Raw genomic sequence first — 56894 nt, 5'->3', positions numbered from 1 at the left:
TTTCCGTCTTCGGCTAAACACAGGCTCCATACATCATTAGGATTTTTACCGTTAGCCAATTGAGGCTGCGCGAAGCTTACAAATTTTTTGGTGCCTTTATTAAACCTGTTAAGGCCCCCGCTCCAGTTACCCAGCCAGAGGTTATTGGCATGGTCTTCAATAATAGCATTAACAGATTTACCTTTTATAGCATCGGCATCTGCCGGGTTGGGCTGAAAAACTTCAAAGGTTTGATTTTTTTCAATAAACCGGTCAAAACCATCGTCTGTACCTATCCAGATGTTATTGTATTTATCAGCGAGCAGCGACCAGATCTTATTATTACTTAGCGAGCCGGGAACCTGATCCTGGTGATTAAACCGCCTGAATTTTTCGGTAAGCGGATCGAGCAGGTTAAGGCCATCAAGTGTGCCTACCCAAATACGTCCCTTTTTATCTTCGGTAATAACATTAATATAATTGCTGGTTAGGCTGGTGCTATCGCCTGGTATGTTTATAAAAGTTTTAAACCGGTACCCATCAAACCGGCACAGTCCATTTTGGGTGCCTACCCATAAAAATCCATTTCTGTCTTTAATTGCACTGGTAGTGCTTTTAGATGGCAGGCCGTTGTTAATGTTGTAGGTATTTATCGCATAATTCTTAAGGCTACCAAAATCATCATTGGCAGGTTTGCCATTTTGAGGATATCCTGCTTGCCCGGTTAATGTTAAAACCACAAACAAAATGATACTAAGAACCCTCATAGAAATGATTTATACTATTAAATATAGATATGTTACGGCTAACTGGTTTGGTAAATATATAAAATTGGGTTATTAATTATGTTAAAGAAAATATAAAAACAGCAAGGCAGCACATGTGCCGCCTTGCTGTGAGCCCTGATTAACGAAATTAAATTTTGTTATGAGCGCTTTTAATTAGTTTGATTATTAAACTTTTAAACCACCAAATATGCTGAACATCATAACCGACAACACAACCAGCGTAATTAAAATGTAAAGCCGGTCTTTCTCTACAATAAAACCAATCAGAGAGAAAAAGATCCGCAGTATTGGCGTTGCAATAAGTACAACCACGCCAAGCTGGATAATCCCTTTTGCCTGCATACCTATTGCCCCATACCAAATTTCCCGGCCGGTAGTAAATCCTGCCTTTTCGCCAATAAATTGCTGGTAATGTGGCAATGCCATACCGCCGGACTGTACCAGATACAAGATACCACCAGTAAGTACAATAAGGCTGGAAAGCACTACGCCAAACCTTAGCTGGAGACCGATAAACTGCTCGATATCATGATCGGCCAGGGGTTGTTTTGAATTTATATTTTTCATAACGTTTTGGTCAATTAAAATTTGTGATTGTAACCATTGTAAATCATCTCTACCGCTACAAATGCAATAGCTGTACAGAAAATGTATTTTAACACTTTGGCATCTATGCGTGGTAAAAGCTTTGAGCCGGTAAAGGCACCGCACAATACGCCCAGCACCACTGGGAAGGCAATACATGCATCCATATAACCCCTTTGCAGGTAAACCACCGCACTGGCGGCGGCTGTTACCCCTATCATAAAATTGCTGGTGGTTGTGCTTACTTTAAATGGGATGTGCATGGTAGAGTCCATAGCCAGTACTTTTAACGCGCCCGAACCTATGCCCAGCAAACCCGAAAAAATACCGGCAACCGTCATGATAGAAAAACCCGCACCAACGTTTTTCAGTTTGTAGCTTACTTCGCCATCTTTGGTAGGATAGCTGTTGTTTAACTTTAGTTTATTTGCAGCAGGGCTGCCTACCAGCAATGCTTCCTGATTCTTTTTACGCAACGTCATGGCTGCCGAAAACAGCAGGATACTACCAAACAAAATAGCAATGGTATTAGTAGGGGTGTATACGGCAATAAGCGCACCTACCACTGCCCCTACCGTGGTGGCAATTTCCAGAAACATGCCCAGCCTGATATTAGTGATCCCCTCCTTAACATAAGCGCTGGCAGCACCCGATGAATTGGCAATAGAGGCCAGCAACGCTGCACCAATAGCATAACGGATATCTACATGAAACACAAGTGTTAATAGTGGTATAATAACCACGCCGCCGCCCAAACCTGTAAGCGACCCCACTAAACCAGCCAAATAAGCACCGGCCAGTAATAATAAAGTGAATGTTAAAATAGTCATGATAATTAATAATTATTATTCAAAATATAGGTAATGATCTCTACCGCCTGCTTTTTTTTCCTGCCCTTGATGGCCATTAAAAGATCCTCGTGCAAATGGTGGCTCATGGCAAAATGATTAATGCCCTGCACTTCGCGTTGCGAAAAAAATGTGCGGATAGTTTGGGTGAAATTTTGATATAAAGCTGCCAGCACACCATTGCCACAAGCTTTGGCAATAGCCATGTGGAAAGCAATATCGGCATTGGCGCAGGCAGCACGGTCTTCCGTTAATATGGCTTGTTTCCTGTCGGCCAGATGTTTTTCCATTTCGGTAAGGTCATCAAGAGTATATAGTTCTGCGGCCAGTTTTACGATCTCTGCTTCCAGCAACCTGCGCACGCTATTGATCTCCTCAAAACTGGCGTTTTTCAATTGCTGTTCTATAGGTAACTCATCTGTTTGCTCATTAACATAAGTACCATCACCCTGCTTTACCTGCAATACACCGGCCATTGCCAAGCTCTTTATAGCTTCACGAATGGAAGAGCGGCCTACACTATATATATTCATAAGTTCCGGCTCGGCCGGGATCTTCTCCCCTGCCTGATACTTTTTTTGTTTGATGTCCAGCTTTATTTTGGCTGCAACCAGATCTGAAAGTTTTTCCCTATTCATAAGTTTGAATTAGCGATACAAACATACGATCTTTATTTAAACATCTGATGTTTAAATAAAATAAAATTATCTCTTTACAATAAAATTACTTTATGATTTACTTTATACAACAAAAGGCACCATTAACGGTGCCTTTTGTTGTATAAAGTAATATTAATCGTCTATCGCTTTCTAGTAGATAGTCGAATAGGAAATAGTTTATGATTTCGCCAGGTCAAACCTGTCCAGGTTCATTACCTTGTTCCAGACTGCTATAAAATCCTTCACAAACTGATCCTGCGCATCAGCGCTTGCATATACTTCGGCAACAGCACGTAACTCTGAGTTAGAGCCAAATACCAGATCGGCACGGGTGCCTGTCCATTTTACCTCGCCGGTAGCTCGGTTACTACCTTCGTAAATTTCTTTCTCGTTAGATTGCGCTTTCCAGGCAATGCCCATATCGAGCAGGTTTACAAAGAAATCGTTGGTAAGCACACCCGGGCGAGATGTAAATACGCCGTGTTTAGAACCATCAAAATTAGTGTTCAGTACACGCATACCACCCAGCAATACGGTTAACTCGGGCGCAGTAAGCGTAAGTAATTGCGCTTTATCTATCAGCAATTCTTCGGTTGATATCGGGAGTTTTGATTTACGGTAATTACGGAAACCATCGGCAGCAGGCTCCAGGTAACCAAATGATTCTACATCGGTTTGGCTTTGTGAAGCGTCTGCACGGCCCGGCGTAAAAGGCACCGTAACTGTTTGGCCTGCATCCCGGGCTGCTTTTTCAACAGCGGCGCAACCGGCCAGCACAATTAAATCTGCCAGCGAAACTTTTTTACCATCGGCCTGGGCTGCATTAAATTCGTTTTGGATACCCTCAAGCGTGTTCAACACGTTTTGCAGCAGCGCCGGGTTATTTACCTGCCAATACTTTTGTGGGGCCAGGTTAATGCGGGCACCATTGGCACCACCACGCTTATCAGAACCGCGGAAGGTTGAAGCAGATGCCCATGCTGTAGAAACCAGCTCGGATACGCTTAAACCAGATGCTAATATTTTCGCTTTAAGGCCTGCAACATCACCTTCATTTACAAGTGCGTGGTCAACTGCAGGTATAGGGTCTTGCCAAAGCAATTCTTCCTGCGGTACATCATTACCCAGGTAACGTTCGCGAGGGCCCATATCACGGTGCGTTAGTTTGTACCAGGCACGTGCAAAAGCGTCGGCAAATTCGTCCGGGTTTTCTAAAAAGCGTCTTGATACTTTTTCGTAAGCCGGGTCAACCCTTAAAGCAATGTCGCTGGTAAGCATCATCGGCAGGTGTTTTTTGGTATCGTCATACGCATCGGGGATAATTGCTTCTGCGTTTTTAGCTACCCATTGGTGTGCACCTGCGGGGCTTTTGGTAAGCTCCCACTCAAAGCCAAAAAGGTTTTCAAAAAAGTTATTGCTCCATTGGGTAGGCGTTTTGGTCCAGGTTACTTCCAAGCCGCTGGTAATGGTATCAGCACCTTTTCCAGAAGCATAGCTGTTACTCCAACCAAAGCCTTGTAATTCGATGTCCGAAGCTTCTGGCTCTTTACCTACATGGTCTGCAGATGCAGCACCGTGGGTTTTACCAAAGCTGTGGCCACCTGCTATCAGGGCAACAGTTTCCTCGTCATTCATGGCCATACGGCCAAATGTATCGCGGATATCTTTGGCAGACATCATAGGGTCAGGGTTACCATCAGGGCCTTCCGGGTTTACATAAATTAATCCCATTTGCACAGCTGCAAGCGGCTTTTCCAGGTTACGGGTATGGATATCGCCATCGGCATCATCGTCTGATACCAATACACCATGCCCCTCCTGCACGCCGGGCGAGCCATGTGCATAACGCAGGTCGCCACCCAGCCAGGTGGTTTCAGAACCCCAATAAACAGATTCGTCTGCTTCCCATACATCCGCACGCCCGCCGGCAAAGCCAAAGGTTTTAAAACCCATAGATTCCAGCGCGATGTTACCGGTAAGGATCATCAGATCGGCCCATGAAATTTTGCGGCCATATTTTTGTTTAATAGGCCAAAGCAATCTGCGTGCTTTATCAAGACTTACATTATCCGGCCAGCTGTTAAGCGGTGCAAAACGTTGCAGCCCGGCACCTGCACCACCACGCCCATCGTGTACACGATAGGTACCGGCACTGTGCCATGCCATACGTATAAACAGGCCACCATAGTGGCCAAAATCTGCCGGCCACCAGTCTTGCGAGTCGGTCATAAGGGCATGAAGGTCTTGTTTTACTGCTTCCATATCGAGGCTTTTAAAAGCTTCGGCATAATTAAAATCTTTATCCATTGGGTTTGATAAAGAAGATTGCTGGCGCAGGATATTCAACTTTAACTGGTTTGGCCACCAATCGTTATTACGGGTGCCGCCACCTGCAACATTGTGCTGCATGCTACCATTAAAAAATGGGCATTTACTGATGTCGTTTGATTCGTTTTCCATTATTTTTACAGGTTTATATTAGAATACTTAATGCGCTTATCGCTTATATATTGATATAAAATTACGTGATTAGGTTAAACAATCACAATCAATTAATTCTATATTCAATAGTTAAAACTTATTAAGTTGTGCAACTTCTGGTTTCGGCAAATATTTAACTAGCAACCAGGCTGCCCGGCACTGCATGTAATTCAGCTGTGCCTGTAAATGGATAGCTCACTGGTGTAAGCCCTAAATTGCCAGCAGCGTTAATAAAGATTTAAACACATTTGGTAATGTCCAAAATTAGACTGAAATTGCTTAGCGAGGTGTACATAAACAGCCATTTCATCAGCTCTGCACCCTAACCTATTATTAACGTAGTTTATAATACTTATTCCATTTTATATCACTTCTTAAATAGTACAACACTTTTAAACATGAAAAAAGTAACGGGCATTGGCGGAGTATTCTTTAAATGCGAAAACCCGCAAAATATGAACGAATGGTACGCTAAAAACCTTGGGTTGGTTACCAGTAATTATGGAACAACTTTTGAGTGGCGGCAGGCAGATGATCCGTCGAAAGAAGGTTCCACATCCTGGTGCACGTTTCCGCAGGATACCAAATATTTCAACCCTTCGGCCAAGCCATTTATGATTAATTACCGGGTAGAAAACCTCGTTGCGCTACTGGATGAACTAAAAAAGGACAACGTAATTATTGTTGATGAGATTGCAGAATACGACTATGGCAAGTTTGTGCATGTGCTCGATCCGGAAGGCAACATTATTGAACTTTGGGAACCGAAAGACGATGCAGAGCCGGATAATGCGGCTGGGTAAACTATACTTACCCATATGTGCTTGTTTAAAAATTGGATGCACAATTATTTTTTTCTAACTTAACGCATCTGTTAAGCCCATGCCGCAAAACGTTATAACCGGAAATAAATATTTACTGTTCATCGATACCGAAGCCTCGGGCCTGCCGTTGAACTGGTCGCTCCCCTATTCTGAAGAAGGGAACTGGCCGCAACCTATACAGGTTTCCTGGACTATTTATGACGACCAGCGAAAGGAGATCAAAAAAGAGAACCGCTATATCAGGAACGATCACTTTCACATTACCGAAGCCGCTATTGCGGTGCATCATTTAACTACAGACTTTTTATCAGCAAACGGGGAAAAGGACATCGATGTGCTGGATATACTAGCAAAAGACCTGGAAACCTATCAACCATTGGTTATCGGGCATTTTATCAAGCTGGATTATTATGTACTTGGCGCAGCCTTTTTTCGTGCCGGGCTGGCAAATCCGCTGGAGCATCTCCCCATTTTTTGTACTATGTTGGCATCCGGAAACCTGACCAATAACTATACCGGCAGGCAATTACACCTTGGCGAATTATATACCTTTCTTTTCTATCATGAATTGAATAACCAGCATAATGCCCTGGTAGATGCCGAAGCCACAGCAGCCTGCTTTTTTGAAATGAAAAGCCGCGGCGAACTAACTTCCGGTAATATTATTCAACAAAATAAAGCTGCTGATAAATGGCGTGACCCCACCCACAACAAACGAAACTACTTTTCACCCTTGCTCCTCCTTGCTTTGGTAAGTTCTTTAATTATTTATACGGCTTATTTATGAATGCCCATCTTGCTTACTTAAAAACCGTAAGCCCTTTTAATTTGCTGCCGGAAGAGCTTTTGACCGAAGTGGCAGAACATCTGCAGGATATTACCTACCACAAAGACAAACTGATTTACCAGCAGGAAATCACCAAGCTAAAAGGTGTAGATATTATTGTAAAAGGGCAATACGAGTCCTTTTTTTATGATAGCGCAAAAAACAAACGCCTGCCAGAGGTACATGAACCTGGCTTTTGTTACGGCGGTGTCTCGGTTTTACTCAATCAGCGGCAGTCGCTTCGCACTGTTATTGCCAAGAAAGGCACGTTGGTTTATTTTTTGCACAGAAAGCAGTTCAGGGAGCTTTGCAAGATTTCTGAACCGTTTTTTCAATATTTCGCGGCCGAGTTTGGCAAGAGGATGCAAAACGAAGAATTTGTGCATTTCTTTAAGCGCCCCGCACCAAACGAAGAAAATTATATTGCAGCAGAAGAGCTTTACACCCGGAGGATAGAAAGCATCGAATACCGTTCCATTGTGAAATGCCCGCAACAGACGCCCATATTTGAGGCGGCAAAATCTATGGCTATTAACAAAGTAAGCTGCCTCTTTGTAAGCGACGATACCGGGAAACTTATTGGCTATGTAACTGATATTACCCTGCGTGACCAGGTTATTGCTGCCCGGAAAGACCCCAACGATGCACTTGGCTCTGTAATGGACCGGGGCATTGTTAGCGTAGATGCAGAAGCCTTTGTTTACGAAGCTGCATTGATGATGTTTCGTACCAAAACCCGTTACCTCCTCATAAAAAAAGATAACCAGCCTATCGGCTTTTTAAGTCGCAACAAATTGTTAAGCGAGCAAGCACAATCGCCGCTCGTATTTATCCAGTCGGTTAAATCTGCCATCTCTGATGACGAGTTGAAACGAAAATGGGAATCTGTCCCTAAATTTGTTAACCAATTGCTGCAAAGGGGTGTTAACTCGCAAATAGCCAACCAGGTTATTACCACTATTGCCGATACCATTGCCCAAAAAGTGATAGAAAACGTAATAGAAGAACTGGGTAAGCCACCTGCTAAATTTGTATTTATGGTATTGGGCAGCGAAGGCCGCAAAGAGCAAACCTTTAAAACAGACCAGGACAATGCGATTATTTATGAGGATAAGGCCAATGAGCACCGCGAAGAAGTACGGGATTATTTCCTTCGCTTTGCCACTTCGGTGTCCGACAAACTAAACCATATCGGATTCAGCTTTTGTACCGGTGGTTTTATGGCCCAAAACCCCAAATGGACACATTCGCTCTCGCACTGGAAAAGAAACTACAAATACTGGATGGACGAATCTATCCCGGAAACGGTTATTAATTTCTCTACTTTTTTTGATTGCCGCTCTATTTATGGAGATACCTCTATTATGGACGAACTGCATGAGTTTCTGGACGAAGAACTGCAGCAGCCTATGACGAAACTCTTTTTTCATATGGCTAAAAATGCGCTTCAATATGAGCCGCCGCTTACGTTTTTCAAAAGTATCCGCACCTTTACCAAGGGCTCACTGGAGGTATTTGATATCAAGAAAGTGATGTCGCCAATTGTTGACCTGGTACGGGTGTATGCTTTAAAGAACAGGATCTTTGCAGTTAATACCGGCGAAAGACTAATTGCCCTGAAGCAAAAAGGGATTTTTACCGATGCCGAGTATCACGAACTTAGCCAATCGTATTATTTGCTAATGAATATGCGTCTAAAAAAACAGGCCAGCCAGATCATCTATGACCATGCCGAACCGGATAATTATATGGATGTTGATACACTAACTACTATAGAACGTGTAACGCTGAAAGAAATCTTTAACGTGATTAAAAGCTTCCAGACAAAAATAAGGCTGGAATTTACCAGTGGCCTGTTAAGTTAAACAATAAATTAAGAACATCAGATTGAGCGTGCCGCTATTTTATTTTCTTTCCTGCTACTGCTTTCATTTCTTGTCTTTCTATTAACAAGCCATATCAGTATTATAAATTTTCTGTACACACCGTAACCTAATTTACAATACTGCAGTTTTCTGTAATTGTAGAATTGCGTGTTGAAAAATATAACGCGTTATGAAATGTTTGGTAACCAGAAGTAAAGTCTTTTATCTTCCTTTCTGTAATTATCCCGGTATTGTTATCAACAATATAGCTACCCGTTGAATGTGTATTTAGTGCCTGATCGTTAATAGTTTTACTAAAAGCCATGGTTGTTGCTGTTTCAGAGCGGTTGAGCAGCCAAAACTCCGTCATTATCTCGCCGTTGGCAGTAAGCGTAGGAAATATCCATTTTTGCCCTACATTACTGCCCTTTAAGGATCGTATGTCTGATATTAATGGGAATTTCTTTCCTACTGATAACTCTTCCGGCTCGAAGCCTGTAAGGTTAAAACCGGTATCTGCATTAAGTATGGGATTATCTATGTTAACCGAAGTTATCATACCACTGCTGTCAACCTGAAATACGTAGGGCTTGCCAACGGTAGCAGCAATAGATGAAGCCAGTGTGCTACTTGAATCAACAGGCTTATTTGAATCAAAATAGAAATGATCTTTCCCAGAACTTATGGAGTCTGTTATTTTCGTTATTACAACAGTTATATTGAAATTGCCGTTTATACCAGCATCTACCTTATAACTTTTTGAAACGGTTGATAGTGAATTAACACTAACTGTAATTTGCCCATTCTGCAATTGAGCTGATGATTTAACAACAATTTCCTTTATATATGTCTTACCGCTTTCAAAGCGTAACCTTATTTTACTTTGCTGTGCGTTGGTTTTAAAACAAGCCAAACACATCAACCCTATGAAAATTGGCTTAAGCTGCGTTTTTATTAATCTTTTCATGCTATCTGATATGATTTGAGGACTTTTATTGAAGATTTATTATTATGGTTTCTATTCATCGGTTTTGGACTAATTATTAACCTACGAGCTGGTATCGAACGTACACGGACAATATCTGATATACCTAACTAAACGACGTTTAACATGCCTGTGTTTAACCGTTTTCGGTTTTAGGATGGCGTTTCTACTACTCATCGGTTTTAAAGGCTGATGTTGGCCTGCCTTATGCTGGCTGATACGCGTACTTGCTAAAATCTTTCTTTTGGGCCGCATATTGGCAGATTTGCGAACAGCTATCGGAACGCGGCAGCAGCAACAACAGCAGCAGCTGGGATGCACCATTTGTGCCTCTTTTGCATTTTCTTGAAGGTGGTTTTCTTGCAGTTGAACAACACGAGTGCTGTTTTCACTCTCCAGATAGGTCTGCCTTGTCAAATCAGCAGGGATGCTTAAGGGCTCAACTGGGGGGATTGGAGGCAAAACTGCAAATGATGCTTGCAGTTTAATAAAATTAAACCCGGGCGCGGTTTGGGAGGTGGCTTGCTGGGTAGCTTTAAAGTCGGAATTATTAATCGCGATTGGGGCTGGCACATGCCAATCAGAATGTGTGCTTTGTGCATCAGCCAGTTTTGCACTAATTAGCATAAGGGATAAAAATGTGATAGGATTTCTCATAGATGTTGTAAATATTAATTAAACCGATTGCTGCAATTACAATATGTTAAATACCTATTTTGCGGCTGATCTTTTTACTGATAAAGGATACCCGATCATGAATACCATACTTGCATGATCGCCCGAGTATTTAGTTAAATTATCTGCTCCAACGGAAAATGAAAGGGAATTTCTAAACGGCCTTACGCCGGCAGATATACCAAGGTTGGTGCCATACCATTCCGTATTAATATTTACGTTCCGAATGATTTCGTATGAAATATTAGCGAAAACAGCAGTCGCGTATTTTCCTTTACCTCTTCTTATATCGGCCGGGCTATTGTATAAAAAGCGGCCACTGCCAATGCCAAGGCTATAGGCTAATGCCGAGGCTCCGGGTGTTTTAGATGGTGCCCACTGCACGGCGTGGCTAAAAACTAGGTAGAAGGTTGTTCCTTTTGTATCACTTTGTTTCGAATTGGTGAACAATTGAAAGGTACCAATGGCAACGCTGTTTCCTCTTGGTAACTGCCGGCTGATATTTAAGTTTGTTGAGAAATCTCGAAATTCATGAACATCGGTCATGTTTAACCCTATGGCTACATTGACGGCCTTTACCGGGTCTCCGAAAGACAAACCGCCGAATGCAACCAGGTCAGTTTTGTTTTTTGTATATAACTCCGGATAAACGCCACCCAGGCCGCCGTATACATAGGTGCCGCTACCACCAAACCCGGTTGGAGACATGATACTCAGTGGGGCGTAGTTGCTATAAAGTACAACCTTCCCATCCGGCGGAACTCCTCTTTTTAACAGAGAGTCAATTTTGTTGGACATTGCATGCTCAAAATTATTTTGGGCATTAACAGTATCCGTAGTCAAACAAAAAAACAAGAAGATGGAGGCTATAATATATTTCGATAGTTTAAGATGCTTACTGATCGGAGCAATACTTTCCGGGATTGCTCTTAAATAATTTGTATTAGTACAATAATAATTGGGAGATAGAGCGCCTGATGTGTTACCTATAGTTGGTTTGTTAATCATTAATTAGTTTATTAATCATAGGGATTAGGGTGATGTGGTGGCAAAAGTATTCCCTGTGGCGATCAAATAAACTACGTAAAAGGGGTAAATATGTACTATTTTCAGAAGTTAGGACAACTTCCGCGGCGGTTTTGAACGGTAAAACAACTTACTTTATTTTTGGTTAAATAAAGCTAATTATGAGTAATAAAATTAACTAGCGGACATCGGGTTTATGCGATTCCACTTTATTAAAAACAATACATTATCGCACAAACATAAGGGTCAACCTGGCTAGAAAATCGTATTGGAAAACGCGGAGATTTAACCAACCGTGCTATCAGCTTCCTGTTTTAAGGAATTGATATAATCCGTCGGGTTCAAACCTGTGCTTTTTTTAAAAGCAGAAAAAAAAGTACTTCGCGACGAAAAGCCAGCCTCCAGGGCTAAACTTTCTAATGTTAATACTTTGAAATCCCCATGCACCACTAATTTCTTAAAATAGGCAATCCGGTAGGTATTAATATAATCAGTAAAACGCTGATTGTAATGCTGATTAATTACTTGTGAAAGCGTACGCGATGGTAATTTAAGATCAACCGCAAGCTCATTAATACTGAGGCCCTGCTTACGGAATATTTCAGATCTTGTGATATAGCCTTCTATCTGCCGGCTATATTCGTCGAGTTGTTCCTGGCTAAATTCGGCGCCCCTATCCATAACCAATAACTGGTTATCAAGACCTGGCCCATGTGGAGAAACATCCTTATGAATATTATCATCATGATCATCAAGGTTGTATTCCACCTGGTATGTAAGCGGGCTGCCATACAAAATAGTGGGCGTAAACAGCAACACAAGGCTAAAAAGAAAGAACAAAAGACTCTCCCAAACCATAGGCGTTTTTGTTGTACCAATAAAATTGAATTGAAGGGAAAGGTTACTGCAAGCAATTACTGTTAATATTGATACGCCAATATTAATAACAGCCTGAAATAATACGAAACCCACTAACCAATTGGTTATTTTTTTTGGGTTTAGCTGTTTTTTTAAAGCTAAGGTGCCGGGCCTAAAAGCTAATAGATAAACCAGCCGGCATTGCAAAACCTGATAAACCAGGCTTTGCAATGGTCGGCAGATAAAGTACCATATAGGCGGAATTAAACCTGTTTTATAATAGTACACATAATTGACATTTTGAGTTATGGCATTTACCGCTTTTATCTTTTCTGCACTGCCTGCGAAATAGAATGGCAACATCGCTAACAGACAGACCATATTGGGAATAAAATGCAGATAGTCCTGTTTTTTAAGCCTGGATTCCCGATAAATAGTCCCTCTTACATAAAGATAAGCAAGTGGCGGGATTAATGGATATAGTGGTATGCCATAACCATACCACCAGGGGATCAGCTTCATCATTCCACTTACAATTAATATGTAGTTAACTGTAGATAAACCAACAGTTACCAAAACCCCACCCAGCAATTTACTTAAATACGCTTCGGGCTGGGGTTTGCGAAAAAAAAACAAAATAACGCCGGTTAAGATAAAGCATAGTGCACCGCCAATAATAAATAAGCTATTGAAATCTACCATCTAATTCCCCTTAAAAATATCCGGTACATTAAAAATAACATTCTGAAATCGCAAGGTATTCCATAAGGCAGGAATGAATGTTTGCTGTTACCACTTATTATTAAATTGACAAAGTTAGGCACCGGATAAACGGCCAAAGTATATATGATACTAGCTGCCTGATATGATTTGTTACGTTTTCTCCGCAATTTACCCCTAATCTTTAAATTTCCAAAACCTATGGTTGTACCATCGAAGGCTTGACTTTTTAAAGACGAATCTTAAAAACGGATAATCTATTGAAGCTGAAGACATAGTAGAACCTCTTTAAAACTAAATTCAGCTAAATTTTTTTGTAAAAAACTTACTGGTACTTTTGAAATATGCCAAAACGTGAACTTTTTATATCTCCCAATTGATCAAAAACTTGCAGAATGAGTTTTTCGTGGATGATGTTTTCGATCCTGGCACAGTTCTTCACTTTACCAATTATACAATCATATCCGTCAAAGTATCATAGCTATTGCTACAAGGTATATTTCGGTGGCATATAACCGCTTTAACTATCATTCCAAAAACTTCTTTGTAAACAAATTATTATTTATACCGCCCATCTTCCATATTTAAATTCCATTTACCCTGGTTTCAGACTAATATCCAATGCTATACAAACTATCCTTAGTGAAATACAGAAACCGCAGTCCTTTTAGTCACTATATTCAATAAAAACACGGAAATATTCTATATTTGCGGCCTAATGCTCTCGTAGTTCAATGGATAGAATTATGGTTTCCGGTACCATCGATATGAGTTCGAATCTCGTCGAGAGCACAAAAGCGAGACAAAGGCAATTTTAAGTCGTTTGTCTCGCTTTTTTTATATCTCAACTTCCTGTAATCAAGTATATAATATTCAAAGATTTGCTGATATCAATAGTTCGAAATTTCAAATTTTTTAATGTGATTTTTTGAGGGTTTCAACACACAGCACTTTTATTTTTCGTTTTTAAACAGCTTTTAAGTGCTTTCTAAATTGGAGCATACCATGTCAAATTTTTATTTTCAGATACTTCTACAGCGTTAATATATACTTAAATTTAACTTAACACCATTCGCGTTATTTTGTCCCCTATAAAATAAGGCTGTGAAACAATATTCAGATGCTCAACTTTTACTGGAACTACAAAGCGGCGATCATCGGGCATTCAAAGAAATTTATGAGCGATATGCCGATAAGCTAATCGCTTTCGCCCTTAAAAAAACGCAAAATGAGGATGAGGCGACAGATATGGTGCAGGAGTTGTTTCTTTCTGTCTGGAAAAACCGGTATACCATCCAGGTAAACGGAGCGCTGGAAGCTTACCTCATGGTATCTGTTAACTATATGGCTTTTAAGTGGTATAAAAAGCAAAGCAAAAAGCCACTTTCCTTAACCGATTTTACAGAGCTGCCGCAGGTTACCGAAGATAGTACCGCCCAAAAGCTATCTTTTACCGAACTAAGTTTCTTAATAAACCAGGAAATTGCCGATATGCCGGAGAAAATGCGGCAGGTATACTTATGCAGCCGCGAGCAGGATATGAACGGGCAGCAAATAGCAACAGAACTGGGCATCTCTCATCAAACCGTACGTAACCAGATAAGCAGCGCCCTTGCGCGCCTTAAAAAAATAGTTAATCAGTATAATAACGTTATCCCACTCAACAACGTTCGCGAATTTTTAATGCTGCTAATTTTTTTAAATCTCTTATAGTACAAACCTCGCCCGGCTGTCACTTAGTAAGTATAAAAGCTTTTAGGTGAAAGAAAAGAAACTCAAAAAACTACTTGATAAATTTAACGCAGGCAAATGCTCTGAGGAAGAACTGGCATTACTGCAAACCCTAATGAATGACCTTGAGCAAGATCGGCAGATTTTGCCATCTGTAAAAGGGTTAAAGCAATCGTTGTGGCAACAAATAGAAAGCCAAACGATTAACCAACCGCCCGTAAGAAAATTAAATACTACCTGGATAAAAGTGGCGGCGGTGCTCCTGATCACCCTTTTTGCGGGCATATTTGGCGCCCGGTTGTTTACGGTTCCAAAAATGGTAAATGCCATAGCCTATCAGGTTATCACTGCCCCCAAAGGTTGTATGAAAAAGGTTTTATTGCCCGATAATACATTGCTACAGTTAAACGCCGGTAGTTCTATCCTTTGCCCGGTTAAATTCAGCGAAACCAAAAGAGAAGTAACCTTGCTTAGTGGCGAAGCCTTTTTTAACGTTAAGCATGATGTTACCAAACCTTTCCTGGTACATGCGGGCAGTGTTACTACCCAGGTACTGGGCACCTCATTTAATATTAAATTTTATAAAGAATTACCTAACATACAGGTGTTTGTAAATAGTGGCAAGGTTGAAGTGCATGATCATAAACATACTTTAGGTATGTACACGCCACAACAGCAGCTAACCTACAACAGGCAAACCCAAAAATTTTCGAAACAAACTATCACCGGTGATCATGCGCTTAGCTGGATGCATGATGACTTGATACTGGATGATGTAGAATTTAAAGAAGTGGCGGTTTACCTGCAAAACAGGTACAACGTAAGCTTTAATTGCACGGGCAAAAAGCATAAACAACCGCACTATTCGGTCAGGTTTTCAAACAAGCTAACCATTAACCAGGTGCTGGAAATACTACAGCTTATTGATGGCCGCAAATACAGGCTAAACGGCGATACGGTAAATATTAAATAGCAAATATAAAAGAGAAACCAATGCCTGCTACTAACAAGCACTGGCTCATTAAGTGTAACTGCCAAATTAAAAGCAAACCGGCGGTTACTAATCACTTCAAAAACAAATGTATGGAAAAATCTTTAACCCAGATTTCAAGAAAGTTAGCGAACGCAATTTTATTGTTCTTAACAATTTTTGCAACTATGATGCCACAAAAGGCACAGGCCGAGCGAAAATTATCATTAATGGACCAGCCGGTAACCGTAAAATTTGCCGACGAGACGATGGATGCTTCGCTCGAAAAACTAAAAAAGGCGATGACCTCCGTAGCCTTTAACTACAAACTGGATGATGTTACATCAGTAAAAGTAAAGGCCGGAAATTTTGTAGGCAAGCCACTAAAGGATGTACTGAACGCGTTAACCAACAATACCCTGTTGGAATATCGCGAAAAGTATAACACCATTATTATTTCACGTAAAAAAGTAGTGCCTGCACCTGCTAAAATTGTGGTTACGGGTACCGTGTCTGATAAAGACGGGCCGCTGGCAGGCGTTACTATCCGCAGCAAAACAACACAGGTTGGCACCACAACAGATGTTAACGGCGATTTTAAATTGTTGGCAGAACAGGGTGAGGTATTGGTTTTTTCCTTTGTTGGCTATAAAACCCAGGAAGTTGCTGCCGCTCATCCGCCGCTCAATATAACTTTAAGCGCCGATGTAACAGGCCTATCTGCCGTTGTGGTAATTGGTTATGGTACACAAAAAAAATCAGATGTAACGGGTGCTGTCGGTTCGTTAAAAGTATCAAACGTTAAAGATCGTTCTGTAGGTTCTGTTACCGAAATGCTGCAGGGACAAATAGCCGGTGTTACTGTTTTAAATGAAGGTGGGGATCCAACCTCGGGCCCTAGCATCAGGTTACGCGGCCAGAGCTCTTTTAATAACGAAGGCCCTTTAACCGTAGTTGATGGAACAATTTACAATGGCGGCCCCATTGATCCTAATGATATTGAATCAATAGACGTACTTAAAGACTCTTATGCCGCTATTTACGGTGCCAAGGCTGCGGGTGGTGTAATTTTAATAACTACCAAACGTGGTAAACAAGGTAAAACAAATGTTGACATTTCGGTTAAAGGTGGACAGCAAAACGCGCTGAAAATACTACAGGCGCTAAATGCAGCTGAGTATGCCGACGCTATTAATACAGCTTACGACAATGCAGGCAAAACCCGCCTCCCGGCTTTTGATGCTACCATAAATCCAGATTCGCGCATTACCAGAACCAATTGGACCGATGCCCTGTTCAGAAGCGGCAAAATCCAGGATTATAACCTTAACATCAGCGGTGGTAATGATAAATCAACATTTTATGTATCGGGTGGTTATCGTAAAAACGACGCTATCCTGTTAAATACAGATGCTGTACGTTACAACTTTAGGGTAAACTCCGATCATCAGATCAAAGACTGGTTAAAAATGGGCGAGAGTATGTCTTTCTCCTATAACAATGGCCAGGGTGCCAATACAACAAGTGCTTACACTGGTGCAATTTTATCGGGCATCTTTTATCCGCCTAATGCTTCTATTTACAATGCCGATGGCAGTTTTGGTGGTGTACCTTCCCAATACGCCGGCTCATACGGTGATGTTATAAACCCGGTGGCCTATTTAAAACGATTGGATAACAGCGATGCGGTTACCAGCTTTTCCATAAACCCTTACATAGAAGTAAGTTTGTTTAAAGGTTTAAAATTCCGTTCAAACCTGGGGATCACTAAAAACCTGGAGACCATCAAGAACTTTAGCACCAGGGTATTGGAGCCCGGTAAAAAGTTTTTTGATAACTTCCTTTTCCAGGAACAAAATAACTCAAGAACTTTACTTGCCGAGCAAACACTAAACTTTGACAGAACATTTGGTCGCGATCATCACATTACCGCATTGGCTGGTTATACTTACCAGGACGATACCCAGGAGTTTTTTAGTGTAAACACCGATAACTACCTGAGCGAAGATCCTGCATACCGTTACATCATTAACGGTACCTTAAATCCTACAGGTGTACCGTTGCAAGGCAACAAAAATGAATCGGCGCTGATATCTTATTTGGGCAGGGTTGGTTACGATTACCAGGGCAAATATTTCATTAATGGCATTATCCGCCGCGATGCTACCTCGTTATTAAGCAGCCAAAACCGTACAGAAACTTACCCTGGCGTATCTGCCGGCTGGTTGATCAGTAAGGAATCGTTTTTTTCACAAAATGGCCTGGTATCTTTTGCAAAGTTAAGGGCAAGTTACGGCCAATCTGGTAACCTGGCAGGTTTGCCAAATTTCCCAACATCGGTATCTTTAACCAAAACAGCTGGTTATTTAGGCAGCCCGGCTACAGCAATTACCGGTTCGGCTATTGATGGGTTGGCAAATCAAAACCTACGCTGGGAAAAAGCCACGCAAACAGATATAGGTTTCGACCTCGGTTTGTTAAAAGGTGCGCTTAATGTAACCGGCGATGTATTTATGAAAAAAAATACGCGCTTTTTGTTTCAGCCTCCTGTAGCAGCAGTTTATGGTGTATCAACTGCACCGTTTGTAAATGGCGGCGAAATCCAGAACAAGGGTATCGAACTTGCTGTTAAATACCAGGGTAATGCAGGCCTGCTGCATTATAATTTTGCAGTAAACGGCTCATTCATAAAAAACAAGATCCTGGATATTTTACCAGGCCAGCAAACAATTTTATCAACCCCAACGGTGAGGGATAACCTTGTGCCTGTTCAGTTACAACAGGGCTACCCGCTGTACTCTTTCTTCGGTTACAAAACCGCCGGTTTGTTCCAAACTCAGGATGAGGTAAATAACTATAAAAATGCGTCTGGTGCGCTTATCCAGCCTAACGCCAAACCGGGCGATATTAAATTTCTTGATTTGAATAATGATGGAAAACTAAATGATGCCGATAAAACCTACCTGGGTACGCCTTTCCCTAAATTTAATTACGGCTTTACAGCCAACTTTAGCTACAGCAACTTTGATCTGAGCATATTTTTACAAGGCATAGCCGGCAATAAAATCTTTAACGCAGTTAAATACACCGGCTTAAACGCGTCTGTCCAAAACTACAATCTGTTGGCCGATGCTAAAAACGCATGGACACCTACACATACCAATACTAATATTCCAAGACTTTCGGCAAGTGACAATAATGGCAATTTTGGTAACGTATCTGATTTTTATGTGGAAAATGGTTCTTATATGCGCATTAAAAACGTAACCCTTGGTTATACTTTGCCTAAAACGTTGCTTAATAAAATTGGAGTACGTACCGCAAGGGTATTTGCCAACGCGCAAAACCTGGCCACATTTACCAAATATTCGGGCCTTGATCCGGAAGTTGGGATTAACCAAAACGGTGTAGACTTAGGTTTATACCCGCAATCAAGGATCATTTTAATAGGTGTTAACGTAGGCTTATAATACAAACGCAATCAGAATTTAAGAAGACAATGAAGATGAAATTTAAAAATATAGTTAAAGGCTTACTGGGTGTAATAGTTATTATACTTGCGCAAAGCTGCAATAAAAGCACATTAGATAATATTAAACCTACCGGCACACCAACCAGTACCAATTTTTGGAAAACAGCTGCTGATGCCCAGGCGGCGGCTAATGGGTTATATGAAAAACAAAGTAACAGCGAAGACCTGTATGGCCGTGGTTTCTTTTGGTTTATAAACGCCAGCGACGATATGGTGGTTGGCCGTACATCTGCCGATAGGGAAAATATAAAAAACTTTATTTGTACCGGTAACGAAAGTAGTATTTACGCGCCATGGTCGTTACATTTTGTGGTAATGAAACGGGCAAACGATGTGATAGCCAACGTTCCCGCTATCAACATGGATCAATCTGCCAAAAATTTCATATTAGGCCAGGCCTATTTTGTACATGCGGTGATGCACCTGGAAATTGCCGATCTGTATGGAAGTGACAAACAAGGTGCCCCTTTGCAAAGCCGTACCAACCCGCTGGCCTTCCCCGCGCAACTGGCATCGGTTAAAGATAACTATGCTTACATAGAGGCCGATCTGAAAAAGGCGGCTTCATTATTACCTTATTTTGATCAGCTTGCGGCAACCGATAAAGGCCGCGCGCACAAAACCGCTGCCTGGGCATACCTGGCCAAAACTTACCTGCATGCCAAGGATTATGTAAATGCCGAAAAGTATGCCGACTCCGTTATTTTGAGTGGTAAACATGCGTTACTAAGTAACTATGCCGGTGTGTTTAAAATTGCCAATAACTACAGCTCAGAATACATTTGGTCTGTTGCCAGTAACTTAAATGGACAAAGTATTTTACCGGGAGCTATGCTTGAAAACAAAGGCTGGGGCTTATACAACGGTTTTGGTTATTACCAGCCTACTAAAGAGTTGGTGGACGAGTTTGAAGCCGGTGATCAAAGGCTGGCGGCAACTATCCTTAAAAAGGGAGATACATTCCAATACTTTGGCCAAACTTATACTTACCCAATTGGCGGCAAAAGCAATAGCTTAACCGGCTACCAGTTTAATAAATACATGGAGCCGTTTAGCTATGCAGGTGGCATTCACATTAGTCCTAATGGCGATGAGCCGTCAACCGATTTAAACGTTCCATTATTGCGTTATGCCGAGATCCTGCTGATCAAGGCCGAGGCGCAGATCATGCAGGGTAAAAATGGCGATGCCGCTTTAAACCAGGTACGGGTAAGGGCAGGTTTGGCACCCAAATCGGGCGCTACCATGGCCGACCTGAAACACGAACGCCGTGTGGAACTGGCCGGTGAGTGGAGCGATCGTAACTTCGACCTGGTACGCTGGGGCGATGCACAGGCAACTTACGCTAAACCACTGCACGGTTCAGATGGTTCGGTTGTATGGAAAGCGCGTAACTTCGATCCGGCAAGGGATAACGTTTGGCCAATTCCGCCAAAAGATATCCAGATTAGCCAGGGGCAACTAAAACAAAACGCTGGCTGGTAAATTAAATTCACTCCTTTAAAACCGGGCAATGCCCGGTTTTAATTTTGAAATAGAAATGAAAAAAAGCACCAAAATTATCACGATTACAGCATTATTGCTAAATATTAGCATGGCAGCTATCGCTCAAATAAAAGCGTACACCGTGGCCGATGCCCACTCCCACAACGATTATAAAAACAATATCCCCTTTTACCGGGCTTATGAAAAAGGCTTTGGATCAATAGAGGCCGATGTGTATGCTGTAAAAGGCCAGCTGATGGTGGCACATGATAAAAAAGAGATAAGTGCTAAACGGTCATTAAAGGTATTATATATCGATCCGCTGATAGAGAAGCTTAGCCGTGATCCGCAAAGGCATTTAAGACTGCTTATTGAAATAAAAGAGGATTATAAGGCTGTATTGCCATTGGTGATAACAGAGCTTAAGCCTTTAGAAAAATTTTTCGCATATGAGGGGCATCCGGGCAGGCTATCTATTGTGATGACGGGGGCTGTGCCTCCGGCAGCGGTAATGCCAAACTATCCTGATTGGATGTCTTTTGATGTTGATCATTTAGATGGCTTTACAGAAACGCAATGGAAAAAAATAGGGTTGGTGAGTTTTCCGCTAAGCAGATATGTACATTGGAATGGCAAAGGGGTATTTAATGCCGAAGAAATTAAAAGAGTAAAAGGCGGTATAGACAGCGTTCATAATGCCGGGAAAAAAGTACGCTTTTTTGAAACGCCCGATACCAAAAGTAGCTGGCTGGCCATGTTACGTTTAGGAGTTGATGTTATTGGTACCGATGACATTGAAGGGCTTGGCAACTTCCTGAACGGGAAAGACAGATCAGAATACACCGCGACGCAACCTTATGCAATTTATCACCCAACCTATAAATCAGACGGTGAAGTTAAAAAGGTGAAAAACATTATTTTGTGTATAGGCGATGGCATGGGCTTATCGCAAATATATGCCACCTATACGGCCAATAGGGGGCAGTTAAACATATTTCAGATGCTGAACATAGGCTTTTCGTTAACCTATTCGGCCGATGCTTATATCACAGATTCGGCAGCGGGGGCTACCGCTTTCGCATCTGGACAAAAAACAAATGACAGGGCGGTAGGGGTAGATGCTGCTGGCAAACCACTAAAATCGCTGGCAGATTACAGTGCAGAGGCTGGTAAAAAAACGGCCGATATTGTGGTATGCGAATTAACAGATGCCACACCGGCCGCTTTTTATGCCCACAATTCCGAAAGAAGTAAGGCTACCGATATTGCAAGCCAGATCGTTTCATCGCCGGTGGATATCTTTTTAGGATCTGCTTACAAAGATTTTACCGTAACGAGAGATGGCGAATCCGCTGTTGACAAAATGAAGCAAAAGGGGTATACCGTTGTACGTAATTTTGATGACTTTTTAACTACACCGGCAACCAAAATACTGGGTTTAATGGATGATAGCGTTACCCGGCCTAAAATGGATGGCAGGGGCAACTATTTGCCGCTTGCCTTGAAAAAGGTTACCCAAGCCTTTAAAAACGCGCCAAATGGTTTTTTTATGATGATAGAAGGATCGCAGATAGACCATGGGGGGCATGCCAATAATCTTAAACAAATAATTACCGAAAACGCCGATTTTGACCGTGTGGTTGGAGACGCTTTACGCTTTGCCGACGAAGATGGCGAAACACTGGTTATTGTTACCGCCGATCATGAAACAGGTGGATTGACATTATTAGATGGAAACATAAATAAGGGCTACGTTTGGGGCAACTTTAGTACCAACGACCATACCGGAACACCGGTGCCTATATTTACCTACGGGCCACACTCGCTTGATTTTAGAGGCGTTTTTAACAATACCGAGATCTTTAATAAGATAAAGGCATTGTTAAAGTAAAGGCGTGTTTACGCAATATAGCTTTCGTATTTACAAAAGTGAATATTAATGCTCAGACACTCACGCTGAGGTGGTGGTGAAAGGAAAATTTGAACTAAGACGCTATATGTCAAAATCGGCGATTAAACGCAAATCAGGCAGGAAATAGTTCGAGATTTGTACAGGACCCAGCACCCAATTGGGCAAGGCTGATTTTCAGTTCTTGCCCTTTTTTTCCTGATTAAGGACATTAAGCACCACTTTAGTACAAAGTTCTTTCTTCTAAAAAGGTATCATTAACTACATCGGCCTTGTACCTGCAACCAAACGCTTCCCTCTCACCGGAAGCGCCAGCCAACTGTCTCGCTTTTTTTATTTTTTCAACACGCTATTAATTGCAAAGCAACTTCGTTTAATACCTCGCTCCATTTAGCAAATTTGAAGATTTCTGGATTTAGGTTATAATTAAAAACTAATTACGAAAATAGCCACACGCTAAAAATCACCGGGCAAGCATGCTTCTCCTGTACACTGCAGGAGTTTGCCCTGTTTTTGATTTAAATATACGATTGAAAGCTGCTTCAGACTGATAGCCTACATTTGCTGCTATTTGCGATATATTACTGCTATTTGTTATTAATAGTTTTTGGGCTTGCCTGATGCGCCAGTTAGTGAGGTAACTCAACGGTGTCTCATGCACTAATTTTTTAAACTGATTAAAGAATACAGAACGTGACATGCCAATCTCAGATGCCAGTGATTCCAGCGTCCAATTGTTTTGTGGTGTGTCCTGCATTAGCTTCAGCGCCTTGCTTATCCTTGGGTCGTTTAACGCAGAAAGAAAACCGCTGTCGGGTGCAGCCTGTTCTAAATATGCCCTAATGATATTAATAAACATAATTTCCGACAGGCACTTCAGCATTACATTGCTTCCCGGCTTTTCGTTATTGAGTTCTTCCAGCATTAATTGCGTAATCTGCTTTACTAATAGCTGATTTTTTGTAGAATATTGCCTGATGTGAATAATTGGAGGTAAATCCTTTAAAAAAGGATGCAAGGGCTGGTAATCAAATTCAAAATGCCCCGCTATGAGGTTTGTTACGGCTCCTCCACTGTTAAAAACAGCGGTACCAGCCCGCCGGGCCTTAACAAATTCGGGCGATGGCATACGCAGGCTCGTAGATTTATCTGCTATCCAATGAGCACTGCCATTAGGGATAAATACTAAATCCCCTTCCTTCAATTCTATGATACGCCCATCGGGCGAGCCAATAACACAACTACCGCTTACTAAGCGCCAGAACTGCGAATTTTGATCCTGAACAATATCCAGTCCCCACGGAGCCGCAAGAGGAAATTTGCTATAAACTACCCCCTTTAATCTCGTTGCCTCTAATACAGTACTTAATGCATCCATTTATAAATTGATACGATTAAGCAAATATATGATACATTTTAACTCTTTAAGTATCAACAAGCAAAATAACTTTGTATAATTAAATCAAATCAAAAATGACAACTCAGGAATTAGCCGATCGTTACTACGAACTTTTTAAACAAAGGCAAGTGGCAGAAATTTATCAACAGTTTTACAGTGCCGACATTGTTTGTACCGAACCCGAGCATGCTTTGGCAATGGGTGTGCCTACCATAACAAAGGGCCTTGAAGCGGTATTAGCAAAGTCAAAAGCCAGGCAGGAAATTATAGCAGAAGTACATAGCTTTTTTTGCAGCGAACCGGTAGTTGGAGGCAATTATTTTAGTGTTGCCATGGGGAGGGACATGTCCTTAAAAAATGGACAGCGGTTACAAGTATCAGAAATTGCAGTTTTTGGGATAAAGGACGATAAAATAGTATCCGAAACCTTTTTTTATTAGCAATGAGCTTAGGCATAATATCATTATTTTAAATGGTTAACAGATCAGCCAATTTTTCAGCTCTTTTATAAAACAGTTCGAAAAATGCATCTTCTGGAGTACAGAAAAACGCCTTCAGCTATGCCAAGGCGTTTTTTACTTTTTTCCACTTCGCATACTAGCAAACCTGCTCTTTTGATATTGCAATGGCATAACATAATCACCGGCATTTGTAGCTTTGCCAAATGAAAAACAAGCGGGCTTTTTTATGGGTATTTGTGGTAATTGCACTGGCACTAATGCTTTGGAATGTTTTTACCCAGCCCGGCACTGCCGACCTGAAAGGCAATTTTAAAGAAGCTGCCTTTATACGTAACGAACAAAACACAGGCCCTGTAATACGGGTATATGCCGTTACCCTTTCTGATACGCTTTGGAAACAAATGACGGATTACGGCAATTTTATGCCCTACAATAAATATGGCAACACTAAGGTTTATTTTTTTTTAAACAGCAAGCCCTACCCCAAACAGGTAAGCATTGGCGATGTTAATTTCGACAGCCTGTTTAATAAATACTGCATTGGCCTTTACCAAAAAGATGTAATGAGCCAGGTAAGTTTAAAAAAGCTGCCATTTAAAAGCTCTAAATAACATTAAACCTGCTCATACAAGCGCAGCTTATTTATCAGGCTGATATTTTGCTGCTGCAAATCTTCCATCCGCTGCAGCACATGTGCTATGGCTTCGATGCCCGGTAAATTAATATCCAGCTCCTGGTGCAGCCGGATCATTTTTTCGAGTTGCAGCAATTGGGTGTTCGGTATAAAGTATTGCTGGTTTATAAATGTTAACTGTACCAATCCTGCTTCCTCCAACGATGCGATAAAAGAATACTCCACCTGGTGATAGGTACAAAATACGGTTGCTTCTATTAAATCTTCTGTTGCCATTTTAGTAGGTTTTAAATTGACGATTGTTGAAGTTCTTTAAACAGTTCTTTTTGCTTATCAGTTAGTTCTGTAGGTATATCAATTTGGTAACTGAGGTACAGATCGCCAAACTCGTTCTCTTTTTTATACACCGGCATACCTTTGCCTTTCAGCTTCACTTTAGCCCCGTTTTGGGTACCGGGCTTTACCGGCACTTTTACCTTGCCTGTCAGCGTTTCGGCAATTAATTCACCGCCTAGTATAGCAGTATACAGGTCTACATTAACTGTAGTATGCAGGTTATAACCGTCTCTTTTAAATTTCACGTCGTCTTTAATTACAAAGGTTATTAACAGGTCGCCGGCCGGGCCGCCATTGCTGCCTGCGCCGCCATGGCCGGTTATTTTAATAGTTTGGCCGTTCTCAACACCGGCGGGTATGGTTATCCTTATATTTTTACCGTTAACGGTTAATGTTTGCTTTTGCGATTCAACAACGTCGAGCAAGTTAAGGTGCAGCTCCGAACGGAAATCCTGCCCTCGGTATTTGGCTTGCCGGCCGCCACCACCGCCCATGTTGCCAAACATAGATTGGAAGTAATCAGAAAAATCGCCGCCACCGCCAAAGCTTTCATAATTGTAACCGCCCTCGGTATTGCCGCCACTATAACCACTGGAAGGCCTGCTGCCGCCAGATTGTTTTTGCTGCGCCTCGTAAGCATCGGCATGCTGCCAGTTTTCGCCATACTGATCGTATTTTTTGCGTTTTTCGGCATCGCTCAACACTTCATTGGCTTCATTTATTTCCTGAAACTTCTTATTTGCCTCCTTATCATTTGGGTTAAGGTCGGGGTGGTATTTACGGGCTTGCTTACGGTAGGCGCTTTTAATATCTTTTTCGGTAGCGCCTTTTTTCAGTCCAAGCACCTGGTAATAGTCAATATAAGCCATGGTTTAAAAGAGGGTTTATTTATTAAACATTTTTAATTGCCGATGGTTGAATTTAATAACATCAAAATACCAAGGCAAACATTATAATGTTTATTGCGTAAAAATAGGTTATAAGCACGGCTTATTCGATATTGATAAGCCTACCTGCATGTAATTTTTTTAAACTTATTAAAATGAATATGACCTATTTGTAAAATCATCATCATTTAATGATACCTTTACAGCTCATACATGGAACAAAGAACATATTTAGCCACCTGGAAAAAATACATCCCGGTAATCCGTTTGCATCTTAAGAAGAGCTTAACAGAAGATCAGAGTTTTAAATTAAACATTACAGACTTTGAGTCGGCCGGCGACCGTGGAAAATCGGGATATACGTTTAACATTCAAATGGAAAACGGTAAAGTAACCAACAACATCAGTGGCTCTGCAGTAGCACGCGATTTGTACGAAGCCCTTAAAGGCGACGAAACCATTAAAGCAATGCTGCAAGACAAAAGCGTTAAAATTAGCGTGGGTAAAACTTTTATGCTCAGCATAAAAACAGTCCACCTGTCTATCTTTAAATAAGCATTAAAAAGAAAACCCGTTAAGTAATTTGCTTAACGGGTTTTCTTTTGGCTTATACCTTTTATTTAAGGCTTAATAATTCTTCCGCAGTTTAATGATCCGCAACCGGTGCATCAATCGCATTACCGGGTAAACAGGATCTATCTCGAACCATTTATTGCCAAAGTTTGCGCTGTTTGGGTACCTATGGTGATTATTCTGAAACAACTCGCCCAGCATAAAAAAATCAAAGGGCGTAGTATTTTTAGATTGATCGTTGTTATCAAAATTGCTGTATCCATATTTGTGGCCGCACCAGTTTACAATGGCACCCTGTAATGGCCCCATCAAAAAGTGGATGGGTAAAAGTAAAAACATCCACCAGTGTGTGGCAAAGGCAATATAAAACCAGGTATACAAAGCACCGAATGCCAGCCTCGAAACAATGGAGGAACCCACCCTGTCTATCAACGGCCACTCGGGGCAATCGCCTGCAAAACGGGCTTCGGGATCTTTAGTCCGCTTTAAATGGTCGCGAAAGGTGATGATGGTAGCCTTCATCATTTGGAAAACATCTGTAAAGAAATGTGGCGAGTGCGGGTCTTTCTCGGTATCGCTATAAGCATGGTGCTCGCGGTGCATCATAGCATAAGCACGGGGATTAAGGAAAGACGACCCTTCAAACACATAAGCCATGAGGTAAAATGCGCGTTCCCAGCCCTTGCTGGTAGTAAACATGCGGTGCGAAGCGTAACGGTGCTGAAAGAAAGTTTGAAAAAATAACGACAGAAACCAATGGGCAATAAAAAAAATAAGTATGGGCATAAATTTAGATTGAATGTAGCAGAAGTACAGGCTTGCCGATGATTACAAGCCCGTTGCAGAAAAGAAGACAGAGCGGATATGGATTATGCCTGGCCCGTGATATTTAGCGGCGCTAAGTTACATTTAAACCGCGCTTATTATTTTGTGGCCGATGAATTTTTTTGTTTGCTAAACGCACAGCTTGTATTGCTGTTGTAAAATACTGAAAGGCTATACTACATTAACCAATAAGTGGCGTTTATATTGCATTTTATAGTTACTTAAATAAGTAACTATAAAATAACAAAAAGGCGAACCTTAAGCCCGCCTCTTTCACAATTTTGACACTAACTTACGATTATCCTACCTTCAGAAAATCTTCCATGTGAGTAGTAATGGCAAACCGGTTCCAGCTGTTGATAGCTATAATGGCCATCAATATAGCAGTAAGGTATGCAGGCTCAAACACGGCAGCTGCCTTATTATAAGTATCGTCTGATACATGATTACCAATCAAAGTAACTTCTTCGGTAAGGGCCAGCAGGGCACGCTCCTGCTCATCAAAGAAAGGGGTATCGCGCCAAACGCTCAAAGCATAAATACGCTGCTCGGTTTCGCCTTCTTTGCGGGCATCGCGGGTATGCATATCGATACAGAATGCACAACCGTTTATTTGCGACGTTCTGATCTTAATCAATTCGTGGTGTTTAGCGGTAAGCGGCGTGGTGGTAAGGTATTCGCCTAATGCCATCATGGCGTGATATGCCGGGTCTTTCTGATTAATTTTTGTTCTGGTGCTCATTGTTTTAATGTTTTGATAAAACAAAGGTCAGCATAAGCACCCCTCCAAAAAATGAACTGAGTTTAAGAAAATCAGATTTTTTTGGCTCTCAGCCTGCTCATAAACTGAGGTGTAAAACCCAGATAACTAGCCAGCATATATTGCGGCACACGCTGTAAAAATTCGGGGAAAAGTTTGGCAAAGTACCGGTAGCGCTCTTCATCGTTCATATTAAAAATAAAGCCGATACGGCGTTGCGATGCCACCAGGGCTTTGTGCATCATAATTAAGAAGTAGCTTTCCAGCTTTGGGATCTTTTCAAAAAGCAATAGCTTGTTGTGTTCGGTCAACAGTAGCATTTCACACTCTTCTATCGTTTGGATATAGCAGGCCGAGGGCTTCTTGTTCAGCAAACTATCCTGATCTGCTATCCACCAGTTTTCCAGCCCGAACTGCAGGATCTGCTCATGCAGTTTATTGTTTACGATATACAGCCGCAAACAGCCCTTCAGCACAAAGTAATTGCCCTTGCACAATTTGCCCGGTTCCAGCAGGAATTGCTTTTTCTTGAGTTTAATCAACTCCAGGGTATCGCACAGCAATTGCTCTTCGTGCGCATCCAGGTGCACGTAAGTTTTAATATGGGCTAAGATTTGCGGGTACATTCTATACAAAGTAAATGATAAATGTGAATTATTATAATTCCTGCTGACATAGGGTTGTCACTAGCCCGTGGTTTATTTGCTCATCAATCATCAACACACACAATGGAAAACCCACAAACAACAGAAACCACCGTACAGATTATCACACCCGAAGAATTTTTGGAACAATGGCTTGGCCACCGCAGCCTTACCAAAAAACTGATCGAAATATTCCCAGAAGACCAGCTCTTTAATCATAGCATTGGCGGCATGCGCCCTTTTGCCGATATGGCTAAAGAGGTATTAGGCATTGCCGGCATCGGCATTAAAGCACTGATTACCGGCGACTGGAAGTTTACACCCGAACTGGATTATAACCCGCAGCGGTCTATAGTTAAAACCAAGGCAGAACTATTAATTCTTTGGGACAAAGTTACCGAAGATATACTGGCTTACTGGCCCCGGATAACACCACAGCAGTTTCGCGAAACCGTAGTAGCCTTTGGTATGTACGAGGCCCCGATCTATAACATGATACTTTATTGGATTAATAACGAGATCCACCATCGTGGGCAGGGATATGTATACCTCCGATCTTTAGGGATTGAGCCACCTGCTTTTTGGGATCGTGGTTAATCAGCCGCCTGTTGTAATAATAAATTGGCCCGGCGCTCAACTATTAGCTGTAGTTTTACGTTAATAAATAGTTAATACAGCAACATGAGTAAGTTTACTATACCCGATAGGGTGCTTTATATATGTACCGGCAGCAAATGTGCCAAGCGGGGTGGAAAGAGTTTATATAAAATTGCTAAATCTTTTGCTAAGCACCAGGAAGGTGAGCTGGATATTGAGGTAGTGCGGATAGAATGTACAGACCGGTGCGATTATGCACCGATCTGTACATTACAACCAGGTAATATCTGGTTAAAGGAATATTCTGAGAAAGAGATTTTGAAGCTTTTAAAATCGATCAACCAATCTCCAGAGGCTATTTAAGCTTCGCTATCGTATTTAATATCACCAACGTGCTTGTCAATTTGCCAGCGGCCGGCACCTTCTTCGCCAATCACTTCAAACAATTCGAGTGCGCGGCGTGCTTTGTACTCTTCTTCACGTTGTTCTTTCAAGAACCAGTTTAAAAATTCCATCGTAACGTAATCCTGCTCTTTGTGGCAAAGTGACGCTATGTTTTTGATAGATTGCGTAACACTGATCTCCTGGTCAAGGGCATCTTCAAATACTTCGCGGAATGAGTTATATTCGATTTTAATGCCGCTAACATCCGGAGAGATAGCTGTTGCGCCCATATCAAGTACGTATTTAAAAAACTTAAGCTGATGCTGTCTTTCTTCATCGGCTTGCTTAAAAAAGTATACTGATGAGCCATCAAAACCATTCCTATCGCACCATGAAGCCATGGCTAAATAAATGGATGATGATTGTGCTTCTTTGCGGATTTGCTGGTTTAAAATGCTTTCCATTTCTGTAGAAATGAGGCATTTTATGCGCATTATATCTTTCATAATAATTTCAATTTAAGTACCTATCTAACTATCTATAACAAAACTAATGCTATAAATTGATAAGTAAACTATTGAGGGCTAATATGAAATGAGTCTTAATATGATTAAAGGGCTCCCCTGTATAACCTGTCGTGGATAATGTGGTTAAGCTCCAGCATAGTAAAGGTGCCTTGCAGCAACTCTTTAAGGGCAATGATCTCTAAAGTGGTGAGTATATAAGTATGATCGCAGGCACAAATAAAAACGATTTCCATATCGGCAGACCGGTTTGTATTCATTAAAAGCCCCTCGATATCAATATGATAAACTGCTTTACGAAGTTTTTGCAGGCAACGGTAATCAAAGCGGTTAAGCTTACCGGCAAAATCAATATACCAGCAGTTTTCACTGTCTGATTGAAATATAGTACCCGAAGCTGTTTTAAATACTTCGGTTATATTTAGCGTATGGGTAATGGTCTGTATCGCTTGCATCTATGATCTGTTGCATTGCGAAAATGAACATTATTTATAATTAATCCAAATAAAGAAGAAAAATTATTTTTAATTAATGGCAAGCATTACAGACACTTATTTTGCAATACTATACAGGCACCGTACAGTGAATAGCCGGACTGTAGCTATAGGCGTTCAAGCAATAATGCTTGAACGGGCGGAGTATTTTCAGTAGATGACTTACTAATTAAACGCTTTCTACAGCAGCGGCTGCTTTGGCATCATCATTAGCTTGCACTAATGCAGTTTTATCGATCTTAATTTTTTCAGCTATTCTTTTGGCAGCTTTTTTGGCTTCCTTTTCAATGTCTTTATTCAGTTTTTCAATGTCCTGGCCTAATTTTCCGGCAGCAACTTTTAATTCGGCAGCGATAGCAATCTGGAAATCTTTTTGAGCATTTTTGCGGGCAGTTTTTACGAGTGACTTCAGCTTAGATTTTTTCATATGTTGTATCTGGTGTTTGATGCAAAAATAGGTTATCATAAAGTTAATACAATATTATCATTATGTTAACAACCGAAAGTACATTTAACATTAGTGTGTATTTCGTGCATTACTCATTTACAATTAATTAAACACTTGTTGTTGTACATTAAACGCAACATAATGTATATTAGGCCAGGTTTTCAGTATAAATTAAACCAATAAAATACCCCTACAGCAACTTTATGAAACGCAGAGATTTTGTTAGAAGCACCGCATTAACAGCCTTGGGTGCAACAATTGTTAGCCCGCTGGCAACATTAGCCGATAATAACGTAACCCATTTAGAAAGCGACGACCTAACCCACCAGGATAAAATAGCAGACGATTATGCCCTGCATTTTATGGCCATTGGCGATTGGGGCCGCAATGGTGAATACGACCAGGTTGAGGTAGCCAAACAAATGGGCTTATGGGGTGCAGCACATGCAAATGATTTTGTAATTTCTGTGGGCGACAACTTTTACCCCAAAGGCGTAATAAGCGAGCAAGACCCGCTTTGGCATTACTCGTTCGAGAACATTTACACGGCTCATTCCCTGCAATGCGATTGGTTCCCGATACTGGGTAACCACGATTATATGACAGACCCGGATGCACAGATCCGTTACAGCAAAATAAGCCGCCGCTGGAATATGCCTGCCCGCTATTATACCAAACAGGTAGCATTGGGCAAAGATAAAGGCAAAGCGCTGTTTATTATGATAGATACAGACCCCATGATGCACGAGGCATTACAGCCGCAGGTACAAACCCAGATGGCCTGGTTAAAAGACACGCTGAAGAACGCCCCGGCAGATGTAAAATGGAAAATTGTTGTTGGGCACCACCCCTGTTATACTGTTGGCCCCCGTATAAAAAACTACGACACCCTTACTGCACGTAAGATGCTGGCTAGTGTGTTTGAAGAATATAAGGTAGATGTTTACCTCTCGGGCCACGACCATTCGCTGCAGCATTTAAAACCCGAAGGCTTTACCCACCAGTTTATATCCGGTGCAGGGTCTGAGTTAACAGATGTTACTGCCGGCATCCCTTACAGTCGTTTCCAGGCATCACAGCATGGGTTTATGTATTTTTCGGTAGATGCCAACCGTTTTAATGTGAAAGCCATTAACAAAGAAGGCGCTGTAATTTATCAAACAGAGTTGACTAAGTAAGCTTTTACCGGCATGCAATTACAAGGAAACACATTTATACTAAGGGGATGGCTGCCGAATGATTCGGCATTTTTACAACGGCAGGCTGATAATAGTAATATTTCCCGCTTTTTATTCGATACATTTCCGTACCCATACACCATTAATGATGCAGAGCAATTTATAGCCGGCCATTTAAATCAAAATCCGGCAACCACTTTTGCTATCACAATAAATGGTGCTATTGCCGGTGGTATTGAATTTAAGCCCGGGGCCGATGTTTACCGCAAAAGCGCGTCATTGGGTTACTGGCTTGGGGAGAGCTTTTGGGGCTGTGGCGTTATGACAGCTGCTGTGGGATTGATTACGAGTTATATTTTTGACAACTTCGACATTGTACGGATACAGGCCACTGTAAAAGACAATAACCCGGCCTCGATGCGGGTACTTACCAAAGCAGGTTTCATTAAAGAAAGTGTTCGGCAATTTGCGCTTTTTAAAAATGGCATACTGATGGATGAGCATGTTTATGCGCTGCTTAAATAAACTCCATCTCTCTGCAATTCACCTATTTAAAGGCTTCAGCATTCATCAATAACTATTATTTCCTGATTTTTTCCTCAAACAAATACTTTTCGTAGCAAAAAAGTGTTTTTATTCGTACAACATTCCACCTTATAATAATTTACAAAATGAAGTTTTTAAAAAGCAACCTATTATTAGTTTTAGCTGCCTCACTGGCTTTTACCCTACCTGCATGTAAAGCAAAAAAAGCAGTAGTTAAACAAGAACCTGTTACAGATACTGTTAAAACAGCTCCACCGGCTGCGGCACCGGCCCCTACCCCTGCACCAGAAAAACAAGAACCAGCACCGGCACCAGAAAAACAAGATCTTAACTTCGCTAATATCCAGTTCGAGTTTAACTCTGCCGTGTTAAAAACAGACTCATACCAAACGCTTGATCTTGTTGCCACCTCTCTAAGACGGGCATCAACCACCAAATTAGTATTGAACGGCAATTCATCTGCCGAAGGATCTACGGCGCACAACATGTCATTATCGCTCGATCGCGCTAATTCTGTTAAAGCGTACCTGGTAAATGCCGGCGTTAACGGCGATAACTTAACCACCAAAGGTTACGGCGAAAGCAAACCGATAGCCGACAATACAACCGAAGAAGGCCGCGCGCTAAACCGCCGTGTTGAAATAAAGGTTGTTCAATAACAAACAACAATTATTAAAAGAGGCCTTTAATATTCTGCTAAAGGCCTCTTTAGGTATAAATTACGTTTTAAATATTTCGTATAAATAATATTATTTCACTCTCGCTATATATTATCGAAAACCCTGTTTAAAACATTCCTTACCATCCTCCGTTATTGCTTATTGATCTTTTAAATTATATCTTTAAAAAAAACAAATACAAAAATTTATGAAGTTCCCAATAATTATACCGGCTCTGCTCATTACAGCAGTAGTTGCTCAAAGTTGTGTAAGCACTAAAAAATATAAAGAACTGGACGCTAATTACACACAACTGCAAAATAGCACCCGCGACCTGAGCGTAAAATACCAGACCAGCGAACAAGGGCTTGCCGTGGCCAATAACAGGATCAAAAGCCTGGAAGAACAAATTGCTTCAGAAAAATCAAATACGCTTGCTTTGCAGGATGCTTTAAACAAATGTTTAAACTCGAGCAGCCAAGGTAATGTGAATATCTCTAAACTGGTTGACGAGATCAACAGCTCAAACAAATACATTCAACAACTGGTAAACACCAAAAACAAAAGCGATTCGCTTAACATGGTGTTAACTAACAACCTAACCCGCTCATTAAGCCAGCAGGAAACTAAAGATGTTGATGTACAAGTATTAAAAGGTGTGGTTTACATTTCGCTTTCAGACAATATGCTGTATAAATCTGGCAGTTATGAACTAACTGACAAAGCCGGTGCTACCTTAAGCAAAATTGCAAAGATCATTACCGACTATAGCGGTTACGATGTACTGATTGAAGGTAACACGGATAACCTGCCTATCTCACAGAAAAACATCCGTAACAACTGGGATCTAAGTGCTTTAAGGGCATCGTCAGTAGTTATGGCACTGCAAAACACTTACAATGTTGATCCTAAACGTTTAACCGCAGGCGGCCGTGGCGAATACAACCCGATTGCCGATAACATGACCAATGACGGTAAAGCTAAAAACAGACGTACCCAAATCATCATCACTCCTAAACTAGATCAGTTTATGGATCTGATTGGTAAAGCGCCTGAGAAACAAAATCCGGCACCAAAACAATAAGCATTAAATAGCTTAGCTATGCAAAAGGGCTTTCCGGATGGAAGGCCCTTTTTTGTGTTCACGCCGTTAACCCGTCGTTATGCTGAACTTGTTTCATCACCCCACAGGACAGGTTTACGATTTATAATTCGCAGACTTTGCGGATGGGATGCCGAAACAAGTTCGGCACGACGGGTAGTTATGATTTTACGCTATTACTCACCCTAAAAGTCAAATTAACCCGCTCGTTCAACGGTTTAGTTGACTTTGCAATCCGGTGCTGCCAATTCAGCTGAAAGTCGCCCTTCATTAGTAGGTACGAGCCATTTTCGAGCGGGATGGAATACTTGATGCTATGATCTGATTTTTTACGAATATCGAACGTGCGCACCTGCCCTAAACTAACCGAACCGACAATCATGTTTCGACCCGGGATATTGTCCATGTCATCGTGCCAGCTAACAGAATCATTACCATCTCGATAATAATTAAGCAGTACGGTGTTGAATGAAACCCCTGCGGCTGCTTCTACTCTTTTGCGGATCATGAGCAAATCTTCTGTCCACGGCAATGGTTTAGAACTACTACCGGAGATCGAATAATCTGTATCCTGATCGCCGTACCAAGCGGTTAATCGTGGAGTAAGCACCTCCTTACCATACATTAGCACAGCGCGCTGCGACCAAGGCGTTTCTTTAACCAGTTTCTGAAGCACCAGATTACTTTCGGCTTTACTGAACATACCCGGTTGGTAATCAATTAACCCAGGCAACAGTGGTTTACCGGCTTCCGTATTTTCGAAAAAACTGAGCTGATCCATGTGGTGGATTTATCAAATAGGATGCTTTTATAAGCATACTTACTTATTTCAGCATCCCACAGTACAGGTTTGCGATTGGTGTTTCGCAAACTTAGCAAGTGGGATGCCGAAACAAGTTCGGCACGATGGGTGTAAAGCGATTACAGCTTCCTTACATTGTAGCCCAAGCCAATATTCAGCGAAATAAACACCGCACTTTGGTTTTTATCGGGGCTGTTATCTAATGAATGTCCGTCTATTTTCCAGTCGCTACGGGCAGCGTTGATGTAATAACCGGCACGGATACCAATTGGGATATTGCGTTGAACTTCTACGCAGTTATCAATTTTTTTGGTTTTCAATTTAATAAGGTAATCATATCCTGCACCCAACTCAATACCGAAGTTACCTTGGTATAATGTTTTGCTGGAAGTACTGGTTAGCAGTTCCTGCGAAAAATCATTGGTACTTTCCTGGCGGCCCTTGTCCTCGATCTTCAGCATGGCTGCCGAAAAATTTAAACCAACAAACGGGAAGAACCTCGAATCATCAGATTTGGCAATATTATACCCTGCTCTAAAATAAGCCTGCCCCTGGCCATATTTGGCCTTGATGTTATTGGTACCTTCTGAAGTAGAAAGCGGTGTAACACCCAAGCCATCTTCAAAAATCCACTGTTTGTGAACGTGGCTCATGGATAGGTTAATCCACACATCATTACCTTTCAAGGATGGGATGTTGTTGTTATTCAGAATCCGGTTAACCTGATCTAAATTGGTGTTACGGTAAGTAACCTGTACCTGTGCAGCACCGGCAATGTTATTAGAGAACCAGCCTTTGCCATCATCTGTGGTAGTACTTTGCGCATTTGCCACGCCACAAAAGCCTATTCCAAGAATCAATAAGTTAAATAATTTTTTCATAGTCAATTTCAAATATAACTTCAAGTTAAAAAACACATCTTTATAAGCATATTATAAGCGATTTGTTCTAACTCACTTACGGTTTTATTACCCTTAAGGTTTACAACGTGTAAACTTTAAGCATAATAAGTTAGTATAGTTTAAGAAGCCTCGGTAACAGCTTCGTTTTTCTTCAACGTTAACGGGCCACTATGATAACCCTCACGCGCACGGATAGCACCCATCTGGTCATAAAGCTCATCGTCATCGGGCTGGAAAGTGGCCAGTCCATCAACATAACGGTTATACATGCAAAAGGCTGCGGCAATTAATACCGTGTCGTGAATTTCCAGATCGGTGGCACCCTCGTTACGGGCTTCGGCCACATCGGTTTCGGTTACATTCTGGCCTCCTGTTTGTACTTTGGCGGCAATTCGTAACAAGGCTTTCAGCTTGTCGCTTACCGGCGCATTTTCCATATCTGTAACTAGCCGTTTCACGGTTTCACCATCATTACCTAACTGGTGTTTGGCAATAGCACCGTGGATGGTGGCGCAATATTTACAGTTATTCAGGCTGGATACGTAGGTGGCTATCAGCTCCCTTTCGCCGGCTGTTAAAGTTGGGTGTGGATTGTGTAATAAGGTTTGTGCTAACAGGTTGAGAGGGGCTGCAGTTTCTGGCCTGAACGAAAACAAACTTCTGATTCCCGGTACACCGGCAGGCAAATTAATGTGTGGCATATGGTTTATAATTGGTTAATTGAATATCTAAATAAAATCAGAATAAAACAAACCAATTATATGCTATGCTACCAATTGCACATACAATTTTTCCAGTGTTTGGGCGGCACTAATGCACAAACCCGGGTGTACTTTTGAGGCCTGAACAACGGTACTGCGCGTAGCAGTAATCCAGCGGAAGCGCGACGGCTCATCCAGTTGGGCTATTGGGCCGCCGGCTTTGCTACCCAGGCAAATCTGTGTCAGGGCATTCAGGTTAGCAGTCAGGGCATCCAGATCTAGTTCGGGGCAAAAAGCGGCAAGCCGGGGTTCGTTCACCGTAAATTTGATGCCCAAAAACTTTTCCTTTTTACAGTATAAGATCACACCAACATTTAAAAACTCCTCACGCTCCACCCTGGGTACAACGCGTATTACGGCATACTCAAATAAATGATTCTCTGGCATGTTGGGCTTCGTTTACAAATATCTCAGACGCGGCAACGCGCGTTGTTAAAAACTCATAATATACATTGCGGATACCATCCGGTGTTTCATCCTCAAACCCGGCGCTCAACCATTCGTCGGGAATCAGATCAATAATTTTGCGGATATTTTCCGGGATTAGTATCGCTTTAAACTCGATATCAACTATAGCCAGTTCGCTGGCGCGGGGCAGCAATACATGGTCTTTTATATTTGCAAAAGGCCTTTTAGCTTGTTCCTGCCAGTTATGCCACGAGTGGTGAAAGTATAACGACGCGCCATGATCTATCAGCCAAAGTTCTTTATGCCAGATCAGCATATTGGTGTTGCGGGGGGTACGGTCAACGTTAGTGAGCAGGCAATCCAGCCATACAATCTGTGAGGATAGTTTAGCATCGAGCGCGGTAACCACCGGGTCGAACGTAATGGCTCCCGACAGGTAATGCAGGGCCAGGTTAAGGCCTACACTAGCCTTCAACAAATCCTGGATCTCTTCATCGGGTTCTGTACGGCCAAAGGCAGTGTCCAGATTGGCAAACACCAGCTCCGGAATCTTAAAGCCCAGCAAACGGGCTATTTCGCCGCCGATCAATTCGGCAATCAAGGCTTTTACGCCCTGGCCTGCGCCGCGAAACTTAAGCACGTACAGAAACTCGTCGTCGGCCTCGGCAATAGCAGGCAGCGAACCGCCTTCGCGCAGGGGCGTTACATAACGGATAACGTTAACAGTACGTAATTGAGGTTGAAAATCACTCACGATGTAAAATTGTAAAATTAACCCGAAAGTAATGGCACTAAAATAAACGATTATTAAACACAAAAAGCCAAAAGGTTGACAATCCTATCAGTTTTGATCTAATTAACAAATATTAAGAACTAACCATCGAAAAATATTTGCTTTTATCGAAACCCAACATTAACTTGCAGTAAATCTTAACACAAATAATCTTTATGAAAAAATTTATCTTACCCCTAACTGTTGTTGTTTTGGCAGCCGGAAAGCAATTAACATCTTTCGACCCTAAAGTTTCTTCTGAAAAACATGCAGCATCAAAACAAGCCACTGTTGATATCGGCACTTTTTCTTATCTGGGTATAAATTATGAAGCTTATGGAACCGCTGGTACACATTTAGTTACTAATTTAATAGATGTAAATGGAAATGCAATTACCGCACATGGCAGTTATTCTATTGTTTCGGGACGAGATCAAGGCACCATGAACGTAACATTTACGCCAAATAACGCTACTTCACCAGTAACCTTTAACGGAACATTTTACATTTAACCAGTATATAACAAGGCCTGAAAGCAAATTGCTTTCAGGCCTTGTTATATACTATATACCTTCTTTAGCTGCGTTTCTGCCCTTTGGGCGCGTCCTTATGGGCAGGCCTTCTGTTATTGCGACTCTTACGTTTGGTGTTATCAAACTGAGGCTTTTGCTCTGGTATCGAGCCAATATCTGCAGGCAAAGTAATTTCTTCTATCTTTTTATCAATCAGCGATTGGATATTGGTCAGTTTGCGTTCATCGTGTTTATTAACCAATGTAACCGCTGTACCTTTGGTTTCTGCACGGGCTGTCCGGCCAATACGGTGGATATAATCTTCGGGGTCGCCGGGCACATCATAATTAATTACCAGGTCGATGCCTTCCACATCAATACCGCGCGATAACGCATCGGTACCGATAACTACAGGTAGCTGGCGGTTTTTGAAGTTAAGCAATACCTCTTCGCGCTCGCCCTGGTTCATGTCTGAGTGGAAAGCTTCGGCATTAATTTGTGCATGTTTAAGGTCTTTAGCCAGGGCCTTAACCTTCTCTTTGGTTGATGCAAATATGATGGTGCTGGTATATAAACCGCTTCTCAATAATACCTCGATCAGCTTGGTTTTTTGCGCATCGTGCACACGATAGATCTGCTGGCTGATACCAACCGCGGGCTGCGAAAGTGCAATGTTAATTTGCTCGGGGTCTTTGAGTATCGACCGCGCCAGGGTACGGATCTTACCCGGCATGGTAGCCGAGAATAACAATGTTTGGCGATTAGCCGGCAAATAAGTAATAATACGCATAATATCCTGGAAGAAACCCATGTCCAGCATGCGGTCGGCCTCGTCCAGTACAAAATGTTTCAGGTGATCCAGTTTCAGGGCACCCGAAGTCAGGAAAGCAATAAGCCTTCCGGGCGTTGCAATTACAATATCAACCTTGTTTTGAATGCCGCGTTTTTGCTGCTCATACGCTATACCATCGCCACCGCCAAATACGGCCAGCGAACTGATATTGGTAAAATAAGCCAGGCCTTCTACCTGCTGATCTATCTGTTGAACCAACTCGCGGGTTGGCCCCAAAATAAGCGTACTAATACGATGGCCGGCATCTGCCTTACCTATGCTGTTTAAAACCGGCAACAAGTACGAAGCCGTTTTGCCCGTGCCTGTTTGCGCACATGCTATAATATCTTTACCTTCTAAAATAATAGGTATTGCTTGCGCTTGAATGGCTGTCGGCGTATTGTACCCCATACTTTGGATACCTTCTGCCAATTGCTCGTTAAAATTAAAGTCCTTAAAAGTCACTGTCTATATATGAATAAAAGCACAAGTTAAGCAATAATGTTGTGGTTATCAGTATTTGTGAGTAAAGATGCGCTTGTAATTTCCCCATTATGCCATTGCAATCGCCAGGCAAGTATGTTAATTTTTCAACCAAATCCCGTATCTTATCACCCTCCCGAAACATTAAACTAAATGGTAACGTCAAACAAAAATAAATTAGGATTATGGTCTAGCACATCGCTGGTGGTGGGTAATATGATAGGTGCAGGTGTGTTTTTAATGCCTGCGGCCATGGCTTCTTTCGGCAGTGTTAGTTTACTGGGCTGGGTATTTTCGGCCATTGGCTCTTTCTTCCTCGCCCGAGTATTTAGCAACCTGAGCCAACTGTTACCAGAAGGCACCGGCGGGCCCTATGCCTATGCACGGCATGGCCTGGGCGATTTTGCAGGTTTTTTGGTGGCCTGGGGGTATTACCTGGCTACCTCTTGCGCCAATGCTGCCATTACCATTTCTTTTGTAAGTGCGTTAAGTACATTTTTCCCGGTGTTGGCCACCAATGTGGTTGCCGCAGTACTTACCGGCTTAGGCGCTATCTGGCTGCTTACCTGGGTAAATACACGCGGTGTTGCTACATCCGGCAAAGTGCAGCTGGTTACCACTATCTTAAAGTTGCTGCCCTTGTTAATCATCGCCATTGGCGGCCTGTTTTTTATTAAGGCCGAAAACTTTCATCCTTTCAATAACACCGGCACTTCGGTTTGGGGAGCCATCACAGCCACGGCCACCATGACTATGTTCTCTTATATCGGTATCGAATCTGCTACCATACCGTCCGGCAGTGTGGCAAATCCCGGTAAAACAATATCGCGGGCAACCATGCTGGGCCTGCTGATTGCTACGCTAGTTTATGTACTGGGCAGTGTAAGTGTAATGGGTATTATCCCGGCTAAAACATTGCAGCATTCTGTTACCCCATTTGCAGATGCCGCGGTTATTATGTTTGGCCCGGGCGCAAGATATTGGGTAAGCGCAGGCGTGGCTATTGCGGCCTTTGGCGCACTTAACGGCTGGACTCTTGTACAAGGCCAGGTACCTTTTGCCATAGCGAAAGACAAGCTTTTCCCAGCCATTTTTACTCGCTTAAACAGCAAAGGCGTACCTTATGTGGGTATGATCATCAGCGGTGTAATCATATCCCTGTTTATGAGCATGAACTATACTAAAGGACTGGTAGACCAATTCCGGTTTTTACTGCTACTTTCGGTATTTACTATGCTAGTGCCTTACTTGTTTTCGGCTGCATCGTACCTCATTATCAGGCTCGAAAAAAAGCCTCTTAAAAGCGGGGGCTGGCTATCTGCCATTGTATTAGCAGTACTGGCTTTTGCCTACACACTTTGGGAAATTGCCGGTGCCGGGCAAGGTTCTGTTTTTTATGGCTTTATATTACTGATGGCCGGGGTTCCGTTTTATGTTTGGGGAGTTTATAAGAAGCGGAATTTGGAGGATAATGCATAATGATATATCCTATCAGCTATAAAGAGATTGATCCCAATATTGAATTTTACTCGGAAGTAATTACGCTACATCATGAAGCCGAACAATATTTAGATAGTTTCATATGGTGCAAAGCCATAAAAAAATCGTACTTGTATACTAATATTGGCAAGGTGTTTTGTATATTCCTGTTTGAGATCGAGAATATAAGTAGTCCGAAAGATTGTTTTTTATGGGTAGTTGTGGGTGATATACCCACTATCTATTTAGATACTTTTGGACCAAAAACAACAGTAGAAGTTCTTGAGGATTATGTCAACTTATCACAAGATTGGATTAACCACATTAAAAATGGGCAATCTGTAAATGATTGTTATCCTTTTAATGCAAAACCGACAGTGGAACTGGCTGAACTATTGGAGAAGAAAATATCTTTCATGAGAGCTACATTGATTAATAATATTGAGGAAATAGTTTTCAAAATTCCTTCTTAACTCTGTCAATGACCAAATTTAGAATTAATGGAGAATAAGAAAGGATTTGAGATCCCGGCAGTGCCGGCAGTACTGTTGTCGATTGTCAGCGTACAGAGTGGTGCTGCGATTGCCAAGGGTATATTTCCAGTCTTAGGCGCAACATCTACTTCTTCTTTAAGAATCGGCCTGTCAGCTTTAATTCTGTTGCTTTTTAACCGGCCCAACATACGAAACCTTTCCAGGACGCAATGGAAAGCCGTTGCCCTGTATGGTTTAACCCTCGGTGCCATGAATGTAATTTTTTACATGGCCATAGCCCGCATACCCCTTGCCTTGGGCGTTGCACTGGAGTTTATTGGCCCTTTAGCATTAGCTTTAACGGGGTCAAAACGCATGATAGACTTTGTATGGGTTATCCTTGCGGCAGTTGGTATCGCACTTATTGCGCCATGGCATCACAACGGGCTAGATATTACGGGCGTATTACTGGCCTTGCTTGCGGGCGCATTCTGGGCGGCCTATATTTTATTAGGCGGACGGATTTCTAAAATAATGGACGGAAGCAAAGCGGTTACCATCGGCATGGTTTTCGCCTCCCTGGTTGTATTACCTATTGCAATTGGCGATGGATTAATAAGCCACTTGAAACCCTGGATGTTATTATCGGGCTTTGCACTAGCCCTACTTTCGAGCGCCATACCGTTTACTTTAGAGATGAAGGCGTTAAAGAAAATCCCGGCAAAAACTTTCAGCATATTAATGAGCCTGGAACCAGCCGTGGCAGCCATCTCCGGCCTGGTATTTTTGCATGAGTACTTATCGCTTTACGAATGGCTGGCCGTAGCCCTTATTATTATTGCAAGCGCCGGTGCTACGCTAACCGCCAAAAAAGCTGCCCCTGTAGCACCAGAATCTTGATAATTGCAAGCATAGATAGGATAGTTAAATAATGATAAAGGCCTCTTTCGAGGCCTTTATCATTATTTAATATACTGCTTATCCAGAAACAAATATCGCTCACGCGTATGGTCTTGTTCCAGTTTGGTATTTACATTAATGTTGATGTATTGAACTTTGCTGCCTGCCGTATTAGGAGCCCATTTGGGTAATCCTTTACCGTTAGGGTTGGCTGTTTTAATAAAGTTGGCAAAATAGTCCTCCATGGTTTCAGACACTTTATAGTCTTCTGGTGTCCAGGCGTAAACGGTATTGGTAGCGAGGTTGCCCAGGGCGTATTCAATTTCTGAGGCATGTGCGGCACCATCAAAAGCAACAGGAGGCTTGGGTTTAGCAGCATCGGCACCACCGCCTTTAATTATACCACCAGCCAGGCCCGCAGTAGCGTTACCCATCTTGGCCGTCATGGCAGGGCGGTTGCGCGAAAACAGGTAGCGGTATACCGGTTTATCGCCAGTGTTAGCTTGCAGGTCGGCCCATTTCCAGGTACTGTAAACTATAAAACGATCGCTGGCTAATTCTGTGGCCGATTTAAGTACTTCCGTCTCCGTGGTACCGGGGTATAGCTTTAACACTTCATCAGCTTTATCGGCATAAGTTTCCTGTACCTGTTTTTGATAGTTTTCTACTGTTGGTGCCTGTCCCTTCATAAATGCCTGGTAAGGCACCTCTGCCGAGTTCCAGCCCACTAAAAGCGGGATGTGTGCCTGCTCACCGGCGGTGAATACATCAACTGGTTGTTTGGTTAAAAAGTAACCATCAATTACAGTAGCATTGGGTGGCATGCCGGGTTTGTAAGAATCGTCCAGCAGTTGTTCTGCCGGTATGGCCCGAAGATCGGCCAGTGAGTTAGCGCCAACAGTGGCGGCAAACTTAGTTCCGTTACCTTCACCAGTAGCTAACGGAACCGGGGAAAGTGTAGGATTAATTGGCGCACCGCTTTCGCCGATGGCACCGGCTATCAGATCTTTCGACAGCGGCGAAGCCATTTGCGCGCATACCGAAATAGACCCGGCAGATTCGCCCGCAATAGTTACCCGCCTGGGGTCGCCGCCAAAAGCTGCAATATTTTGCTGCACCCAAACCAAAGCCGCATGCTGATCGAGATAACCGTAATTACCGGATGCCTGGTGTGCTGATTCTTTAGTTAACTCCGGGTGCGAAAAAAAACCGAAAATACCCAGGCGATAATTTACCGTTACAGTCACGATGCCTTTGGTAGCTAAACTTTCGCCATCGTAACGAGGCTCGGAGCCATCACCAGCAACCAGGCCACCACCATAAAAGTAAACCATAACAGGTAGGCCTGCATTGGCAGCTTTTGCGGGTGTCCAAACGTTGAGGTAAAGGCAATCTTCACTCATACCATCAGAGCGGAAACCCATATCGCCAAAAATAGGCTTTTGCATAGCCCGCGGGCCAAAATGATCGGCTTTGCGAACGCCGGCCCAGTTTTGTACCGGCAGTGGTTCTTTCCAGCGCAGATCGCCAACCGGGGGTTGGGCAAACGGAATGCCTTTAAATGTGCGGATACCTGTGGCCGGAACTACTACACCTTCGAGCTTGCCGTTGGCAGTGATAGCCTGGGTAGTTTGCTGGGCAGATGCAGCTACGGCTACAAACTGCGCAAACAGGAGTATATAACTTCGTAAAAATCTCATGGTTAGATAGGTTAATAATCGGGACTAATATAGAAATAAGTTGATGTGTTTAGTTATTGATTAAAGTAACAAGTTGAATTACTGATATGATTAAACGGCAAACCGCTCCAAACAAATCCGGCTAGCTGTTCCTTTATGTGTAAATAATATATCATGAAAAAAATCATCGGCTTTGCATTAATTATTATCGGCGTTGTGATGCTGATATGGACCGGCTTTACCTACACCAAAAAAGAAAAAGTAATTGATGCCGGCCCGTTGCAGATTTCGGCAGATAGAGAGAAAACAGTTGCCTGGCCACCTTATTTGGGCGGGATATTGCTAATAGGTGGTATAATTATCGTTGCCACGTCAAAAAAAGGTGAGTAAGCAGTTGGCCTCGTTTCAGATGTGTTAATTTGTATCCTTTAAGTTACAGATCTGAGATTAGCGGTTATGAATAAAGTACTATTATCTATTACCTGCCTTATACTTTTTATAAGCACAGCATACGCACAAGAAAACTGGAAATTAAAAACCGAAGACGATGGTGTTAAGGTTTATATGCGGTCTGTAAATAATTCAAACTTTAAGGCTGTTAAGGTAAACTGCGAAGTGCCGGCCACTGCATCGCAGCTTGTGGCTTTAATTATGGATATTAAAAACAGCGTTAACTGGGCTTATCATACCAAATCGGCAACTATATTAAAGCAGGTTTCGCCGGCAGAACTTTATTATTATTCGGTAGTGCAGGTGCCCTGGCCAGTACACAACCGCGATTTTATAGCGCATATTACCGTTAAGCAAAACCCGCAAACCAAAGTTATTACCATAGATGCACCCTGCCTTGGCGATTACATACCCGAAAAGGATGCCATAATACGCGTAAAGCAGTCGGTTGGTAAATGGATTATTACCCCAATTACTAAAGATAAACTGAGTATAGAATATACATTGGCGCTCGATCCCGGTGGCGATGTACCTGCCTGGCTCATTAATTTATTTGCCGCCGAAGGGCCAATGCAAACCTTTAAAAACCTAAAGATACAATTGCAAAAGCCTGCCTATCAGCACGCCGAGCTACCTTATATTGTAGATTAATAGCTTTTTACCAATTTTAACAAAAGCTTTCCTTATATTGTGAATGTTATATAAATAACCCCAATTATAGCTACAGAAATAATAATAGTTTAAATACCCCTACAGGTAACAGCTATTTATGAAAATATCCTGTTAAACAGCATACTAACGCTTTAGGAGTATGCGTTTACTAATTCATATTACAAACCTTTAACATTTACCCGGCTGAGTTATGGAATTACGGCATAAAACGATATTAGTAGCAGACGATGACGTAGCAATTGTTGAATCAATTTCAAGCATCCTTAACTATGCGGGTTACGAGGTAATGCATGTATATGATGGAACCTCGGTTATGGAATCTGTTAAAGCACAACCTGACCTCGTGATACTGGATATTGCCATGGCGGGACATAATGGCCTAACGGTTTGCAAACAGCTTAAGCGCCAGGGTTCTACCCAAAATATCCCGGTCATTATTATCTCCGCAGGGCACAACGTGCGCCAGTCGGCCTTTGATGCCGGGGCTAATGATTTTTTGGCCAAACCCTTTGATATGCATGTTTTGCAGGAGCGCATTTCGGCTTTGCTGGTGTAATTAACTCACCCAACCCTCTCCAAAGGAGAAGACTTAAAAGCAATAGCCCTTCTTTGGCGACTTTCTTTTTTTAATTAAAAACGGACTTTGGAGTATTGAAATTGGTGTTAATCGGTTGAGATTGCTTCGTACCAATGATGTCTTGCGTTATAAAATCTTCCCTGCATCCCCAAACCCCAAACTCACCCGATCCCCTACTTTCAGCCCGGTAACGCATTTTAACCGAAATAACCGCTGATCAACTATAACAGTCATCCAATCCCCATCAACGCTTACCACCTGCCCAAATAACCTGATCTGGTCTTCGCTTTCAATAAGACCGAAAACTTCGGCGGGCTTACCAGTTTTCAGGATCTTACCCTTATCTATCGATAACATATAATCAGCCAGATGATATACTTCGGCCACATCATGACTAACCAGTAATGCACTGAACTTATACTCGCTGTGCAATTGTAAAAGCTCCTGTTGCAGCAACAACCGGGTTTCATTATCAAGGGCAGATAGCGGCTCATCCATCAACAATAATGCTGGCTTCCGCACCAGTGCACGGGCCAGGGCAGCGCGCTGTTTCTGTCCACCCGAAAGGGTTGCCGGCTTGTGATTGACAAAGGCAACTAAGCCAGTTAGCTTAAGCAGGTGTTCAATCAATTGCTCATCGATGTTTTTACGGGATGCATAAAGCAGGTTTTGCCGCACCGTCATATTCGGAAACAAAGCATAATCCTGGAACACAAAGCCGATATTCCGCTTTTGCGGGGGGAGGTTAATACCACGTGAGGTATCCAGCCAAACTTCGCCGTTTACCTCAATAAAACCATCTTCGGGTTGCATTAACCCGGCAATAATTTTAAGCAATGATGTTTTGCCCGCGCCGGAAGGACCGTATAGTGCGGTGATTTTTTGTAAAGATAATTCGGCATCAACAACCAGCTGCGATACACCATCGGCCAAATTTAGTTTTTTGCAGATGTTGATCCGAATCATAAGGCCAGGCGGTTTTTAACCAGCTGCTTATTGATGATATAAACCAACAGCAGGATAGAAAAAGAAACAACAAGCAGTACTGCAGAATACACATGCGCTGCATGAAAATTCAAGGCTTCGGCCTCGTTATAGATGGCAATAGAAGCCACCTTGGTAACACCGGGCAGGCTTCCGCCTATCATTAATACCAGGCCAAACTCGCCAAGTGTGTGCGCAAATGTGAGCACAATACCCGTTAATAATGCCGGGCGGATATTAGGCAGCAGCACCTTAAAAAAAGTATCAAAATTAGACCGGCCCAATGTCCAGGAGGCATGTTGCAAGCTTTCGGGCAAGGCCTCTAAGCCGCCTTGTATGGGATGTACCATAAATGGCAGGCTATAAATAACAGAGCCAATCACCAGACCCGGGAAAGTAAATATCAACCTAATATTGAACCACGATTGCAGCCAGCCACCGAAGCCATGCGCCGGACTTAAGGCCAGCAGCAAATAAAAACCCAGTACAGACGGCGGCAGTACCAGCGGCAGGCTAACAAGCGCTTCAATTACAGATTTAAACCTCGACCGACTTTGGGCTAGTAAAGCTGCCAGCGGCAAACCAATAACCAGCAGGCAAACCGTGGTAATGGATGCCAGTTTAAAGGTGAGCCAAAGAGGTTGCAGGTCTATATCCATTATTTATAACCGTAGGCTTTTAATATTTTTTTAGCCTTTGGGCCGAATAAAAAGGTGTAAAATTTCTGCGCATCTTCCAGGTTTTTACCAGATGCTGATTTAAGTATCACTACGCCCTGCGCAATGGGCTGATATAGTTTTTCATCCACAGCAACCCATTTACCCTTACCCTGCTGATCGGGGTCGAGAACGATTGATTTTGCCGTAAAAGCAACTTCTGTAGCGCCGCTTAGCAGGTATTGGTTTACCTGGGCAATGCTTTCGCCATAAACTATTTTGTCTTTAAGCTGGTCGGCAAGTTTGAGTTTACCTAAGGCCTGCATGGTGGCTTCGCCGTAAGGGGCAAGTGTGGGGTTGGCTACCGCTATTTTGTGAAATACAGGCTGGGTTAGATCGGCCAGCCGGGTTAGCTTAGCATTTTTATTAAGCGTCCAAACCACCAATTGGCCATAAGCATAGATCCTTGGCTGTTCAAGAGTAAGTGTTTTATCCGCCAGTTCCTGCGGGTACTTCATATCGGCAGATAAAAACACATCAAACGGTGCACCCTGCTCTATCTGCGTGGTTAACTTGCCCGATGAGCCAACAATTAGGTCGGCATCTATACCGGTTTGCTTTTTAAATTCTTCAGACAGTTTTTTGGCTACAAACTGGGCATTCGCAGCTACAGCAATACGCAGCTTTTGAGCTTGTGCCTGGCCCGATAAACTTAAAAGCAGGCATGCGGCAAGTAATAATATTTTGATTTTAATGGATGCCATTGCAGGTATTTATTGCAAAGTAAGCTATTTTGAATTGAATTTGTATTCAACACAATTTCTTAATTAATTTTATGCAATAAGCCGTTGAAAAATTATGTTTAATGGACGAAGGCAACTATGGTTCTATTACATTATAGTGGCTAAAAGCCAAAAACCCTGCCGCGATAAAAGCCAAAATGGCAATAATTAGGTAAATATGATCAATAGTAATTTTGAATTTTCTTCTCTTGAGAAATGAGAATAATTGCAAAGTCTCCGGCTTTTGCTCTCTTGTTTCAACACTCATCTATCGCTAATTTGGGTATTGCAAATCTATCCCCCTCAATAATAATCTCACACCGTGTTTTAACGGTATAATAGCGGTTTTTAAACGGGAAAAGGCGTATTATTAAAATATTTGAAAAAAGTGCTTGACACTAACCTTACGTCATAGCATAGCTTTGTAAAGTCAATGAAACAGATGGATAAATATTCGGTAAAGCAAGTAGCCAAACTGGCAAAGGTGAGTGTGCGCACGCTTCACCTTTACGACCACATTGGCCTGCTTAAGCCTGCCATACGTACCGCGGCCGGGTACCGTTTATATGGCGAACCCCAATTGTTAAGATTGCAGCAGATTCTCTTTTACAAACAATTGGATATCCCCCTGCAACAAATAGGGATCATACTGGATAACCCCGACTTTGACCTGGTGCAGGCCCTTAAAAAACACAAGGCAGCCCTTAAAGCGAGGCGACACCAAATAGCAACCATGCTGGCTACCATTGATAAAACAATTGGACACTTAAAAAACAAAGACATGTTAAACCACGAAGAATTATACGAAGGTTTCCCGAAAGAAGAAGCTGCAGCCATCCGTAAACAGGCCACAGAAAAATGGCCCAAAGAAGTAGAACACGCCGAGAAAGCAATGGTAAAAATGGGAAAGGAAAGTTTTAAAGCACTTAAACAGGAGCAGAACGACATTACCGCAAACCTGATTTTACTAATGCAAGAATCGCCAGAGAGCCCCGCAGTACAGTTTGAAATTGCTCGCCATTATCAGAATATCCGTCGTTTTTGGGGAACTGAGAACGATGCGAATTCGCAAGCTGCACAATACGCCGGGCTGGGGCAATTGTACCTCGCCGATAATAGTTATACCCGCGTTAATAATGAACCCAATGCAGATTTTGCCTTATTTATGAGCAAAGCCATGAAGCATTTTGCTGAGACAAAACTCGTATAGAAGCATGTTTTATTTTGTCATTCAGAACGTAGTGAAGAATTTTTCTGCTATTTGTAAAACGGCTAAGCAGATCAAATAAGATTCTTCGCACTCGCTCTGAATGACATTATTGATAGGGTTTACCTTTTTATTGCAGCCACCATTATTTCATATCCTACTGCGTTTTGCTGTAGTTGGGCATAGTCAAGCGCATTTTTACCAAACTTATCTTTCACCAGCGGGTCGGCGCCTTTGGCCAGTAAAAGTTTAATCAGTTCGTTGTGGCCAAAAGTTGCAGCAAACGTTAGCGCACTGGCGTTGTTGCCATTGGCGGTATTAATATCGGCGCTATTTTCTATCAGTAACTTGCCTGTTTCTGTATAACCCTTAAAACACACCCCCATTAGCGCGGTATTGCCCATGCCGTCCTGCAGTTCTGTAGCTGCACCAGCTTCTAACAAAGCATTTACCGCATCAATGTTGTTATAATATGCAGCAATAATCAGAGGCGTTGATCCACGGCCGTCCCTGGCGTTAATATCGGTATTTAGCAAAGCAGTTTTTATGCCGTCTATGTTGTTGGTTCGCGAAGCTTCAAAGATATCCATGGTGGTTTATTTTTTGATATTGTACAAAGTTAGTGTCCTTACTGGTTAACTATAATCGATATAATTTATGGGCTATATATGACACGAATAACATCGATAATCAACAACAAAACCATAACTTGGTATATTTGTTGGCTACTACAGATAAGATATATGGAAATACTGCTTTTTGGAATTACGCGCGACATTACCGGCCAACAAAAACTGACCATCCCCCAGGAAAACCAGCCACACACGGTGGGCGATTTAAAGGCCTGGCTTGGGCAGCAGTTTCCGGCAATAAAGCAACTGAGTTCGCTGGCAGTAGCAGTTGACAGTGAATATGCCGAAGATGATCTGGCTATCAACAGCAACAGCGAAATAGCACTTATCCCACCAGTTAGCGGAGGATAACACATATGCTGATCCGTATAATTGAACATATTAACCTGGCCGAAGCACCGGCTTACCTGGGTAGCGAAGAAACCGGCGCCATTAACCTATTTGTGGGTACCGTGCGTAATCACAGCAAAGGCAAAACAGTACTGCACCTCGATTTTGAAGCATATGAGCCAATGGCTTTAAAAGAAATGGAGAAACTTGGCATACAAGCCAAAGAAAAGTGGCCGCTTTACGAGGTAGCAATTATCCACGCTATAGGCTCTAAATTACCGGGCGAACCTGTGGTGGTTATTGGGGTATCATCAGCGCACCGCGATGCCTCATTTGAAGCTTGCCGGTGGCTAATAGATGAACTGAAAAAGACAGTACCCATCTGGAAAAAAGAATATTACGAAGACAATAGCGTTTGGGTTAACGCCCATCCATAAATAATGAAAGAAAGTTTATTAGTTGATCAGCATGGGCGGCGCCTTAATTACCTGCGGCTTTCGGTTACAGACCGTTGCAACTTCAGGTGCTATTATTGCATGCCCGAAGAAGGAATTAACTTTGCCCCGCGTAAAGACCTGCTTTCTTTCGAGGAGATGTATCAGCTATCTTCCCAGTTTGTTGGTTTAGGGATCGACAAGATCCGCATTACCGGCGGCGAACCTTTTGTGCGTAACGGTATCATCCCGTTTCTGTACAAACTAAGTAAGCTGAATGGTTTACAAGAAATCACCATCACCTCCAACGGTACGCTTTCAACAAAAAATCAGGCATCGCTGAAAGAAATGGGCATCCGGAAGATTAACATCAGTCTGGATTCGCTGGATGCAACGCGCTTTCACCGCATTACCCGCAGGGATAGTTTTGATACGGTTTACAAAGGTATTTTCGGTTTGCTGAATGATGGTTTCGAGGTAAAACTTAACTGTGTAGTGGCTGAGAATAAAAACATTGAAGATATTGTCCCTTTCATCGAACTGACTAAAGACCATCCTTTATCGGTTCGTTTCCTAGAGGAGATGCCCTTTAATGGCAGCGAGGTTTCGGGCTACTCGGGCTGGGATTATAAACGGATTTATGAACACATCAATCAGCAATATACCGACGTAAACCGGTTGATAAGCGAAGATAATTCTACCTCGGTTAACTATAAAATACCTGGTTATACAGGGAGCTTCGGCATTATCCCGTCGTTCAGTCGTACATTCTGCGGTACCTGCAACCGCATCCGCTTATCTGCCACTGGCGAACTCCGCACCTGCTTATATGGCCCCCCGGCAGCAAATTTGCGCGATATCATGCGAAGCGGAGCCAACAGCGAAGAATTGCAACAAGTATTACTGAATGCCGTAGCCAAACGGGAAAAAGACGGTTACGCGGCAGAAGCATTAAGCCACGAATCTGTCCACACTTCTATGTCGGCCCTGGGCGGATAAAATTATATAAGTATGAGCACCGCTAACAGATACAGCAGGCAAACACAACTGGCCGGCTTTGGCCAGGAGGCCCAGGATAAACTAAAACAAGCCAAAGTACTTGTAATTGGCGCAGGTGGCTTGGGCGTACCCGTATTGCAATATTTAACCGGCATGGGCGTGGGTACCATTGGTATTATGGATGGCGATACCATTAGCCTGAGTAACCTGCACAGGCAGGTTTTATATACCGAGCAAGAAGTTGGCAAGCCTAAAGCAGAAGTAGCCGCCAATAAGTTAAATAAACTCAACGCTGAAGTTCAGCTTCAGCCTTATCCTTATTTTTTATCTGCCGCCAACGCCTTAGAAATTATTAAAGATTACGACTTGGTTATTGATGCCAGCGATAACTTCGGCACCCGGTATTTGGTTAATGATGCCTGCGTAATATTGGGCAAACCTTACATATACGGCGCGGTGCAGCAGTTTGAAGGCCATGTAAGTGTATTTAATTACAGGGGTGGCCCTACCTACCGTTGCCTGTACCCTATCCCTCCATCGGCCAATGAAATACCAGATTGCAACACCGCCGGGGTGCTTGGCGTAACGCCGGGCATTATTGGTTGCCAGCAGGCTTTGCAGGCGATAAAAGTGCTTACCGGCATAGGCGAAACTTTATCGGGCTATTTACAGATCTTCGATTTCGAACGGGATGACCAATACAAAATCAAGCTCAAAGCCAAGGCCGAAAATTTAAACATCACCACCCTGCAAAGCACTTATGATATACCATCGCCACCCGCAGGCGGCACAATGGAGGTAAATGAGCTCTTTAACTGGTATACCGATGCCAAACCTTTCTTTTTGATAGACGTACGCGAGTTAAAAGAATTTAACGAAGAACATTTGCTGGGTTCGCATCATTTCCCGCTTTCTACCTTAAGTGAGCACCTGAGCGCATTACCGGCTAACATCCCATTAATTACCATATGCCAGATAGGCGGCCGAAGCGCCAAAGCAGCTACTGTTATCAATGATGCATTACCAGGCAGCACCGTATACAACGTGGTAGGTGGCCTCGAAACCTGGTTTGATGAGATTGGCGAACAGTTTATTGAATACCCTAAACAAAATGCTTAAATGATCTCTGTAGCCAAAGCCCTGCAACTCGTTTGCGCGCAAGTACGTGACTTTGGTAACGAACAAGTTGAAATTCTGCAATTAGGTGGTCGTATGCTGGCACAGGATATTGTGGCAGATCGCCCTTACCCACCCTTTAACCGTGTGACGATGGATGGTATTGCCATTAACAGCAACGCTTTCTTATCGGGCAAAAGATCATTCAAAATAGCCGGAGTACAAGCTGCCGGCCAAGTTCAGCAAACATTAATTGATTCTGCAGATTGCCTTGAAGTGATGACCGGCGCCATGCTGCCCGCCGGTACCAACGTGGTGATTCAATACGAGCAATGCGCTATAAGCAATGGCATAGCAACGGTTAATGTTGATGAAGTTAAAATATTGCAAAATATTCATTTAGAGAGTACCGATAGCCGCCAAGGCGATATACTGGTAAAACAAGGCACTACAATAACGCCCGCTATCATTGGCTTAATAGCAGCTTCGGGCTTAAGCTACGTAGCTGTTAAACGCCTGCCTAAAGTGGCGGTCTGCGCCACGGGTGATGAATTGGTGGAGATAGATCAGCAACCGCTCGCACACCAGATCAGGCAATCTAACAGCTACATGCTGGTAGCCGCTTTACAGGCCGAAGGCATCCATGCGCAACGCTACCACCTGCGGGATGAACCACAGCTAATACTGGAAGAGTTAACCACCATCACCAATTATTATGATATGGTGTTGTTATCCGGCGCAGTTTCTAAAGGCAAGTTCGATCACCTACCCGCAGTACTCGGCAGGCTAAATATGCAAACCATTTTCCACGGGATAGCACAACGCCCCGGCAAGCCTTTTTTGTTTGGCAAGCTGCCTAATGAGGTGCTGATCTTTGGCTTTCCCGGCAACCCGGTATCTACCTTTGTATGCTACCAACTTTACTTCAGGGCATGGCTAGCTGCTTCGTTGGGGAGAAATTTGACACCGATGAAAGCCTTTTTAAATAAATCGATAAGCTTTAAGCCCAATTTAACCCTACATGCACTGGTTACATTATCCTACAACGAGGGTAAAATGATAGCCAGCCAGATAGATAGTTCTACCTCCGGCGATATGGTTAGCCTGGCCGTAGCCGAAGGTATCTTAAGCCTGCCCGCCAACCGCCAGGAGTTTACTACCGATGAGGCCTTCGACCTGCTTTTGCTATCTTAAAAAGCATTAAAATCTATTTTTTTAAACTGCATTGCTTCCATTTAGCCAATAAAATCTTACATTAAGGCTTCAATCGCTTTTTAAGAATTATGTGGTATTAGCTTGTATAATTGCAGCCTTCCATAGCCCAAACAGCGTTAAATCAACTAGCAATCATCATATACTTACCCATATTCATGAAAAAAACTTTACTTACTACAGCAGTATTTTTTGTAATGGCCGTATCGGCGCAGCAAATGTATGCGCAGGAAGGCGCTAAAGAGGCAGAAAACGCGGGTGTTGCCACCAAGCCATATGTGCAGCAAATTAGTAACCTTGCCGCTAAACCAGTGGTTAAAAAAGCTTTTCAAACCATTGTTGACCTGCAGTCCGAAACCCTGCAAGACCACAAGCTGCTTACCGAAATACCTTCGCCCCCTTACAAAGAGACCGTAAGGGCTAAAAAGTTTGCTGAGATGATCAAGTCTATAGGCGTGGATTCTGTGTGGATTGATAACGTGGGTAACGTAATTGCTTTGCGAAAAGGCAAAACAGGTAAAAAGGTAGTGGTATTAGAGGCCCACCTGGATACCGTTTTCCCCGAGGGTACCGATGTTAAAATTGTGACTAAAGGCGATACCCTGTATGCTCCTGGTATATCTGATGATACCCGCGCGCTTGCTGTTGTGCTTACAGTGCTAAAAACCGTTAACAAAAACAAGATAGAAACCGATGCCAATGTACTATTTGTAGGAGCTGTTGGCGAAGAAGGCCAGGGCAATCTGCGCGGGGTTAAAAACCTGTTCAGCGATAAAGGCCCCGGTAAAATTGATGCCTATATCGCCATTGACGGTACCGGCTTGAACGGTATTACTCATCGTGGTTTAGGCTCGCACCGTTACCGCATTACCTTTAAAGGTTTGGGCGGCCACTCATCTGGCGCGTTTGGCCTGGCTAACCCGCATAATGCTTTGGCACGGGCAATTTACTACTGGAACGAGGCTGCAGATAAATACGCGCGCGAGCCGGGTGCACGGGTTACCTACAACGTTGGTGTTATTGGCGGCGGTACTTCGGTTAACTCTATCCCTTTTGAATCGTGGATGGAGGTTGATATGCGGTCTGAAAGTCCGGAGCGTGTAACCGGGATAGATAAGATGTTGCAAGATGCTATTCAGCGTGCATTAAAAGAAGAAAATGCCCAGAAGCGCCTCGGCCCCGACCTTACCGTTGAAGTAAAAATGACAGGCGACCGCCCATCGGGTATGGAAGCAACAACTACCCCGTTTGTTCAGCGCGCCATAGCGGCTACCAGCTATTTTGGCACAAACCCTAAAATGGGCGTGGGTTCAACCAACGCCAATATCCCTATCTCAAAGGGCGTACCGGCGGTGTGCATTGGCAGCGGCGGTAAATCAGGCGGTGAACATGCCTTAGGCGAATGGTGGGTGGACGATAATGGTTACAAGGCTACACAGAGGGCATTGTTGTTGTTACTGGCGGAAGCAGGGCTGGCTAAGTAGGTTTTAAAAATGAGAATTTATAATAAAACTGTTTCCTACATTGGGATATTCTTGTTTTTCTCAGGCGTGTATTTGGATTATTCCCATAATAAGCAAATTGCTGTTCCTATTATTCCAATGATATTAGGAACAATTTTGATGCTGTTAGCTTTTAGAAAA

Annotated in this window: 61 protein-coding genes and 1 tRNA gene (1 of these 62 only partly in view); 32 read left to right on the top strand and 30 right to left on the bottom strand. The window is 42.6% G+C overall.

Going from position 1 to position 56894, the window contains the following annotated elements:
• The 5 genes from RG47T_RS04095 to katG form a co-directional block, all read right to left on the bottom strand.
• A protein-coding gene (locus RG47T_RS04095) for a hybrid sensor histidine kinase/response regulator transcription factor (RefSeq protein WP_074488250.1) crosses the window boundary here: on the bottom strand, positions 1-746 show its start. Its footprint begins 3394 nt before the window's first position; 746 of the gene's 4140 nt are visible here — the first part of the coding sequence; its start codon is at positions 744-746; its stop codon lies beyond the left edge, outside the window.
• A gap of 186 nt (positions 747-932) precedes the next feature.
• Positions 933-1334: a DUF1634 domain-containing protein gene (locus RG47T_RS04090; protein ID WP_074488249.1), complete on the bottom strand. Its 402-nt coding sequence runs from the start codon at positions 1332-1334 to the stop codon at positions 933-935.
• Between the two features lie 14 nt (positions 1335-1348).
• Positions 1349-2182, bottom strand: a complete 834-nt coding sequence (locus RG47T_RS04085; protein WP_074488248.1) for a sulfite exporter TauE/SafE family protein — start codon at positions 2180-2182, stop codon at positions 1349-1351.
• A 5-nt stretch (positions 2183-2187) separates the two neighbouring features.
• Entirely contained in the window at positions 2188-2838 is a 651-nt protein-coding gene (locus tag RG47T_RS04080; protein WP_074488247.1) for a FadR/GntR family transcriptional regulator, read from the bottom strand.
• Positions 2839-3036: 198 nt separating this feature from the next.
• Positions 3037-5319, bottom strand: a complete 2283-nt coding sequence (katG, locus tag RG47T_RS04075) for a catalase/peroxidase HPI (RefSeq protein ID WP_074488246.1) — start codon at positions 5317-5319, stop codon at positions 3037-3039.
• A gap of 419 nt (positions 5320-5738) precedes the next feature.
• On the opposite strand from katG, the gene RG47T_RS04070 reads away from it, so the two are divergent.
• The 3 genes from RG47T_RS04070 to RG47T_RS04060 all read left to right on the top strand — a co-directional run bounded on the left by RG47T_RS04070 (position 5739) and on the right by RG47T_RS04060 (position 8855).
• Entirely contained in the window at positions 5739-6143 is a 405-nt protein-coding gene (locus RG47T_RS04070) for a VOC family protein (RefSeq protein ID WP_074488245.1), read from the top strand.
• A 79-nt stretch (positions 6144-6222) separates the two neighbouring features.
• A complete protein-coding gene (locus tag RG47T_RS04065; protein ID WP_074488244.1) occupies positions 6223-6951 on the top strand; it encodes a 3'-5' exonuclease in 729 nt (242 codons plus the stop codon).
• On the top strand, positions 6948-8855 hold the full coding sequence (locus RG47T_RS04060) for a DUF294 nucleotidyltransferase-like domain-containing protein (protein WP_074488243.1): 1908 nt from the start codon (positions 6948-6950) through the stop codon (positions 8853-8855). The genes RG47T_RS04065 and RG47T_RS04060 overlap by 4 nt, the downstream gene beginning before the upstream one ends.
• Before the next feature lie 127 nt (positions 8856-8982).
• Here RG47T_RS04060 and RG47T_RS04055 read toward each other — a convergent pair whose 3' ends face one another.
• The 4 genes from RG47T_RS04055 to RG47T_RS04040 form a co-directional block, all read right to left on the bottom strand.
• On the bottom strand, positions 8983-9822 hold the full coding sequence (locus tag RG47T_RS04055; protein WP_139235614.1) for a hypothetical protein: 840 nt from the start codon (positions 9820-9822) through the stop codon (positions 8983-8985).
• Positions 9823-9903: 81 nt separating this feature from the next.
• Complete coding sequence (locus RG47T_RS04050) at positions 9904-10497, bottom strand: hypothetical protein (protein ID WP_139235615.1); 594 nt, start codon at positions 10495-10497, stop codon at positions 9904-9906.
• A gap of 54 nt (positions 10498-10551) precedes the next feature.
• Entirely contained in the window at positions 10552-11313 is a 762-nt protein-coding gene (locus RG47T_RS04045) for a hypothetical protein (protein ID WP_139235616.1), read from the bottom strand.
• 513 nt (positions 11314-11826) lie between these two features.
• Entirely contained in the window at positions 11827-13101 is a 1275-nt protein-coding gene (locus RG47T_RS04040; RefSeq protein ID WP_074488239.1) for a helix-turn-helix domain-containing protein, read from the bottom strand.
• 738 nt (positions 13102-13839) lie between these two features.
• On the opposite strand from RG47T_RS04040, the gene RG47T_RS04035 reads away from it, so the two are divergent.
• The 6 genes from RG47T_RS04035 to RG47T_RS04010 all read left to right on the top strand — a co-directional run bounded on the left by RG47T_RS04035 (position 13840) and on the right by RG47T_RS04010 (position 22728).
• Positions 13840-13911: transfer RNA gene (locus RG47T_RS04035), tRNA-Arg, on the top strand.
• 312 nt (positions 13912-14223) lie between these two features.
• The gene (locus RG47T_RS04030) at positions 14224-14832 is read left to right on the top strand and encodes an RNA polymerase sigma factor (RefSeq protein ID WP_074488238.1); all 609 of its coding nucleotides are present in this window, start codon (positions 14224-14226) and stop codon (positions 14830-14832) included.
• A 46-nt stretch (positions 14833-14878) separates the two neighbouring features.
• Positions 14879-15823, top strand: a complete 945-nt coding sequence (locus RG47T_RS04025) for a FecR family protein (RefSeq protein WP_074488237.1) — start codon at positions 14879-14881, stop codon at positions 15821-15823.
• Between the two features lie 185 nt (positions 15824-16008).
• Positions 16009-19290 carry a SusC/RagA family TonB-linked outer membrane protein gene (locus RG47T_RS04020; RefSeq protein ID WP_171972468.1) on the top strand — a complete coding sequence of 1094 codons (3282 nt, stop codon included), beginning with the start codon at positions 16009-16011 and terminating at the stop codon, positions 19288-19290.
• 29 nt (positions 19291-19319) lie between these two features.
• Positions 19320-20837: a RagB/SusD family nutrient uptake outer membrane protein gene (locus tag RG47T_RS04015; RefSeq protein ID WP_253187490.1), complete on the top strand. Its 1518-nt coding sequence runs from the start codon at positions 19320-19322 to the stop codon at positions 20835-20837.
• A 55-nt stretch (positions 20838-20892) separates the two neighbouring features.
• The gene (locus RG47T_RS04010) at positions 20893-22728 is read left to right on the top strand and encodes an alkaline phosphatase (RefSeq protein WP_074493104.1); all 1836 of its coding nucleotides are present in this window, start codon (positions 20893-20895) and stop codon (positions 22726-22728) included.
• Between the two features lie 481 nt (positions 22729-23209).
• Here the strand turns inward: RG47T_RS04010 and RG47T_RS04005 are convergent, their stop codons facing one another.
• Entirely contained in the window at positions 23210-24124 is a 915-nt protein-coding gene (locus tag RG47T_RS04005) for an AraC family transcriptional regulator (protein WP_074488235.1), read from the bottom strand.
• 95 nt (positions 24125-24219) lie between these two features.
• Here RG47T_RS04005 and RG47T_RS04000 point away from each other — a divergent pair, with 95 nt between their 5' ends.
• Both RG47T_RS04000 and RG47T_RS03995 read left to right on the top strand, forming a co-directional pair.
• Complete coding sequence (locus tag RG47T_RS04000) at positions 24220-24585, top strand: nuclear transport factor 2 family protein (RefSeq protein ID WP_074488234.1); 366 nt, start codon at positions 24220-24222, stop codon at positions 24583-24585.
• Positions 24586-24809: 224 nt separating this feature from the next.
• On the top strand, positions 24810-25217 hold the full coding sequence (locus RG47T_RS03995) for a hypothetical protein (protein WP_074488233.1): 408 nt from the start codon (positions 24810-24812) through the stop codon (positions 25215-25217).
• 2 nt (positions 25218-25219) lie between these two features.
• On the opposite strand, the gene RG47T_RS03990 is transcribed toward RG47T_RS03995, so the two are convergent.
• Both RG47T_RS03990 and RG47T_RS03985 read right to left on the bottom strand, forming a co-directional pair.
• Positions 25220-25516, bottom strand: coding sequence for a chaperone modulator CbpM (locus RG47T_RS03990; RefSeq protein ID WP_074488232.1), 297 nt, complete (start codon positions 25514-25516; stop codon positions 25220-25222).
• 11 nt (positions 25517-25527) lie between these two features.
• On the bottom strand, positions 25528-26445 hold the full coding sequence (locus tag RG47T_RS03985; protein ID WP_074488231.1) for a DnaJ C-terminal domain-containing protein: 918 nt from the start codon (positions 26443-26445) through the stop codon (positions 25528-25530).
• 231 nt (positions 26446-26676) lie between these two features.
• Between RG47T_RS03985 and RG47T_RS03980 the strand changes: the two genes are divergently transcribed.
• On the top strand, positions 26677-27018 hold the full coding sequence (locus tag RG47T_RS03980; RefSeq protein WP_074488230.1) for a hypothetical protein: 342 nt from the start codon (positions 26677-26679) through the stop codon (positions 27016-27018).
• 72 nt (positions 27019-27090) lie between these two features.
• Here the strand turns inward: RG47T_RS03980 and RG47T_RS03975 are convergent, their stop codons facing one another.
• The 3 genes from RG47T_RS03975 to RG47T_RS03965 all read right to left on the bottom strand — a co-directional run bounded on the left by RG47T_RS03975 (position 27091) and on the right by RG47T_RS03965 (position 29247).
• A complete protein-coding gene (locus tag RG47T_RS03975) occupies positions 27091-27822 on the bottom strand; it encodes an acyl-CoA desaturase (protein WP_074488229.1) in 732 nt (243 codons plus the stop codon).
• A gap of 337 nt (positions 27823-28159) precedes the next feature.
• On the bottom strand, positions 28160-28603 hold the full coding sequence (locus tag RG47T_RS03970) for a carboxymuconolactone decarboxylase family protein (protein WP_074488228.1): 444 nt from the start codon (positions 28601-28603) through the stop codon (positions 28160-28162).
• 71 nt (positions 28604-28674) lie between these two features.
• Entirely contained in the window at positions 28675-29247 is a 573-nt protein-coding gene (locus RG47T_RS03965; protein WP_074488227.1) for a Crp/Fnr family transcriptional regulator, read from the bottom strand.
• A 102-nt stretch (positions 29248-29349) separates the two neighbouring features.
• Here RG47T_RS03965 and RG47T_RS03960 point away from each other — a divergent pair, with 102 nt between their 5' ends.
• Positions 29350-29862 carry a DinB family protein gene (locus RG47T_RS03960; RefSeq protein WP_074488226.1) on the top strand — a complete coding sequence of 171 codons (513 nt, stop codon included), beginning with the start codon at positions 29350-29352 and terminating at the stop codon, positions 29860-29862.
• A gap of 84 nt (positions 29863-29946) precedes the next feature.
• Positions 29947-30225 (top strand): (2Fe-2S) ferredoxin domain-containing protein, encoded by a 279-nt coding sequence (locus RG47T_RS03955; RefSeq protein ID WP_074488225.1) that lies wholly within the window; start codon positions 29947-29949, stop codon positions 30223-30225.
• Here RG47T_RS03955 and RG47T_RS03950 read toward each other — a convergent pair.
• The 3 genes from RG47T_RS03950 to RG47T_RS03940 form a co-directional block, all read right to left on the bottom strand.
• Complete coding sequence (locus RG47T_RS03950) at positions 30222-30752, bottom strand: ferritin (protein ID WP_074488224.1); 531 nt, start codon at positions 30750-30752, stop codon at positions 30222-30224. The two genes, RG47T_RS03955 and RG47T_RS03950, sit on opposite strands and share 4 nt — an antisense overlap.
• A 104-nt stretch (positions 30753-30856) precedes the next feature.
• On the bottom strand, positions 30857-31225 hold the full coding sequence (locus tag RG47T_RS03945) for a hypothetical protein (RefSeq protein WP_074488223.1): 369 nt from the start codon (positions 31223-31225) through the stop codon (positions 30857-30859).
• A 208-nt stretch (positions 31226-31433) separates the two neighbouring features.
• Positions 31434-31691 carry a hypothetical protein gene (locus RG47T_RS03940; protein ID WP_074488222.1) on the bottom strand — a complete coding sequence of 86 codons (258 nt, stop codon included), beginning with the start codon at positions 31689-31691 and terminating at the stop codon, positions 31434-31436.
• 224 nt (positions 31692-31915) lie between these two features.
• On the opposite strand from RG47T_RS03940, the gene RG47T_RS03935 reads away from it, so the two are divergent.
• The 4 genes from RG47T_RS03935 to RG47T_RS03920 all read left to right on the top strand — a co-directional run bounded on the left by RG47T_RS03935 (position 31916) and on the right by RG47T_RS03920 (position 35179).
• Positions 31916-32890, top strand: coding sequence for a purple acid phosphatase family protein (locus RG47T_RS03935; protein WP_074488221.1), 975 nt, complete (start codon positions 31916-31918; stop codon positions 32888-32890).
• A gap of 12 nt (positions 32891-32902) precedes the next feature.
• Positions 32903-33415, top strand: coding sequence for a GNAT family N-acetyltransferase (locus RG47T_RS03930; RefSeq protein WP_074488220.1), 513 nt, complete (start codon positions 32903-32905; stop codon positions 33413-33415).
• A 146-nt stretch (positions 33416-33561) separates the two neighbouring features.
• Positions 33562-34095 carry an OmpA family protein gene (locus RG47T_RS03925; RefSeq protein ID WP_074488219.1) on the top strand — a complete coding sequence of 178 codons (534 nt, stop codon included), beginning with the start codon at positions 33562-33564 and terminating at the stop codon, positions 34093-34095.
• 208 nt (positions 34096-34303) lie between these two features.
• Positions 34304-35179 (top strand): OmpA/MotB family protein, encoded by an 876-nt coding sequence (locus RG47T_RS03920; RefSeq protein WP_074488218.1) that lies wholly within the window; start codon positions 34304-34306, stop codon positions 35177-35179.
• A gap of 178 nt (positions 35180-35357) precedes the next feature.
• Here RG47T_RS03920 and RG47T_RS03915 read toward each other — a convergent pair whose 3' ends face one another.
• From RG47T_RS03915 to RG47T_RS03895, 5 genes are all read right to left on the bottom strand, one after another.
• The gene (locus RG47T_RS03915) at positions 35358-35978 is read right to left on the bottom strand and encodes an alpha-ketoglutarate-dependent dioxygenase AlkB family protein (RefSeq protein ID WP_074488217.1); all 621 of its coding nucleotides are present in this window, start codon (positions 35976-35978) and stop codon (positions 35358-35360) included.
• A 140-nt stretch (positions 35979-36118) separates the two neighbouring features.
• The gene (locus tag RG47T_RS03910; protein ID WP_074488216.1) at positions 36119-36880 is read right to left on the bottom strand and encodes a hypothetical protein; all 762 of its coding nucleotides are present in this window, start codon (positions 36878-36880) and stop codon (positions 36119-36121) included.
• Positions 36881-37020: 140 nt separating this feature from the next.
• Positions 37021-37602: a carboxymuconolactone decarboxylase family protein gene (locus tag RG47T_RS03905; protein WP_074488215.1), complete on the bottom strand. Its 582-nt coding sequence runs from the start codon at positions 37600-37602 to the stop codon at positions 37021-37023.
• 63 nt (positions 37603-37665) lie between these two features.
• Positions 37666-38049 (bottom strand): DUF3037 domain-containing protein, encoded by a 384-nt coding sequence (locus RG47T_RS03900; RefSeq protein ID WP_074488214.1) that lies wholly within the window; start codon positions 38047-38049, stop codon positions 37666-37668.
• Entirely contained in the window at positions 38027-38824 is a 798-nt protein-coding gene (locus RG47T_RS03895) for a HipA family kinase (RefSeq protein WP_074488213.1), read from the bottom strand. Before RG47T_RS03895 ends, RG47T_RS03900 begins: the two co-directional genes overlap by 23 nt.
• 194 nt (positions 38825-39018) lie before the next feature.
• Here RG47T_RS03895 and RG47T_RS03890 point away from each other — a divergent pair, with 194 nt between their 5' ends.
• Entirely contained in the window at positions 39019-39354 is a 336-nt protein-coding gene (locus RG47T_RS03890) for a hypothetical protein (RefSeq protein ID WP_074488212.1), read from the top strand.
• Positions 39355-39418: 64 nt separating this feature from the next.
• Here RG47T_RS03890 and RG47T_RS03885 read toward each other — a convergent pair whose 3' ends face one another.
• Positions 39419-40651 carry a DEAD/DEAH box helicase gene (locus RG47T_RS03885; RefSeq protein WP_171972467.1) on the bottom strand — a complete coding sequence of 411 codons (1233 nt, stop codon included), beginning with the start codon at positions 40649-40651 and terminating at the stop codon, positions 39419-39421.
• 171 nt (positions 40652-40822) lie between these two features.
• Here RG47T_RS03885 and RG47T_RS03880 point away from each other — a divergent pair, with 171 nt between their 5' ends.
• The 3 genes from RG47T_RS03880 to RG47T_RS03870 are packed head-to-tail and all read left to right on the top strand — an operon-like array spanning position 40823 to position 43521.
• Positions 40823-42148 carry an amino acid permease gene (locus RG47T_RS03880; RefSeq protein ID WP_074488211.1) on the top strand — a complete coding sequence of 442 codons (1326 nt, stop codon included), beginning with the start codon at positions 40823-40825 and terminating at the stop codon, positions 42146-42148.
• Positions 42148-42621, top strand: a complete 474-nt coding sequence (locus tag RG47T_RS03875) for a hypothetical protein (RefSeq protein ID WP_074488210.1) — start codon at positions 42148-42150, stop codon at positions 42619-42621. Before RG47T_RS03880 ends, RG47T_RS03875 begins: the two co-directional genes overlap by 1 nt.
• Positions 42622-42648: 27 nt before the next feature.
• A complete protein-coding gene (locus RG47T_RS03870) occupies positions 42649-43521 on the top strand; it encodes an EamA family transporter (RefSeq protein ID WP_074488209.1) in 873 nt (290 codons plus the stop codon).
• 62 nt (positions 43522-43583) lie between these two features.
• On the opposite strand, the gene RG47T_RS03865 is transcribed toward RG47T_RS03870, so the two are convergent.
• Positions 43584-45221 carry a carboxylesterase/lipase family protein gene (locus tag RG47T_RS03865; RefSeq protein ID WP_074488208.1) on the bottom strand — a complete coding sequence of 546 codons (1638 nt, stop codon included), beginning with the start codon at positions 45219-45221 and terminating at the stop codon, positions 43584-43586.
• Between the two features lie 153 nt (positions 45222-45374).
• Between RG47T_RS03865 and RG47T_RS03860 the strand changes: the two genes are divergently transcribed.
• The 3 genes from RG47T_RS03860 (at position 45375) to RG47T_RS03850 (ending at position 46878) form a co-directional block, all read left to right on the top strand.
• Positions 45375-45590 carry a hypothetical protein gene (locus RG47T_RS03860; RefSeq protein WP_074488207.1) on the top strand — a complete coding sequence of 72 codons (216 nt, stop codon included), beginning with the start codon at positions 45375-45377 and terminating at the stop codon, positions 45588-45590.
• A gap of 66 nt (positions 45591-45656) precedes the next feature.
• A complete protein-coding gene (locus tag RG47T_RS03855; protein WP_074488206.1) occupies positions 45657-46301 on the top strand; it encodes an START domain-containing protein in 645 nt (214 codons plus the stop codon).
• 211 nt (positions 46302-46512) lie between these two features.
• Positions 46513-46878 carry a response regulator transcription factor gene (locus tag RG47T_RS03850; protein WP_074488205.1) on the top strand — a complete coding sequence of 122 codons (366 nt, stop codon included), beginning with the start codon at positions 46513-46515 and terminating at the stop codon, positions 46876-46878.
• Between the two features lie 147 nt (positions 46879-47025).
• Here the strand turns inward: RG47T_RS03850 and RG47T_RS03845 are convergent, their stop codons facing one another.
• The 4 genes from RG47T_RS03845 to RG47T_RS26585 all read right to left on the bottom strand — a co-directional run bounded on the left by RG47T_RS03845 (position 47026) and on the right by RG47T_RS26585 (position 49589).
• On the bottom strand, positions 47026-47865 hold the full coding sequence (locus tag RG47T_RS03845) for an ATP-binding cassette domain-containing protein (protein ID WP_074488204.1): 840 nt from the start codon (positions 47863-47865) through the stop codon (positions 47026-47028).
• Entirely contained in the window at positions 47862-48542 is a 681-nt protein-coding gene (gene modB, locus RG47T_RS03840; protein WP_074488203.1) for a molybdate ABC transporter permease subunit, read from the bottom strand. Before modB ends, RG47T_RS03845 begins: the two co-directional genes overlap by 4 nt.
• Positions 48542-49303: a molybdate ABC transporter substrate-binding protein gene (gene modA, locus RG47T_RS03835; RefSeq protein ID WP_083627288.1), complete on the bottom strand. Its 762-nt coding sequence runs from the start codon at positions 49301-49303 to the stop codon at positions 48542-48544. Before modA ends, modB begins: the two co-directional genes overlap by 1 nt.
• A gap of 115 nt (positions 49304-49418) precedes the next feature.
• Positions 49419-49589 (bottom strand): hypothetical protein, encoded by a 171-nt coding sequence (locus tag RG47T_RS26585; protein ID WP_171972466.1) that lies wholly within the window; start codon positions 49587-49589, stop codon positions 49419-49421.
• A gap of 165 nt (positions 49590-49754) precedes the next feature.
• On the opposite strand from RG47T_RS26585, the gene RG47T_RS03830 reads away from it, so the two are divergent.
• On the top strand, positions 49755-50531 hold the full coding sequence (locus RG47T_RS03830; RefSeq protein ID WP_216351000.1) for a MerR family transcriptional regulator: 777 nt from the start codon (positions 49755-49757) through the stop codon (positions 50529-50531).
• Between the two features lie 119 nt (positions 50532-50650).
• On the opposite strand, the gene RG47T_RS03825 is transcribed toward RG47T_RS03830, so the two are convergent.
• The gene (locus RG47T_RS03825; RefSeq protein ID WP_074488202.1) at positions 50651-51118 is read right to left on the bottom strand and encodes an ankyrin repeat domain-containing protein; all 468 of its coding nucleotides are present in this window, start codon (positions 51116-51118) and stop codon (positions 50651-50653) included.
• Between the two features lie 153 nt (positions 51119-51271).
• Between RG47T_RS03825 and moaD the strand changes: the two genes are divergently transcribed.
• The 6 genes from moaD to RG47T_RS03795 all read left to right on the top strand — a co-directional run bounded on the left by moaD (position 51272) and on the right by RG47T_RS03795 (position 56735).
• A complete protein-coding gene (moaD, locus tag RG47T_RS03820; RefSeq protein ID WP_074488201.1) occupies positions 51272-51511 on the top strand; it encodes a molybdopterin converting factor subunit 1 in 240 nt (79 codons plus the stop codon).
• Positions 51512-51516: 5 nt separating this feature from the next.
• Positions 51517-51927: a molybdenum cofactor biosynthesis protein MoaE gene (locus RG47T_RS03815; protein WP_074488200.1), complete on the top strand. Its 411-nt coding sequence runs from the start codon at positions 51517-51519 to the stop codon at positions 51925-51927.
• A gap of 3 nt (positions 51928-51930) precedes the next feature.
• Positions 51931-52923 carry a GTP 3',8-cyclase MoaA gene (gene moaA / locus RG47T_RS03810; protein ID WP_074488199.1) on the top strand — a complete coding sequence of 331 codons (993 nt, stop codon included), beginning with the start codon at positions 51931-51933 and terminating at the stop codon, positions 52921-52923.
• Between the two features lie 12 nt (positions 52924-52935).
• Positions 52936-54042, top strand: a complete 1107-nt coding sequence (locus tag RG47T_RS03805; protein WP_074488198.1) for a HesA/MoeB/ThiF family protein — start codon at positions 52936-52938, stop codon at positions 54040-54042.
• Positions 54043-55233 (top strand): molybdopterin molybdotransferase MoeA, encoded by a 1191-nt coding sequence (locus tag RG47T_RS03800; RefSeq protein WP_074488197.1) that lies wholly within the window; start codon positions 54043-54045, stop codon positions 55231-55233.
• Positions 55234-55409: 176 nt separating this feature from the next.
• On the top strand, positions 55410-56735 hold the full coding sequence (locus tag RG47T_RS03795) for a M20/M25/M40 family metallo-hydrolase (protein ID WP_074488196.1): 1326 nt from the start codon (positions 55410-55412) through the stop codon (positions 56733-56735).
• The last annotated feature ends 159 nt before the right edge of the window (positions 56736-56894 follow it).

Source organism: Mucilaginibacter polytrichastri (assembly GCF_001911425.1).
Taxonomy (GTDB): domain Bacteria; phylum Bacteroidota; class Bacteroidia; order Sphingobacteriales; family Sphingobacteriaceae; genus Mucilaginibacter; species Mucilaginibacter polytrichastri.
This window is presented reverse-complemented; position numbering and strand designations above follow the sequence as displayed.

Bases quoted from the DNA above. Each gene is read 5' to 3' on its own strand.
- RG47T_RS04090 (WP_074488249.1), bottom strand. From the start codon at position 1,334: ATGAAAAATATAAATTCAAAACAACCCCTGGCCGATCATGATATCGAG.
- RG47T_RS04085 (WP_074488248.1), bottom strand. From the start codon at position 2,182: ATGACTATTTTAACATTCACTTTATTATTACTGGCCGGTGCTTATTTG.
- RG47T_RS04080 (WP_074488247.1), bottom strand. From the start codon at position 2,838: ATGAATAGGGAAAAACTTTCAGATCTGGTTGCAGCCAAAATAAAGCTG.
- katG (WP_074488246.1), bottom strand. From the start codon at position 5,319: ATGGAAAACGAATCAAACGACATCAGTAAATGCCCATTTTTTAATGGT.
- RG47T_RS04070 (WP_074488245.1), top strand. From the start codon at position 5,739: ATGAAAAAAGTAACGGGCATTGGCGGAGTATTCTTTAAATGCGAAAAC.
- RG47T_RS04065 (WP_074488244.1), top strand. From the start codon at position 6,223: ATGCCGCAAAACGTTATAACCGGAAATAAATATTTACTGTTCATCGAT.
- RG47T_RS04060 (WP_074488243.1), top strand. From the start codon at position 6,948: ATGAATGCCCATCTTGCTTACTTAAAAACCGTAAGCCCTTTTAATTTG.
- RG47T_RS04055 (WP_139235614.1), bottom strand. From the start codon at position 9,822: ATGAAAAGATTAATAAAAACGCAGCTTAAGCCAATTTTCATAGGGTTG.
- RG47T_RS04050 (WP_139235615.1), bottom strand. From the start codon at position 10,497: ATGAGAAATCCTATCACATTTTTATCCCTTATGCTAATTAGTGCAAAA.
- RG47T_RS04045 (WP_139235616.1), bottom strand. From the start codon at position 11,313: ATGTCCAACAAAATTGACTCTCTGTTAAAAAGAGGAGTTCCGCCGGAT.
- RG47T_RS04040 (WP_074488239.1), bottom strand. From the start codon at position 13,101: ATGGTAGATTTCAATAGCTTATTTATTATTGGCGGTGCACTATGCTTT.
- RG47T_RS04020 (WP_171972468.1), top strand. From the start codon at position 16,009: ATGATGCCACAAAAGGCACAGGCCGAGCGAAAATTATCATTAATGGAC.
- RG47T_RS04015 (WP_253187490.1), top strand. From the start codon at position 19,320: ATGAAGATGAAATTTAAAAATATAGTTAAAGGCTTACTGGGTGTAATA.
- RG47T_RS04010 (WP_074493104.1), top strand. From the start codon at position 20,893: ATGAAAAAAAGCACCAAAATTATCACGATTACAGCATTATTGCTAAAT.
- RG47T_RS04005 (WP_074488235.1), bottom strand. From the start codon at position 24,124: ATGGATGCATTAAGTACTGTATTAGAGGCAACGAGATTAAAGGGGGTA.
- RG47T_RS04000 (WP_074488234.1), top strand. From the start codon at position 24,220: ATGACAACTCAGGAATTAGCCGATCGTTACTACGAACTTTTTAAACAA.
- RG47T_RS03995 (WP_074488233.1), top strand. From the start codon at position 24,810: ATGAAAAACAAGCGGGCTTTTTTATGGGTATTTGTGGTAATTGCACTG.
- RG47T_RS03990 (WP_074488232.1), bottom strand. From the start codon at position 25,516: ATGGCAACAGAAGATTTAATAGAAGCAACCGTATTTTGTACCTATCAC.
- RG47T_RS03985 (WP_074488231.1), bottom strand. From the start codon at position 26,445: ATGGCTTATATTGACTATTACCAGGTGCTTGGACTGAAAAAAGGCGCT.
- RG47T_RS03980 (WP_074488230.1), top strand. From the start codon at position 26,677: ATGGAACAAAGAACATATTTAGCCACCTGGAAAAAATACATCCCGGTA.
- RG47T_RS03975 (WP_074488229.1), bottom strand. From the start codon at position 27,822: ATGCCCATACTTATTTTTTTTATTGCCCATTGGTTTCTGTCGTTATTT.
- RG47T_RS03970 (WP_074488228.1), bottom strand. From the start codon at position 28,603: ATGAGCACCAGAACAAAAATTAATCAGAAAGACCCGGCATATCACGCC.
- RG47T_RS03965 (WP_074488227.1), bottom strand. From the start codon at position 29,247: ATGTACCCGCAAATCTTAGCCCATATTAAAACTTACGTGCACCTGGAT.
- RG47T_RS03960 (WP_074488226.1), top strand. From the start codon at position 29,350: ATGGAAAACCCACAAACAACAGAAACCACCGTACAGATTATCACACCC.
- RG47T_RS03955 (WP_074488225.1), top strand. From the start codon at position 29,947: ATGAGTAAGTTTACTATACCCGATAGGGTGCTTTATATATGTACCGGC.
- RG47T_RS03950 (WP_074488224.1), bottom strand. From the start codon at position 30,752: ATGAAAGATATAATGCGCATAAAATGCCTCATTTCTACAGAAATGGAA.
- RG47T_RS03945 (WP_074488223.1), bottom strand. From the start codon at position 31,225: ATGCAAGCGATACAGACCATTACCCATACGCTAAATATAACCGAAGTA.
- RG47T_RS03940 (WP_074488222.1), bottom strand. From the start codon at position 31,691: ATGAAAAAATCTAAGCTGAAGTCACTCGTAAAAACTGCCCGCAAAAAT.
- RG47T_RS03935 (WP_074488221.1), top strand. From the start codon at position 31,916: ATGAAACGCAGAGATTTTGTTAGAAGCACCGCATTAACAGCCTTGGGT.
- RG47T_RS03930 (WP_074488220.1), top strand. From the start codon at position 32,903: ATGCAATTACAAGGAAACACATTTATACTAAGGGGATGGCTGCCGAAT.
- RG47T_RS03925 (WP_074488219.1), top strand. From the start codon at position 33,562: ATGAAGTTTTTAAAAAGCAACCTATTATTAGTTTTAGCTGCCTCACTG.
- RG47T_RS03920 (WP_074488218.1), top strand. From the start codon at position 34,304: ATGAAGTTCCCAATAATTATACCGGCTCTGCTCATTACAGCAGTAGTT.
- RG47T_RS03915 (WP_074488217.1), bottom strand. From the start codon at position 35,978: ATGGATCAGCTCAGTTTTTTCGAAAATACGGAAGCCGGTAAACCACTG.
- RG47T_RS03910 (WP_074488216.1), bottom strand. From the start codon at position 36,880: ATGAAAAAATTATTTAACTTATTGATTCTTGGAATAGGCTTTTGTGGC.
- RG47T_RS03905 (WP_074488215.1), bottom strand. From the start codon at position 37,602: ATGCCACACATTAATTTGCCTGCCGGTGTACCGGGAATCAGAAGTTTG.
- RG47T_RS03900 (WP_074488214.1), bottom strand. From the start codon at position 38,049: ATGCCAGAGAATCATTTATTTGAGTATGCCGTAATACGCGTTGTACCC.
- RG47T_RS03890 (WP_074488212.1), top strand. From the start codon at position 39,019: ATGAAAAAATTTATCTTACCCCTAACTGTTGTTGTTTTGGCAGCCGGA.
- RG47T_RS03880 (WP_074488211.1), top strand. From the start codon at position 40,823: ATGGTAACGTCAAACAAAAATAAATTAGGATTATGGTCTAGCACATCG.
- RG47T_RS03875 (WP_074488210.1), top strand. From the start codon at position 42,148: ATGATATATCCTATCAGCTATAAAGAGATTGATCCCAATATTGAATTT.
- RG47T_RS03870 (WP_074488209.1), top strand. From the start codon at position 42,649: ATGGAGAATAAGAAAGGATTTGAGATCCCGGCAGTGCCGGCAGTACTG.
- RG47T_RS03865 (WP_074488208.1), bottom strand. From the start codon at position 45,221: ATGAGATTTTTACGAAGTTATATACTCCTGTTTGCGCAGTTTGTAGCC.
- RG47T_RS03860 (WP_074488207.1), top strand. From the start codon at position 45,375: ATGAAAAAAATCATCGGCTTTGCATTAATTATTATCGGCGTTGTGATG.
- RG47T_RS03855 (WP_074488206.1), top strand. From the start codon at position 45,657: ATGAATAAAGTACTATTATCTATTACCTGCCTTATACTTTTTATAAGC.
- RG47T_RS03850 (WP_074488205.1), top strand. From the start codon at position 46,513: ATGGAATTACGGCATAAAACGATATTAGTAGCAGACGATGACGTAGCA.
- RG47T_RS03845 (WP_074488204.1), bottom strand. From the start codon at position 47,865: ATGATTCGGATCAACATCTGCAAAAAACTAAATTTGGCCGATGGTGTA.
- modB (WP_074488203.1), bottom strand. From the start codon at position 48,542: ATGGATATAGACCTGCAACCTCTTTGGCTCACCTTTAAACTGGCATCC.
- modA (WP_083627288.1), bottom strand. From the start codon at position 49,303: ATGGCATCCATTAAAATCAAAATATTATTACTTGCCGCATGCCTGCTT.
- RG47T_RS26585 (WP_171972466.1), bottom strand. From the start codon at position 49,589: ATGAGTGTTGAAACAAGAGAGCAAAAGCCGGAGACTTTGCAATTATTC.
- RG47T_RS03830 (WP_216351000.1), top strand. From the start codon at position 49,755: ATGAAACAGATGGATAAATATTCGGTAAAGCAAGTAGCCAAACTGGCA.
- RG47T_RS03825 (WP_074488202.1), bottom strand. From the start codon at position 51,118: ATGGATATCTTTGAAGCTTCGCGAACCAACAACATAGACGGCATAAAA.
- moaD (WP_074488201.1), top strand. From the start codon at position 51,272: ATGGAAATACTGCTTTTTGGAATTACGCGCGACATTACCGGCCAACAA.
- RG47T_RS03815 (WP_074488200.1), top strand. From the start codon at position 51,517: ATGCTGATCCGTATAATTGAACATATTAACCTGGCCGAAGCACCGGCT.
- moaA (WP_074488199.1), top strand. From the start codon at position 51,931: ATGAAAGAAAGTTTATTAGTTGATCAGCATGGGCGGCGCCTTAATTAC.
- RG47T_RS03805 (WP_074488198.1), top strand. From the start codon at position 52,936: ATGAGCACCGCTAACAGATACAGCAGGCAAACACAACTGGCCGGCTTT.
- RG47T_RS03800 (WP_074488197.1), top strand. From the start codon at position 54,043: ATGATCTCTGTAGCCAAAGCCCTGCAACTCGTTTGCGCGCAAGTACGT.
- RG47T_RS03795 (WP_074488196.1), top strand. From the start codon at position 55,410: ATGAAAAAAACTTTACTTACTACAGCAGTATTTTTTGTAATGGCCGTA.